50 protein-coding genes and 1 tRNA gene (2 of these 51 only partly in view) are annotated in these 57,671 nt (G+C 47.2%); 36 read left to right on the top strand and 15 right to left on the bottom strand.

The features are described 5' to 3' along the window. Positions 1-579, bottom strand: partial view of a tyrosine--tRNA ligase gene (tyrS, locus tag MY523_RS20375; RefSeq protein ID WP_250656514.1) — the 5' portion only. It extends 621 nt beyond the left edge of the window; 579 of the gene's 1,200 nt are visible here — the first part of the coding sequence; its start codon is at positions 577-579; its stop codon lies off the left edge, out of view. Positions 580-842: 263 nt separating this feature from the next. Here tyrS and MY523_RS20370 point away from each other — a divergent pair, with 263 nt between their 5' ends. Both MY523_RS20370 and MY523_RS20365 read left to right on the top strand, forming a co-directional pair. Continuing rightward, positions 843-2,213, top strand: coding sequence for an OapA family protein (locus MY523_RS20370; RefSeq protein WP_250656513.1), 1,371 nt, complete (start codon positions 843-845; stop codon positions 2,211-2,213). Between the two features lie 2 nt (positions 2,214-2,215). Beyond that, complete coding sequence (locus MY523_RS20365) at positions 2,216-3,355, top strand: anhydro-N-acetylmuramic acid kinase (RefSeq protein ID WP_250656512.1); 1,140 nt, start codon at positions 2,216-2,218, stop codon at positions 3,353-3,355. A 52-nt stretch (positions 3,356-3,407) separates the two neighbouring features. Here the strand turns inward: MY523_RS20365 and erpA are convergent, their stop codons facing one another. From erpA to argC, 4 genes are all read right to left on the bottom strand, one after another. After that, positions 3,408-3,740, bottom strand: coding sequence for an iron-sulfur cluster insertion protein ErpA (gene erpA / locus MY523_RS20360; RefSeq protein WP_250658857.1), 333 nt, complete (start codon positions 3,738-3,740; stop codon positions 3,408-3,410). Positions 3,741-3,845: 105 nt separating this feature from the next. Further along, positions 3,846-4,328: a bactofilin family protein gene (locus tag MY523_RS20355; protein ID WP_250656511.1), complete on the bottom strand. Its 483-nt coding sequence runs from the start codon at positions 4,326-4,328 to the stop codon at positions 3,846-3,848. A 13-nt stretch (positions 4,329-4,341) separates the two neighbouring features. After that, entirely contained in the window at positions 4,342-5,061 is a 720-nt protein-coding gene (locus tag MY523_RS20350) for a DUF6776 family protein (protein ID WP_250656510.1), read from the bottom strand. Positions 5,062-5,096: 35 nt separating this feature from the next. Beyond that, positions 5,097-6,146: an N-acetyl-gamma-glutamyl-phosphate reductase gene (gene argC / locus MY523_RS20345; RefSeq protein WP_250656509.1), complete on the bottom strand. Its 1,050-nt coding sequence runs from the start codon at positions 6,144-6,146 to the stop codon at positions 5,097-5,099. Positions 6,147-6,684: 538 nt separating this feature from the next. Here argC and MY523_RS20340 point away from each other — a divergent pair. From MY523_RS20340 to MY523_RS20315, 6 genes are all read left to right on the top strand, one after another. Further along, positions 6,685-8,463 carry a chloride channel protein gene (locus MY523_RS20340; protein WP_250656508.1) on the top strand — a complete coding sequence of 593 codons (1,779 nt, stop codon included), beginning with the start codon at positions 6,685-6,687 and terminating at the stop codon, positions 8,461-8,463. Positions 8,464-8,571: 108 nt separating this feature from the next. Further along, positions 8,572-8,994, top strand: a complete 423-nt coding sequence (hemJ, locus tag MY523_RS20335; protein WP_250656507.1) for a protoporphyrinogen oxidase HemJ — start codon at positions 8,572-8,574, stop codon at positions 8,992-8,994. A 16-nt stretch (positions 8,995-9,010) separates the two neighbouring features. Continuing rightward, positions 9,011-9,850, top strand: coding sequence for a hydroxymethylpyrimidine/phosphomethylpyrimidine kinase (locus MY523_RS20330; protein ID WP_250656506.1), 840 nt, complete (start codon positions 9,011-9,013; stop codon positions 9,848-9,850). A 14-nt stretch (positions 9,851-9,864) separates the two neighbouring features. Then, entirely contained in the window at positions 9,865-10,488 is a 624-nt protein-coding gene (gene thiE / locus MY523_RS20325) for a thiamine phosphate synthase (RefSeq protein ID WP_250656505.1), read from the top strand. 57 nt (positions 10,489-10,545) lie between these two features. Then, positions 10,546-11,826: a glutamate-1-semialdehyde 2,1-aminomutase gene (hemL, locus tag MY523_RS20320; protein ID WP_250656504.1), complete on the top strand. Its 1,281-nt coding sequence runs from the start codon at positions 10,546-10,548 to the stop codon at positions 11,824-11,826. Between the two features lie 410 nt (positions 11,827-12,236). Beyond that, positions 12,237-13,211 (top strand): lipase family alpha/beta hydrolase, encoded by a 975-nt coding sequence (locus MY523_RS20315; RefSeq protein WP_250656503.1) that lies wholly within the window; start codon positions 12,237-12,239, stop codon positions 13,209-13,211. A 196-nt stretch (positions 13,212-13,407) separates the two neighbouring features. On the opposite strand, the gene MY523_RS20310 is transcribed toward MY523_RS20315, so the two are convergent. Then, positions 13,408-13,905 carry a tetratricopeptide repeat protein gene (locus tag MY523_RS20310; protein WP_250656502.1) on the bottom strand — a complete coding sequence of 166 codons (498 nt, stop codon included), beginning with the start codon at positions 13,903-13,905 and terminating at the stop codon, positions 13,408-13,410. A gap of 24 nt (positions 13,906-13,929) precedes the next feature. After that, complete coding sequence (mrcB, locus tag MY523_RS20305) at positions 13,930-16,200, bottom strand: penicillin-binding protein 1B (RefSeq protein WP_250656501.1); 2,271 nt, start codon at positions 16,198-16,200, stop codon at positions 13,930-13,932. 147 nt (positions 16,201-16,347) lie between these two features. Between mrcB and MY523_RS20300 the strand changes: the two genes are divergently transcribed. Next, a complete protein-coding gene (locus MY523_RS20300) occupies positions 16,348-17,964 on the top strand; it encodes a bifunctional aminoglycoside phosphotransferase/ATP-binding protein (protein WP_250656500.1) in 1,617 nt (538 codons plus the stop codon). Here MY523_RS20300 and MY523_RS20295 read toward each other — a convergent pair. Further along, positions 17,951-18,346, bottom strand: a complete 396-nt coding sequence (locus MY523_RS20295) for a response regulator transcription factor (protein ID WP_250656499.1) — start codon at positions 18,344-18,346, stop codon at positions 17,951-17,953. The two genes, MY523_RS20300 and MY523_RS20295, sit on opposite strands and share 14 nt — an antisense overlap. A 260-nt stretch (positions 18,347-18,606) precedes the next feature. Here MY523_RS20295 and MY523_RS20290 point away from each other — a divergent pair, with 260 nt between their 5' ends. From MY523_RS20290 to MY523_RS20280, 3 genes are all read left to right on the top strand, one after another. Next, positions 18,607-18,954 (top strand): pentapeptide repeat-containing protein, encoded by a 348-nt coding sequence (locus MY523_RS20290; protein WP_250656498.1) that lies wholly within the window; start codon positions 18,607-18,609, stop codon positions 18,952-18,954. Positions 18,955-18,965: 11 nt separating this feature from the next. Beyond that, positions 18,966-19,760, top strand: a complete 795-nt coding sequence (locus MY523_RS20285; protein ID WP_250656497.1) for a Crp/Fnr family transcriptional regulator — start codon at positions 18,966-18,968, stop codon at positions 19,758-19,760. Between the two features lie 93 nt (positions 19,761-19,853). Beyond that, a complete protein-coding gene (locus MY523_RS20280; RefSeq protein ID WP_250656496.1) occupies positions 19,854-20,189 on the top strand; it encodes a Rieske (2Fe-2S) protein in 336 nt (111 codons plus the stop codon). 79 nt (positions 20,190-20,268) lie between these two features. Here the strand turns inward: MY523_RS20280 and sfsA are convergent, their stop codons facing one another. Continuing rightward, a complete protein-coding gene (gene sfsA / locus MY523_RS20275) occupies positions 20,269-21,015 on the bottom strand; it encodes a DNA/RNA nuclease SfsA (RefSeq protein ID WP_250656495.1) in 747 nt (248 codons plus the stop codon). Between the two features lie 275 nt (positions 21,016-21,290). Between sfsA and dksA the strand changes: the two genes are divergently transcribed. From dksA to folK (MY523_RS20245), 6 genes are all read left to right on the top strand, one after another. Further along, a complete protein-coding gene (dksA, locus tag MY523_RS20270) occupies positions 21,291-21,728 on the top strand; it encodes an RNA polymerase-binding protein DksA (protein WP_250656494.1) in 438 nt (145 codons plus the stop codon). 57 nt (positions 21,729-21,785) lie between these two features. After that, positions 21,786-22,709: a tRNA glutamyl-Q(34) synthetase GluQRS gene (gene gluQRS, locus MY523_RS20265; RefSeq protein WP_250656493.1), complete on the top strand. Its 924-nt coding sequence runs from the start codon at positions 21,786-21,788 to the stop codon at positions 22,707-22,709. Positions 22,710-23,133: 424 nt separating this feature from the next. Continuing rightward, the gene (locus tag MY523_RS20260; protein ID WP_250656492.1) at positions 23,134-26,094 is read left to right on the top strand and encodes a sensor histidine kinase; all 2,961 of its coding nucleotides are present in this window, start codon (positions 23,134-23,136) and stop codon (positions 26,092-26,094) included. Positions 26,095-26,097: 3 nt separating this feature from the next. Continuing rightward, a complete protein-coding gene (locus MY523_RS20255; RefSeq protein WP_250656491.1) occupies positions 26,098-27,495 on the top strand; it encodes a sigma-54-dependent transcriptional regulator in 1,398 nt (465 codons plus the stop codon). 893 nt (positions 27,496-28,388) lie between these two features. After that, positions 28,389-29,774 carry a polynucleotide adenylyltransferase PcnB gene (gene pcnB / locus MY523_RS20250; protein WP_250656490.1) on the top strand — a complete coding sequence of 462 codons (1,386 nt, stop codon included), beginning with the start codon at positions 28,389-28,391 and terminating at the stop codon, positions 29,772-29,774. A gap of 20 nt (positions 29,775-29,794) precedes the next feature. Then, positions 29,795-30,295 carry a 2-amino-4-hydroxy-6-hydroxymethyldihydropteridine diphosphokinase gene (folK, locus tag MY523_RS20245; protein ID WP_250656489.1) on the top strand — a complete coding sequence of 167 codons (501 nt, stop codon included), beginning with the start codon at positions 29,795-29,797 and terminating at the stop codon, positions 30,293-30,295. 102 nt (positions 30,296-30,397) lie between these two features. Here folK (MY523_RS20245) and MY523_RS20240 read toward each other — a convergent pair whose 3' ends face one another. Further along, positions 30,398-32,017: an IS1182 family transposase gene (locus MY523_RS20240; protein ID WP_250655547.1), complete on the bottom strand. Its 1,620-nt coding sequence runs from the start codon at positions 32,015-32,017 to the stop codon at positions 30,398-30,400. Positions 32,018-32,516: 499 nt separating this feature from the next. On the opposite strand from MY523_RS20240, the gene panB reads away from it, so the two are divergent. The 3 genes from panB to pgi all read left to right on the top strand — a co-directional run bounded on the left by panB (position 32,517) and on the right by pgi (position 35,969). Further along, positions 32,517-33,308: a 3-methyl-2-oxobutanoate hydroxymethyltransferase gene (gene panB, locus MY523_RS20235; protein WP_250656488.1), complete on the top strand. Its 792-nt coding sequence runs from the start codon at positions 32,517-32,519 to the stop codon at positions 33,306-33,308. Between the two features lie 93 nt (positions 33,309-33,401). Continuing rightward, entirely contained in the window at positions 33,402-34,244 is an 843-nt protein-coding gene (panC, locus tag MY523_RS20230; protein WP_250656487.1) for a pantoate--beta-alanine ligase, read from the top strand. 72 nt (positions 34,245-34,316) lie between these two features. After that, a complete protein-coding gene (gene pgi / locus MY523_RS20225) occupies positions 34,317-35,969 on the top strand; it encodes a glucose-6-phosphate isomerase (RefSeq protein WP_250656486.1) in 1,653 nt (550 codons plus the stop codon). Positions 35,970-35,985: 16 nt separating this feature from the next. Here the strand turns inward: pgi and folK (MY523_RS20220) are convergent, their stop codons facing one another. Together folK (MY523_RS20220) and folB are read right to left on the bottom strand one after the other, a co-directional pair. Continuing rightward, positions 35,986-36,513: a 2-amino-4-hydroxy-6-hydroxymethyldihydropteridine diphosphokinase gene (gene folK, locus MY523_RS20220; RefSeq protein WP_250656485.1), complete on the bottom strand. Its 528-nt coding sequence runs from the start codon at positions 36,511-36,513 to the stop codon at positions 35,986-35,988. After that, the gene (gene folB, locus MY523_RS20215; RefSeq protein WP_250656484.1) at positions 36,506-36,958 is read right to left on the bottom strand and encodes a dihydroneopterin aldolase; all 453 of its coding nucleotides are present in this window, start codon (positions 36,956-36,958) and stop codon (positions 36,506-36,508) included. The genes folK (MY523_RS20220) and folB overlap by 8 nt, the downstream gene beginning before the upstream one ends. A gap of 140 nt (positions 36,959-37,098) precedes the next feature. Between folB and plsY the strand changes: the two genes are divergently transcribed. Beyond that, entirely contained in the window at positions 37,099-37,746 is a 648-nt protein-coding gene (gene plsY, locus MY523_RS20210; RefSeq protein ID WP_250656483.1) for a glycerol-3-phosphate 1-O-acyltransferase PlsY, read from the top strand. Here the strand turns inward: plsY and tsaD are convergent. Continuing rightward, positions 37,743-38,771, bottom strand: a complete 1,029-nt coding sequence (gene tsaD / locus MY523_RS20205; protein ID WP_250656482.1) for a tRNA (adenosine(37)-N6)-threonylcarbamoyltransferase complex transferase subunit TsaD — start codon at positions 38,769-38,771, stop codon at positions 37,743-37,745. The genes plsY and tsaD overlap by 4 nt on opposite strands. A 289-nt stretch (positions 38,772-39,060) precedes the next feature. On the opposite strand from tsaD, the gene rpsU reads away from it, so the two are divergent. The 8 genes from rpsU (at position 39,061) to MY523_RS20165 (ending at position 47,452) form a co-directional block, all read left to right on the top strand. Beyond that, complete coding sequence (gene rpsU, locus MY523_RS20200) at positions 39,061-39,276, top strand: 30S ribosomal protein S21 (RefSeq protein WP_250656481.1); 216 nt, start codon at positions 39,061-39,063, stop codon at positions 39,274-39,276. Positions 39,277-39,303: 27 nt separating this feature from the next. Further along, positions 39,304-39,756 (top strand): GatB/YqeY domain-containing protein, encoded by a 453-nt coding sequence (locus tag MY523_RS20195; protein ID WP_250656480.1) that lies wholly within the window; start codon positions 39,304-39,306, stop codon positions 39,754-39,756. Positions 39,757-39,961: 205 nt separating this feature from the next. Continuing rightward, the gene (dnaG, locus tag MY523_RS20190; RefSeq protein WP_250656479.1) at positions 39,962-41,767 is read left to right on the top strand and encodes a DNA primase; all 1,806 of its coding nucleotides are present in this window, start codon (positions 39,962-39,964) and stop codon (positions 41,765-41,767) included. Between the two features lie 126 nt (positions 41,768-41,893). Continuing rightward, the gene (gene rpoD, locus MY523_RS20185) at positions 41,894-43,732 is read left to right on the top strand and encodes an RNA polymerase sigma factor RpoD (protein ID WP_250656478.1); all 1,839 of its coding nucleotides are present in this window, start codon (positions 41,894-41,896) and stop codon (positions 43,730-43,732) included. A 76-nt stretch (positions 43,733-43,808) separates the two neighbouring features. Beyond that, positions 43,809-43,885, top strand: a tRNA-Ile gene (locus MY523_RS20180). A 150-nt stretch (positions 43,886-44,035) separates the two neighbouring features. Further along, positions 44,036-44,548, top strand: a complete 513-nt coding sequence (locus tag MY523_RS20175; protein WP_250656477.1) for a Panacea domain-containing protein — start codon at positions 44,036-44,038, stop codon at positions 44,546-44,548. 41 nt (positions 44,549-44,589) lie between these two features. Next, a complete protein-coding gene (locus MY523_RS20170; RefSeq protein ID WP_250656476.1) occupies positions 44,590-45,054 on the top strand; it encodes a hypothetical protein in 465 nt (154 codons plus the stop codon). 664 nt (positions 45,055-45,718) lie between these two features. Then, positions 45,719-47,452 carry an arylsulfatase gene (locus MY523_RS20165; RefSeq protein WP_250656475.1) on the top strand — a complete coding sequence of 578 codons (1,734 nt, stop codon included), beginning with the start codon at positions 45,719-45,721 and terminating at the stop codon, positions 47,450-47,452. Positions 47,453-47,639: 187 nt separating this feature from the next. Here the strand turns inward: MY523_RS20165 and MY523_RS20160 are convergent, their stop codons facing one another. Next, entirely contained in the window at positions 47,640-48,356 is a 717-nt protein-coding gene (locus tag MY523_RS20160; protein ID WP_250656474.1) for a ZIP family metal transporter, read from the bottom strand. Between the two features lie 257 nt (positions 48,357-48,613). Here MY523_RS20160 and MY523_RS20155 point away from each other — a divergent pair, with 257 nt between their 5' ends. From MY523_RS20155 to MY523_RS20130, 6 genes are all read left to right on the top strand, one after another. After that, positions 48,614-49,744: a hypothetical protein gene (locus tag MY523_RS20155; RefSeq protein WP_250656473.1), complete on the top strand. Its 1,131-nt coding sequence runs from the start codon at positions 48,614-48,616 to the stop codon at positions 49,742-49,744. Positions 49,745-49,898: 154 nt separating this feature from the next. Beyond that, positions 49,899-50,918: a helix-turn-helix domain-containing protein gene (locus MY523_RS20150; RefSeq protein WP_250656472.1), complete on the top strand. Its 1,020-nt coding sequence runs from the start codon at positions 49,899-49,901 to the stop codon at positions 50,916-50,918. 306 nt (positions 50,919-51,224) lie between these two features. Then, positions 51,225-51,716: a hypothetical protein gene (locus MY523_RS20145; RefSeq protein WP_250656471.1), complete on the top strand. Its 492-nt coding sequence runs from the start codon at positions 51,225-51,227 to the stop codon at positions 51,714-51,716. Positions 51,717-51,846: 130 nt separating this feature from the next. Then, positions 51,847-52,593: a hypothetical protein gene (locus MY523_RS20140; protein WP_250656470.1), complete on the top strand. Its 747-nt coding sequence runs from the start codon at positions 51,847-51,849 to the stop codon at positions 52,591-52,593. A 458-nt stretch (positions 52,594-53,051) separates the two neighbouring features. Further along, positions 53,052-54,779, top strand: coding sequence for an AsmA family protein (locus MY523_RS20135; RefSeq protein WP_250656469.1), 1,728 nt, complete (start codon positions 53,052-53,054; stop codon positions 54,777-54,779). A gap of 165 nt (positions 54,780-54,944) precedes the next feature. Next, positions 54,945-56,570, top strand: a complete 1,626-nt coding sequence (locus MY523_RS20130) for a methyl-accepting chemotaxis protein (protein ID WP_250656468.1) — start codon at positions 54,945-54,947, stop codon at positions 56,568-56,570. Here MY523_RS20130 and MY523_RS20125 read toward each other — a convergent pair. Then, positions 56,560-57,671, bottom strand: the 3' portion of a protein-coding gene (locus MY523_RS20125; RefSeq protein ID WP_250656467.1) for a hypothetical protein. It continues 286 nt past the right edge of the window; 1,112 of the gene's 1,398 nt are visible here — the last part of the coding sequence; its start codon lies beyond the right edge, outside the window; the stop codon is at positions 56,560-56,562. The two genes, MY523_RS20130 and MY523_RS20125, sit on opposite strands and share 11 nt — an antisense overlap.

The following is a 57,671-nucleotide window of genomic DNA, read 5'->3' as shown; positions in this document are numbered from 1 at the left end:
AAACTTCTGATCCGTTCCTCCAAGCTCGACATCAGCTTCCATGGCAACCGAATCATAACCCTGCACCAAGGGGTACAAAAACTCATGAATAGCTATAGACTGCTCACCCTTAAACCGCTTACTAAAGTCATCACGCTCTAGCATTCTCGCCACGGTGTACTGACCAGCCAGTCGAATCATATCGGACGCTGACATGCCCCTCATCCATTCGGAGTTGAACATTACCGTTGTTTTCTCGGGATCAAGAATTTTAAAAACTTGCTCCTTGTACGACTCAGCATTCTTTTTTACCTGCTCCTCAGTTAGCGGAGGGCGAGTAGCACTCTTACCTGTTGGATCACCAATCATACCGGTAAAGTCGCCAATCAAAAACAGTACGTCATGACCCAGATCCTGAAACTGTTTTAGCTTATTAATCAGCACTGTGTGCCCCAAGTGCAAGTCAGGCGCTGTTGGATCGAAACCCGCTTTTACTCTCAACTTCTTACCTGATTCCAGCTTCTTAACTAAATCTTCTTCGACGAGAATCTCATCTGCTCCACGACGAATTACCGATAATACTTGCTCTACTGAGGACATCAACCTTCACCATACGATACATGCAGCAACAATATTGCTAAACATTTTAACCATTAATAGCCGTATATTACGCTTAATAAGCGTAAACTAGGCACTTTATAGAGAACAGCCTATAAAAAAGAAATAGCTGGCAATTATAACAGATTTTAATTTCGATTCGTAAAATCGTTGTTATTCTTCTTTGATCTATTAGCAATATATCACCTATACTTAATGTAAATTGCCAAGACATGTCGAATAAGTGCTAGAAAAAAGGTATTAACGTGACACGAGAATTTCCAAAAGCGCATCTTTTTGCTGCGGGAGGCCTAAGCCTTGCTTTAAGCATCATGCTGTTACTAAGCCCCAGTAGTGAAGTCGAAGCCAACCGCATATCTATTCCATTGCAGGTAGCTGATGAAGACCTTTCCAAGACAGCCTCTGCAGCCGCTTCTCAAATAGACGAGCAACATATAGACAATCAACATCAGGAAATTAGCACTTCACCAGAGGATGTCACTCCCACTCCAGTTGAAACTGACATAGTTATCGAGCAGTGGGATAATTTTAAAGTCAAAAAGGGCGACACCTTATCAACGCTTTTCAAGAAAGCGGGCCTCAATGACAAAATCATGTACAAAGTGATTGCCGGGCACAAATCAAATAAAGCGCTTGCTAGCATCTACCCGGGCGAGACCATTGCATTTCTTAAAGATGAAGACGAAAAACTAAAGCAGATAAGACTGCAACGAAGCCAGCTAGAGTCATTTGTGCTATCCCGTCAGGAGAACGGTAAATTCACTAGCGAAGAGGTCTTCGTTAAGCCAGATATACAACTTGCCTACGCAGAAGGGACCATTGACAGCTCGCTATTTCTTGCAGGACAAAAGGCCGGTCTGAAGCAGTCCCTGATTATGGAGCTGGCAAACATTTTCGGCTGGGATATCGATTTTATTCTCGATATTCGAAGTGGCGACTCGTTTAATCTCGTATACGAGGAGCTTTATATTGATGGCAATAAAATTGGTGAAGGCAAAATTATAGCTGCCACCTTCAACAACCAAGGACGCGAACTAAAAGCCGTTTTATATACAGACAAAAAGGGAGACAGCAACTATTTCACTCCCGAAGGGCATAGCATGAGAAAGGCCTTTTTAAGATCGCCTATCGATTTTGCTCGAATATCATCACACTTTAATCTTCGTCGTAAGCACCCTGTTCTGCATACAATCAGGGCGCACAAAGGCACAGATTATGCCGCCAGAAGAGGAACCCCCATCAAAGCGACTGGCGATGGCAAGGTTGTTCATGCAGGCAGAAAAGGGGGCTACGGTAAAGCCGTTATTATTCAACATGGCCAGAAATTCACTACGCTGTATGCCCATATGAGCAAATATGCACGCGGTGTACGAAACGGCTCCCGTGTTAAACAGGGCCAGATCATTGGTTATGTTGGCAGTACCGGACTCGCATCTGGCCCACACCTTCATTATGAATTTAAGGTGAACGGCGTACATAAGAACTCAGTAAAAGTGAAGCTGCCTCAAGCAAACCCTATCAAGAAGAGCGAAATGGCTGATTTTAGAAAACAGACCAACCTCTACCTATCGCAGCTTGAAACCCTATCACAGAGCTACCGCCTGGCCGCTAACTAGCAATGGCCAGTTCAGCAAGTGAAGGGCTTTATATTGGATTAATGTCCGGCACCAGCATCGACGCCGTCGATGCTGTTCTTGTTAAGATCTCTAACAAAATTGAAATTCTCGCCACGCACTCCACGCCAATCTCTCAAACACTCAAAGAAACAATACTTGCGTTATGCTCCAGCGGAGAAAATGAGATACAGCGCGCTTGTGAACTTGACCGGGAGCTGGGGCACATCTTTGCAAAGTGCGCTTTAGCTGTCTGCAATAAAGCACACATACCGGCCAGCCATATATCTGCTATTGGCAGCCACGGACAGACTATCCGCCACTCTCCCCACGGCAAGCAAGCATTTACACTACAAATTGCTGACCCAAACACCATTGCAGAAGAAAGCGGAATAACAACTGTGGCTGACTTTAGGCGACGAGATATTGCAGCGGGAGGGCAAGGCGCACCGCTAGTGCCCGCATTTCATGAACATGTATTCGGATGCAGCACTAAAAATAGAGCAATCGTAAATATTGGCGGCATGGCCAACATTACCCTGATTTCAACACCTGAAACACCTACAATAGGCTTTGATACTGGCCCAGGTAACGTACTGCTTGATTATTGGATACACAAACATCAACGTAAGAAGTACGACCAAAATGGTAATTGGGCAGCTTCAGGAAGTGTAAACAACGATTTATTAGGCGCATTACTTAAAGCCCCCTATCTATCGACCCCGCCGCCCAAAAGTACAGGAAGAGAGCTTTTTAACCCGGAATGGCTAGAGCACCAGCTGGCCAACTTTTCTGATATTTCGCCAGCAGATATTCAGTGCACATTGACTGAGTTTACATGTCAAACAATAGCCAACGACCTAAAAGCACTCGATACAACACGAACTAGAGATCAGCATACGCACGAGATTTATATTTGCGGCGGCGGCGCCAATAATAGCTATATGCTTGATCGCTTACAGTCACTTTTACCCGGCAAAAATGTATCAACAACCAGCTCTCTGGGCATTGCTCCCGAGCTTGTTGAGTCTACGGCATTTGCCTGGTTGGCCTATCGAACAATGAATAGATTAAGCGGAAACTTAACGAGCGTAACGGGCGCCCGTAAAGAAAGGGTGCTTGGCGCCATATATTGGGGAAATTAAATTAGGAAGGTAGTCCGAAGTAATACCCTCAATAAACATCGAGGGTACCGTACTAAATACTGAAAGAAGAACCGCAGCCACAGGTGCTTGAGGCATTTGGGTTATTCACTACAAATTGAGAACCCTGCAACCCCTCACTATAGTCAACCGTTGCGCCAACCAGGTATTGATAACTCATAGGGTCGACAAGTAACAAAACACCCTCTTTTTCTATTGCGGTATCATCATCTGCCATAGCCTCATCAAACGTGAAGCCATACTGGAAACCTGAACAACCTCCACCGGTAACAAACACTCGAAGCTTTAACTCAGGATTCCCCTCTTCTTCTATCAAACTTTTAACTTTTGACGCAGCCGCATCAGTAAACACCAATGGATCAGGCATGTGCGACTCTACAGCACTCATAATTCCTCCAACGGAAAACAACCTAGACCGCCAATTATCCAATTAACCGACTAAAATAGTCAATTATTGCCGCGTAATATTTTATTACCCTGCAGATAATCTCTCTTCGTTAAGCGTCTGCTCATCAGCATCACTTAAGGCAGTTTGAGTCTGGTTCTCGTTCGAGTGAGGCTTGATATCGCTGATCGGAACGGGCTCTTTATGGTGAACCAGATTGCCATTCACTTCAGCCCCCATCACCATTTCTATCAGGTGATAGTACACGTTTCCTTTGATAGACGCATTGGCCGCCAGCTCAATATGCTTTGACGAGTATACGTCGCCATGAACAGTTCCATTCACAATGATATGGGGGGCAATCACATCACCATCAACCTCGCCCACATCGCTGATACGAATGACGGCTTCACCACCTTCATCTGCCCGTATAGTACCTTTCACAACACCATCAATATGCAACCCGCCAGAAAAGTGCAAATCGCCTTCTATTTGAGTTTTGTTAGATATCAAGGTATCAAAATGTCCCGCGACAGGTTTACGCCCTTTAGCTTTCTTATTACCCCACATAATCGATCACCTCCTAAGTCTTCCAATCAAATGTCTGCTCTACTCTGGTATTCTTCTTACCTCGTGCCTGCGCTACGATTTGAACTTTTTCTGGCGTGAAGTCATCAGGAAGAATCAGCTCGCCAGCAATATCCTGAAAGTATCTGAATTTGAATTTTATCCCCAGTTCCTTAACATCGGAGATATCGCGCAGCGGGAGGATTTCTTTTTTCCCCCCTTTTGAGCCGATAAAGTTAACCGCAACAACACCCTGTATATATCGCTTATTGTTCGCGACCTGCGTCAACACCACCTTATAAGCATAGCGTTTTCGATCCGAGGTGCTGAGAATTTCAAGCTTTTGTACTTGTAGGCCTTTTGTGTTGTCAGCAGGAGCCAAAATGTTTTTATAAAAGGATACGTCAGCTTTCAACTGGCTAACCTCTTTTTCCAGCCCTCGTATAGTCGACTTAACGGACTGCTTGGCCTGGCTATCAATTGCTCTGCCACGCTCAAGGTTTGCAATTTCCTGCCTATAACGAATATCACTTTCGCTGAGGCGCTTAACCTCCTGACGCAAGCTATCCCTTTCTGCCTCAAGCTCGGTATTCTGTGCAGACAATCGGGACTCACCAGCCACAAACCCAACAACCGCTATAGCCACAGAAGAGAGAACAAAAAACAGCGTTTGTTTTGCTCTCTGCCCCGGACGATGGGGTACAACAATTAGTTTTTCCTTAGACCTTAATGACATAATATTCCTATAAGTTATTGCTGCACAGCCCGCCCCTAAGGCATTAGCGCAATATGCTCAATACCCGCTGTTTCCTGTAAACCAAACATGATATTCATATTCTGAACGGCTTGCCCAGCAGCACCTTTGACCAAATTATCAATTACAGATAAGACAATAATCGTGTCACTATTTTCTTGCTGGTGAAGGGCGATGCGGCACATGTTAGAGCCTTTAACGCTTCTGGTCTCAGGGTGTGAACGCAGAGGCATAACATCAACGAAAGGTTCATCTTTATAGCGTGCTTCAAACAGTGCCTGAATATCCTCTAATGCCATACCTTTCTGAGAGTCAGGCGTTAATCTGGCGTAAAGCGTCGCCTCGATGCCCCTTATCATCGGTAACAGATGAGGTACAAAAGTGAGGCCAACGTCACCACCCTGCATGGCGTTCAAGCCTTGCTTTATCTCTGGTAAGTGCCTGTGACCTGATGCGCCATAAGCTTTAAAACTGCCGGACGTTTCACTGAACAACGACCCAACATTAGCCCCTCGGCCGGCACCACTAATTCCAGATTTCGCATCAGCAATCAAATGTGAGGTTTCGATCAAATTATTTTCAAGTAACGGCAAAAAACCCAGCTGAACAGCGGTTGGATAGCACCCAGGATTAGCGAGTAGCTGGCAATGTTTTATTTCGCTCCTGTTGATTTCAGGCAGCCCGTAAACCGCTTGCTTCAACAATTCTGAGCAGGCATGACTCTGACCGTACCACTTTTCCCAAACTGCAACATCAGAAATACGGAAGTCGGCCGCAAGGTCAATCACTCGAACACCTTTCGACAGCAGTTCGGGTACCTGCTTCATCGCCACACCATTAGGGGTTGCGAAAAAAACCAGGTCACATGCTGCCAGTTTATTAACATCGGGTTCGGTAAATGGGAGGTCTAAGCGCCCTCTCAGATTTGGATATGTGTCGGAAACCAGAGTGCCCGCTTCTGAACGCGAGGTTATCACCTGTAGATCAACATCAGGATGCATTGCCAACAAACGCAATAACTCCACCCCGGTATATCCTGTACCTCCAACGATTCCGACCTTAATCACAATATTCTGCCTCCAAATGCGTAAAAAATTGCCCAGTAGCGCTGCTCTGCCATTGGCGAGCTTACCTCTCAATCAAACAAGCAGCATAATTAAGTGTATGCATACCGCCAGCCCTCACCTTAAGCACCGCGTATTAATAGTTTACGTCGATTACTCAACTATTGGACGTAATTTTATCATGATACGGCAAGTTCAGTCCCTGTTGCTTTGCCCTTTAAAAAGATAAAGTATCAATTATTTAAGATTCAGGTCCCGTTGTGTCAGAATAGCTCTCATTAAGAAGTGCCGTAAAATTTTATAAGAGACCTTTGCACGACGTTATGAGCGAATCAAAGACAAGGCAAAACATGACGAAAAAGCGCAGTTTATGGTCTATAAGTCCCGGTCGACCCAGGAGAGCGCACAATTTTGAGTCATTTTTTAACGCTGTATTTGTAAGCGCAGTAGTCGTGCAAAAGTATCTATAACACGGGCCAACACGTAATACCGCAAGTTCACAACGGAAATCACTCACAAAATCATGTCCACTAAGGCTAGCATGCTCTGGAACAGACTAAAAGATGCTTACATCCAGCTATTTCGTAGGCAACTGGCCGGGGCTGACGCGCTTCCTCAGCTTGCTCTTTTAGGCTTAATTTCCGGCTCATTGGCTGCTGCGGTTATACTCATTTTCAGATATTCGATAGAGTGGCCTCTCTCTTATTTTTTGCCGGATAACAACCCTGAAAATTTCGAAGCGCTCAATTGGGTCACTCGAGGCGTCCTGCCACTTTCAGGCGCTGTCATCATTGGTTTTTTCTGGTACCGGCTACAGATTAGCCAGCGAAAAGTTGGCGTTGCCTACGTCATGGAACGCTTGGGTTATCACCAAGGCTATATTACGTTCAAAAGTGCACTAACGCAGTTTTTTGCCGGACTTATCACCATTGGTTCTGGCCAGTCCGCTGGTCGAGAAGGGCCGGCGGTTCACCTTGGGGCGGCTTGCGCAAGCCTATTGGGCCAAAAGATGAAGCTGCCCAATAACAGCATCCGTACACTCGTTGGTTGTGGTTCTGCGGCTGCGATTTCAGCATCGTTTGACACACCTATTGCGGGCGTCATTTTTGCGATGGAAGTCGTTATGATGGAGTATACTATTGCAGGATTTACCCCCGTTATTCTGGCCTCCGTCTCCGCAGCCCTGATCTCGCAGTCAGTTTACGGCAGTAGCTATGCCTTCACTGTTCCGCAATTGGAGATGGCATCACTGCTGGATGTGCCTTACGTGGTCGCAATGGGTATTGTTCTGGGCACGCTGTCGGCAGCCTTTGTACGCATTCTGCAATACTTCATGGGCTTTCAATCACGCCCTATCTTTCTACGTATTCTTTCGGCTGGCGCGTTAACGGCGGTCGCTGCAATATCATTCCCGCAAATTATGGGGATTGGCTATGACACAGTGAACCAGACGATACTGGGTGAGCTGTCATTGGCTTTACTCTGTACGGTGGCACTGGTGAAACTAATGGTTACCGCAACGGCTGTTGGTTTAGGTATGCCGAGTGGAATCGTCGGGCCGACGCTATTCATAGGCGCAACGGCTGGTGGGGCGATGGGGATGCTGGGTGCGTTTTTCGCCCCGGAAACGGCATCTTCAACCGGGTTTTATGCAATGATCGGAATGGGAGCCATGATGGGCGCAGTTCTGCAAGCTCCTCTTGCAGCGCTGATGGCACTGTTAGAGCTTACTAACAACCCCAACATCATTCTGCCCGGCATGCTGATCATCACGGTATCAAGCATGGTTGCCAGCGAGCTATTTAGTCAGCGCTCGGTCTTTTTAACCATACTAAAAGCGCAAGGGCTGGATTATCACAATGAACCCGTCACTCAGGCGTTGCGCAGAGTGAGCGTGGGTTCCATTATGGAGCGCAATATATTCCGGTGTTCCAGGCTGGTGAGTCTGGAGTTTGCCAAAGAGATTTTAGCGAAAGAGCCCAAGTGGATTATCATTGATAAAGACAAAAAGCCCACATCAGCATTGCCAGTGGTAGACCTCGCCAGATATCTGGAAGAAAATGATGAGCAGTTCAAGACGGCCGAAGCGGAACCAGCCGCAGAAAAAATCATGATTGATCTTTTAGAAATTCCGGCCCAACGTAAAGATATTACACCATTGTATTATCAGGCCACGCTTCAGGAAGCAATGGATCAATTTACGGAGTCTTCAACAGAGGCGCTTTTAGTTGAGAGAACCTCTGCTCCCATGATCAAAACAGTGCTGGGAATTATCACCCGTTCTGATATAGAAAACTACTACCAATACAAAAGACGGTGAACATGCACTATCATGCCTCACCAGCAAGCAAAACAGACGTCTAGTAGAACAACACCGCGATCAAACACTGCTAGACACTGCACTTACTAAATTAAAGGAGACAGCATCTTGCTATGGGTTAAAGCGTTTCATATTGTGTCAGTCATTTGTTGGTTTGCAGCGCTATTTTATCTGCCCCGCCTGTTTGTATACCACGCATCAAGCAGTGACAAAATCAGTATAGAGCGATTCAAAATTATGGAGCGAAAGCTCTATCGGGGTATTTCGACTCCTTCGATGATCGCAACATTGGTATTAGGCTTTTGGTTAATTAGTTACAATGTTGAAGGTTATCTAGCCAGTGGCTGGTTGCATGCCAAGCTATTTCTGGTTGCCCTATTGGTCGCTTACCATTTTTATTCCGGTTACCTGCTCAAACAATTCAGAGACGATAAAAACACACGCAGCCACGTTTTCTATCGTTGGTTTAATGAGTTTCCGGTGCTCATCCTGATCGCTGTGGTAATACTCGTGGTCGTGAAGCCTTTTTAAGATAACGAGCAGCAACATGAATCAAACATTACCCGTCGTACTGGCTATTGCCGGCTTAGACCCCAGCGGGGGCGCAGGTATCCAGGCTGATATTCAAACGCTGTCTGCACTGAACTGCCATTGCACGCCAGTAGTCTCAACGCTGACAGTGCAGGACTCAGGCAAACTTTACCAATCACAGCCCGTGAGTCCAGAGACCTTGGAGAAACAGTTGCTCGCATTAGCAGCAGACTTTCACTTTTCTGCAATCAAGCTAGGGGCTCTCGGCAACGCAGAGAACGCAACACTCATCGCGCACTTTATTCAAAATCTAATCAAAACAACCCCATCGATCCCAATCACTCTGGATCCAGTTATAAGAGCTAGCGGGGGCAAAGAGCTTAGTGATCGCTCACTACAAGCCGTCTTACTGAATAAAATCATCCCTCATTGCACACTGGTTACCCCTAACGAACCGGAACTTAAGGCTTTGACCGGATGTGAAACACCCAAACAAGCGGCACATCAGCTGACCGCGTCTGGCACATCGGTTCTTTTGACTGGCGGCCATAGTAGGAACACGACAGAGCAAACCCTTGAAAACCAACTGTTTAGTCGTGCAGACCAAGTAATTCGGCAAAAGAGTTGGACGCTTAAACTCGTCGACGGAGAGTTTCGTGGTACTGGCTGCACCTTTTCATCAGCTATCGCTGCTTATATGGCACAGGGGTGTAAACTTGAAACCGCGATCGAAAAATCCCAAGCGTTTGTATCCTTCGCGGTAAAAAATGCTTATGCCCTAAAATCGGGGCAGATGATTCCGCAACGCCTTGCAACACCAACACTGGCACCAGCACCAGCACAAACATCAACGTAACGGGCACCAACCGAATGAATAAAAGCCAACTACGCGGGCTCTACGCCATCACCGACCCTGACTTACTTCCCGGAAAAAAACTGGTGTCTGCCGTTGAACAGGCGCTGCAAGGGGGTGCGTCTGTGATTCAATATCGGGATAAGACAGCCAGCGAAGCGGAACTCGTAAGGCTGGCAGCGTCGTTGGCAAGTTGTTGTAGAGACTATCAGCGACCACTGATCATCAATGATCGTATCGATATCTGCAAACGTGTCAGTGCAGACGGCGTACATTTAGGCCAGGAAGATAATGCAATAAAGACGGCGCGCCAAACATTAGGGCCTGACGCCATCATCGGTGCCACATGCCACAACTCTGTGACACTGGCGGAGCAAGCATTGGCCGATGGCGCGAGTTATATCGCGTTTGGTCGTTTTTTTAGCTCCTTAAGCAAGCAGCATGCACCTCCTGCGGAACTCTCAATTTTTGAACAGGCGAAAGCCATACCGCTACCAAAAGTGGGGATAGGCGGCATCAATCTTGACAATGCGCAATCCGTTTTGGAGCACGGAGCTGATATGATAGCGGTTATCCATGCGCTATTTGCATCACACGACATAACAACAAAGGCATCGGCCTTTGATAAGCTTTTCAGATAATTAACAAGCTCCCCTTTTCGGAGCACACAACGAATTAACAGCGATAGGAAATACACCATGTCACAGTCAGGCGACCTGTTTCAGGCAGCACAAAAAATCATCCCCGGAGGCGTTAACTCACCGGTACGTGCATTTAAAGGTGTCGGCGGCACCCCGATCTTTTTCAAAAAAGGCGAAGGGGCTTACATTACCGATGAAGACGGCAAGCGCTATGTAGACTACGTTGGCTCATGGGGACCGATGATTCTTGGTCACGCCCACCCCCGGGTTATTCAAAGTGTCGAAGAGCAGTTAAGAGCAGGCTTGGGGTTTGGTGCCCCCACCGCGATTGAAACCACCATGGCGCAGAAAGTATGCGACACCATTCCTTCTATCGACATGGTCAGAATGGTAAGTTCAGGTACGGAAGCGACCATGAGTGCTATTCGCCTTGCCCGAGGTTATACAGGCAGGGACAAAATTGTTAAATTCGAAGGGTGCTACCACGGCCATGCAGACTCTTTATTAGTGAAAGCAGGCTCAGGCGCGCTGACTCTAGGTGTTCCAAATTCTCCTGGTGTTCCTGCATCCGTCGCGGAGCATACCGTCACGCTAACCTACAATGATATCGAAAGTGTTAAAGCAGCGTTCGCTGAAATTGGCGATCAGGTCGCTGCAATTATTGTTGAACCTGTTGCAGGCAACATGAACTGCATTCCGCCCGTACCGGGTTTTCTTGAAGGTCTTAGGTCTGTATGTGACCAATATGGCAGCGTGCTGATTTTTGATGAGGTGATGACAGGGTTCAGAACAGCACTTGCCGGAGCCCAGTCGGTTTACAACATCACGCCCGACCTGACGACGCTTGGCAAGGTTATTGGTGGTGGCATGCCTGTAGGTGCCTTTGGCGGAAAGCGAGAAATTATGGAATATATCGCGCCAACCGGCCCTGTTTATCAAGCGGGCACCTTGTCAGGCAACCCTCTAGCCATGCGTGCGGGTATCACCATGCTGGAAGAGATTTCTAAGCCAGGTTTTTTTGAAGGCCTTGCAGAGCACACTCGACAACTCACAGAAGGGTTGCTTGAACGCGCACAAGCTGCCAATATTCCATTTGCTATTAGCCAAGTGGGCGGTATGTTTGGCCTCTTTTTCACTGAAGACAAGACCATTACAACATTCGAGCAAGTCACTCAATGTAACATAGAGCGCTTCCAGGCGTTTTATCACGGCATGTTAGAGCAAGGTATATATTTAGCACCGTCTGCTTACGAGGCCGGTTTTGTCTCGGCAGCACATGGCCATAAGGAAATACAGGCTACACTGGACGCAGCAGAGAAAGTTTTCGCAACGCTCTAGCGCTAGACTGTTTGCTCAGCAGCAGTATTTATGACTATGGTACTGCTGCTGAAAGCTAACTTCATTTCGTCTCCCCGCTATCGTATCAAACGGTTACCACTTCGTTACAAGCAGTAACAATCAATATCTCCCAAGTACCATTTTTCATGCTCCACACCTGCAATTTTTGAAAAACCTGCCTTAAATAACGCTTACTCATTTTAAAACTATCGTACATTTTTGTGACCATTCTCACGAAACTGAATTAATCTGGCACAAATATACCATTTTAGAGTATTTACTCCTTAATCGGGGCTCTGCTTTTGCATTCCTTCTTCACGTAAGCAATCTAATAGCAATAACAATATGTTTACGCACATAAGAACTTCCACTAAGGATAAAAACAAGAAGGATCTACAGGAAGAGAAAATATGAAACTTAAATCTACACTTATCGTTTTAACTGTATCATTGTTATGTCTGGGGCAGGCACAAGCAGGCTGGTTTAGCTGGTTGTTTCCGCCTTCAACATACACCAAAACCAAGTACCCTATTGTCATGATTGGCGGGTTTCTCGCATTTGATGACATTCTGGGCATCGAATACTTCTATGGTATTCCTAAAGAACTCAGAGAAGATGGTGCAACAGTTATCCCTGTTAACATCTCTGCGTTCAATGGCACCGAAGCTCGAGGGTTTCAGCTTGAGAAACAGCTTGACGAGCTAAGGGCTGCGAAGGGGTACCAGAAGTTCAACATTATGGGGCATAGTGGCGGTGCTACCACCGCTCGTTTTCTTGCCTCCATTAGACCTGACCTGGTGGCCTCTGTTACCTCAGTTCACGGCGCACACAAAGGCATTGAACTCGCTGATTGGGTTGATGACTTTAAAGATACCGTTGAAGAAGCAGGCCCTGTTGGCGAGGGTGTTCGCGATACACTCGCAGGTATCGTAAATACCTTAGGTGTTGCGGTTGAGTTCTTAAGCGGCAACTCCCCAGACGAGTTCCCTCAAGATGCTTTGGCAATGCTAGAGGATTACACCACCGAGAAGTCTGTGACATTTAATGTCGACCACGGTCAAGGCATCCCTCTTTCGAGCTGTGGAGAGGGCAGTTATCAAGTGAATGGTGTGAGCTATTACTCGTGGGGTGGTACATCGGCCTTCACAAATGCATTAGACCCGCTTGATTATCTTTTTGCTGTGACTTCTGCGCTCTATAGCGAGTCGAACGATGGACTGGTAGGTCGCTGTAGCAGTCACTTGGGTAAAGTGATCAGAGACAATTACAATATGAACCATGTTGATGCAATGAATCATATCTTTGGTTTACGAGGGTTGTTTTCGCCTAGCCCTGCATCGATTTACCGCCAGCAAGCAAACAGACTTAAAAATGCAGGACTTTAAGACAAACACGTCTTATTAGTCTGACCGCTTTCAGAGGCGTTTGGCTGGGTCGAATGATCCAGCCATTTTTGTATTTTTCCTCAGCATCAAACCTCTCCAGTATAGATAAACAGTATTTCCGCAACATCATCTATACCGTCACATCTATACCGTCATCTGTACCACCACGATCAGTACTGCTGGCCATCCACCAATATCAGAGCGTATTGAGAAAGAACTCTATGGCCTTTTTTAAGGCTTCATCATCACCAACCAGCGAGAGCCCCTTGTTGGCGAGTTGCCGGGCCTGACTATTTCGCCCCTGCTGCTTGCGCACCTCAGCCATCGCCAAATAAACCTGAGGCGCCCGAGGTGAGATTCGTTGTGCTCGCTCCAAATAACGCAGCGCTGAAGCGGTATCGCCATCTCCAGAGTATCGCTTGGCCTTGGTGACAAGCTCTTGCGCAGCGGGGGACAAATAGGCCGTATTGGTGCGAGCAGAGGGCTCAAAGGCCTCAGTCTTTGCCGGCTTGACAGCCTCTTGTGCTTGCGTGGGCTGTTCAGTTTTAGTATTGGCAGGAATCACCGTCGTTGGCTTAACACTACAGCCAGCCATCACCGCACTGGCCAATAGCACAGAGGTCAACAGCGTACGTGGTACGACCCGTCGCTCTTCCTCCTTACTACACCGCAGGGCTCTTATTGTTGTGTTCAATTTAACCTCCTAAATCATCACCCACTATTTAAACAGTGAGTTGAACCAATGTCTTGCTCTGGAAAAACCACTCTCACAGGGCTGCGCTTCAGCAGGCTGGCTTCCCTCAATAAAGGGAACCAGCCTGGCACCCGAACAACCGTCTTCCGCCCGCTTGCCAGACTTTTCGTCAACCCAATAGTATTCAATGCCGGACGGTTTTATCGGGTCAAAAGGTCGCTGAGGAAATTGGCTCATCAAGTTCCCCCAGACTCTCAGTGCACCAGAACTCCCCGTAAGACCGGTTGATCGATTGTCATCGTGACCTAACCACACCACGCCGAGATAATCGCCTGAAAAACCTGCAAACCAACTGTCTCTTGAGTCATTGGTTGTACCGGTTTTGCCCGCTACCGTCAGGTCGGGACTCAAATAACGGTAAACAGATTTTGCCGTCCCCTCTTTTGCTACACCGATTAGCCCATATTGCAACAGGTGCATTGAGCCTGGATCTATCACTTGCTCAATTTCATACGCGTAGCGGGACAGCTCCTCACCTTCCGAGGTGGTTACACTCCGTATCGCCCTTACAGGAACATTGAACCCCGATGCGGCAATGGTCTGGTACATTTGAGTCACTTCAAGCGGAGCAAGAGAGGTTGCACCTAAAAAAAGTGATGGATAAATCGTCATCGGGCGAGCGACGCCAAGCTGCGTCAACATCGAAGAAACCTCATCAACACCTAGCGCTAATCCAAGACGCGCAGTGGACAAATTATATGATCTGCTTAACGCTTGATGCAGCGGGATGGTGCCATGACTTTTGTTATCAAAGTTATGGGGTGTCCAGCGTTCACCGTTTTCAAACTCCAACGCAAAAGGTTTGTCTTCCAATGGAGATATCAGCGTATATGATTCGGGTTGCTGCAATGCGGTTAGATAAACCGCAGGTTTGATAATCGACCCTATAGGACGAACGGCATCTAACGCCCTGTTAAAACCTGAGAATTTCGGCTCCGCGCCACCTACTAGCGCCACAACCTCCCCGCTTTCTGTACCTGTCACCACAACCGCCCCCTGCATCGATGGGCTTGTGCGTTTAGGTGACAAAGACGCGAGTGTCGATTTAAGGGTTTGCTCAGCTCGCTCCTGAACCTGAGGGTCAAGCGTGGTAAAGATTCTTAACCCTTCACTTTGCAAGTCTTCTTGTTGGTAGTCTCGAGCCAGCTGTCGTTTAACCAAATCAATAAATGCGGGGTATCGGTTAGTACTGTAAGATGGTTTATCGATAACCCCCAAAGGTCGTCCACGCGCGATAATCGCTTGTTTCGTGCCTAACACGCCCTCTTCTTCCAACAGGTTCAAGACCAGATTCCGTCGCTCCAGCGCCCGCTTCGGATGTCTACGCGGGTCATAATATGCGGGGCCTTTGACCAGTGCGACTAATAGAGCACTCTGCTCAATTGTTAAATCGGACAGGGGTTTACCAAAGTAAAACTGGCTGGCCATGCCAAACCCGTGAATCGCCCGGGCTCCGGCCTGCCCAAGATAAACCTCGTTTATATAGGTTTCCAGAATATCCTGTTTCTCGTAGTGAAGCTCCAGCAACAGCGACATAACCGCTTCCGTGGCTTTGCGAACTATGGTTTTATCACGACTCAAATAGAAGTTCTTAACCAACTGCTGGGTCAGCGTACTGCCGCCTTGCACAACACGCCCCGCCTTAACGTTAACAATCATCGCCCTGAGGATAGACAACGGAGCAATACCGATGTGGTTTTCAAAATCGCGGTCTTCAACCAATAGCAGTGCTTCGACTAGCCCTTCGGAAACCTGCGCTAATGTCACCAGCTGGCGGTCTTCTTTCTGCGCAGGATATATACCGCCTATTTGCAGTGGTTCCAGCCTGAGAATTTCATTTTGCTCGCCCTTGGCAACAAAAAATCGGCTCACCACTCCGCTATCAATAGAAAAGGCGACTCGCCTGGATTTTTCCTTCCCGTCAGAGAACATGAAACCACGAGAGTATATAACCAGACCTGCCCCATGCTGGGCGAAGGTTCCTGGCGCACCAGCCTTTGCCGTTTGTTTATACCCTAGTGCTTTCAGCTCTAGCTTCAGGTTTTCAGCATCCAGTGCCAGTCCGTTGTATATTTCTAGCGGCCTTGCATAAACACGCGCGGGAATCTCCCAGCGCTTGCCTTCAAATTTGGCGCGAACAACAGCATCGAGATAAATAACCCAACTGGCCATTACGAGCAGCAATACAAGCATCAACTTGATAATTAACGCTTTGCCGGGTCGCAGTTTTTGCAATAAATGGTTACTCTTATGATGTGAATCAGACGATCGACGGCCCTTTGATTTTGACGTTTTTCGCTTACTCATAACGCTGAAAAAATACCTATTTCCATTAAATTGGTGGCTGGAACAAACTTTAATACCGCAAGCAAGGAGTGAACAGTGAGTGTTAAACTGATTAAAGCACTGCAGAATCCTACGCTATACGACCATCCTACGAAAGAGATTACTGTTCTTGAGACTCATATATCCTGGGTCATTCTAACAGGCCATTATGCCTATAAAATTAAAAAACCGGTAAACTTTGGTTTTCTCGATTTTTCATCACTGGATAAGCGCAAGCACTTTTGCCACGAAGAGTTAAGACTCAACCGCCGTCTGGCCAGCGAACTATATATTGGTGTAATTCCGATTTACGGCACCGATACTCAGCCACGGCTGGCAGAGCAGGAAGAACAGAATGCCCCTGAAGAGCAACCCATTGAGTACGCACTAAAGATGGTTCAGTTTGATCAGAGTGGCTTGCTCGATACATTGCAAGAAACACAACAGCTGACGCCTACTCATATTAACGCATTGGCCAAACAGCTCGCTGAGTTCCACCAAACCGTCAGTAGCCATCCGCCCAACAGCGAGTTTGGCGCTTCTCCGGCAGTCTTCGCGCCGGTCAATGAGAACTTTGAACAAATTCAGACGGCACTTCCCCCATCCCAACCGCAAGCCCAGTTAAACCAGCTTAAGCGTTGGGCGACCAGCGAATTTAACTTATTAAAAGCACGAATCGATCAGCGTAAGCAACAAGGTTTTGTCAGGGAGTGCCATGGTGACCTGCACTTGGGGAATATCACACTATTCAATCAATCTCTTACCATTTTTGACTGCATTGAATTCAACCCCTCTCTTAGCTGGATCGACGTTATCAGTGATCTTGCCTTTTTGGTTATGGATCTGGAAATGAGGGGTGAGAAAACCTTTGCCAATCAACTGACCAATTGTTATCTGGAAACAACCGGGGATTATCAAGGCGCCGCACTGCTTAAGTTCTACAAAGCCTACCGGGCAATGGTGCGGGCTAAAGTCGCCGTGTTATCGCTCGATAACCATCACGAGGCTGCCGACGCAAATGCGCAATTGATGCAGCGTTATCAACAGTACATTGCGCTGGCCACCCGCTACGAGCGGCCGTCCCATTGTTATCTATTGGTGATGCATGGCCTATCCGGCTCTGGGAAATCAAACATAAGCCGTCAGCTGGTCGAACAGCTAGGCGCCATTCGTATTCGATCAGATGTTGAACGAAAGAGGCTGTTTCACTATAACGCAGAGACTGACACACAATCACCGCCAGACGGAGGAATTTATACCCAGAACGCGACAAAAATGACCTACGACCATGTGGCCGGTCTGTCTGAAAATCTATTAAAAGCCGGGCTACCCGTCATCGTAGACGCAGCCAACTTGAAGCAGTGGCAACGCAACTTATTTCGAGATATTGCCATAAACGAAGGGGCGCCATTATTAATTATTTCTTGCCACGCCAGCAGTGATATTTTACGAGCGCGAGTAATAAAACGAGCGGAGCAAAATGAAGTGGGTGAAGAACACGATGCCTCTGAAGCCAAAATTGATACACTGGAGACGCAGTTCCAAATGTCGGAGCCACTGTCAGACGCTGAACTCAAATATGCTATTCAAATTGACACCAGCCAGCCAAATCCGTTGGCAGTCGTCATTAAAAGAGTCAAAAGCTTATTTCCCGATGAGTCTATGCATGTTTAGCGCCCTCTGAGGCGCTGTAGCTATTAATAAACTCAACAATCTTGTCTTCTGTAATCGGTTTTGGAATAAACAACAAGCCTAGTTTTTCAGCTTGAGCTCTTACCTCTTCTGTCATGTTGCCCGTTAATAGCGCGATCACCGCTTGAGTACAGTTGCCTCTCAGTTGTGGCGCAATGGTCAGCCCATCGGTTCCGGGCATGTTCATATCCAGTGTAATCAGGTCAATGTTGTCATTTTCGTATAAAGATACTTTTAACGCATCTGACGCGTTCTCTGCCTCTAGCACTTGCCATTCGGGGAATTTATTCTCAATAATGGCCTTTAACATCAAACGTGAGACTTTACTGTCATCTACCAGCATTATTTTTTTTGTATCACTCATTGGAAACACCTCCACCACTACTAATCAGAATCCAGGGGCCACGTTAAAGCCCTCATAAACTCGATAACAATCAAATACAATAAGTAAAGAATATTGCTCTATACTCCAAGTACGACAATTAAAAATGCCAGTGCAAGCAACACGGCAGAAGACCAACACAAACAACTGATGATCGTTTAAGAGCCTATACAAAAACTACAATAATCAATATAGCTCATATAACACCCTGTGAATGACATTTACTAAACAAGAGTTTGATTATGCCTGAGCAAATAAAAATTATTGACGACCCGCTTTACCAGTCGCTTCGCAGCGAAAATATCACTGCTTTTAACAATGCAAAAGCTAAAACCTCTCCGTTACCCAGCTTTGAATACTGCGACTTTCGTGGCTTGGATTTAAGAGGGATGGACGCAAGCGGCCTTGACCTTAGAAGTGCCTATTTCAGAGGTGCAGACTTGCGAGGAATAGACTTTCGCGACGCACAGTTGGAAGGCGCCAGCATTGCAGGGACAAAGATTTCAGGGTGCTACTTCCCGAAAAACTTAAAGTCCGACGAAATTGTCATGTCGCTCAACCACGGAACCCGGTTGCGTACAGACGTTTAGGGGCGTTCGTTATGTACTTCCCCGCTGACCACCCGGTTGCGGTTGACGCCCTGCTTGAACAGTACCACTCGCTAGCAGAGTCAATCAGCCACAACCTCACCTGGATCGGCAAGAGCCTGACCCTCTTACCGGGCGCAGACGTCTGTGACTCTCTTTCGTCCGGTCAGTTAGCCAGAGTTGAAAGCGGGCTCATTCACGTCAACTGGGGAAAACGAACGGCATTTATTCTGCAAAAGGGCGATTTCATTTTCCACTTCAATACCGCTGGAGAGCAAACGCTCTCTTATATGGTCGAAGAGACCGCTTCGGTTATCTGTGTTAACCCAACCGCGCTAAACGACCAGCTTTCTCAAAACAAAGCCGTTCAACAGCACTGGCATAACCTTTTGCTGATGCAGAGTGCAATCCTGGGCAATGCCTATGGGGCAAGTATTAAACAGGGTATTCGGCCAGCAGCGGGGTTTCAGCGTTACTCAGCAGGCGAGACGATTATTCGCGAAGGGGAGCCCGCAGAGCATGTATATACGCTACTAAAAGGCGAAGCGGTTGCGAGTGTAAAGACTGTACCATTAGGCACCATTAAAGAAGGCGAGATATTCGGCGCCCTTGCAGCGATAACCGGTGAAATTCGCAACGCGACCGTGTCAGCTCACTCAAACTGTACCGTTATGTCTGTGCCAAAAGACCAGTTTATAGACCTTATCAAGTCGCAACCAGAAACCTGTCTGCAAATGATTCAGACTATGGCCTACCAGATCACCGAGCTTAACAACCTGGTAAGCTCTCGGGTCGAATCCACTTTATGATATACTGCGCCACAGGTTAATGAGGTTGCATCATTGGCACTTAGCCAACGTGTTGCCAATATCGTACATTTAAATCAAGATCAGGAACTCAGCATGCAGAAATTATGCGATCTGGACGCTATCCAAGAAGACCAGAGCAAAGGCTTTGAAATCGATGGGGTGTCACTCTTCGCGGTTCGTAAAGATGGGCAGGTTCATGTTTACCAAAATCAGTGCCCTCACCTTAGTATTCCACTAGAGTTTATGCCTGATCAGTTTCTTGATAGTGAGAACTACTTTATTCAGTGCTCGACACATGGTGCTCTTTTTGAAGTTGAGTCTGGCAACTGTGTTAGCGGCCCTTGTGTTGGCGATAAACTCACTCCAATCGAGTGTAGCGTAGACAATAATCAGATACTCGTCCGCCTGCCTGAAAGCGTTACCGCCTAGAATATTTCAAAGCAGCGCTGCACCACGAACCCAGCGCAGCGCTGCTTATGAATGCATTGCCGCTCGCAAGAGCAGCCCGCTAAACGAGATCGGTGGCTGAGCAATCAAGCTCAACGGGAAGTGGCTGTACCAGTTTGATTTCCGTATTCGAGATTTCAGCTTTATATGCAAGGATTTCAACTCCCCTCTCAGACGCCTCTCTTAACAACCTGCCATATTCAGGGTCAATATGGTCTGCCGGGCGCACACGCTCAATCCCGGTATGATTAACACAGAAAAACAGCACGGCCCGGTGACCCGCCTCAACCATCGCCATCAGCTCTCGTAAATGCTTTTGTCCTCTGGCACTGACCGCATCAGGGAACATGCCAATGCAATCATCAGCCAATAGCGTCACGCTCTTAACTTCTATATAACAGCTCCGCGGGTCAGTTCGGTGCGCCGACAAAAGAAGATCAATACGGCTTTTTTCTTCCCCATAGCGAACTTCCTTTGATAGCGCGTCATAACCTTTTAACTCTTCAATACGGTTTTCAATGATGGCCTCTTCAACCAACTTGTTCGCCATCCCTGTGTTGATGCAGGCCCAGTCCCCTGCAAGGGTTTCCAGCAACTCCCAGGTGTTAGGGTATTTCCGCTTGGCATTGTCTGATGTACTAAACCAGACCCGGCTGCCTGGCTCATTGCACCCGGTCATAGCGCCAGTATTGGGGCAATGGATCGTAATTTCGTGAGGCGTCATCGTATTGCCAACCTCAATATCTGCCAGAAAACGTTTATAACGCTTAACCAGACGACCCGATTGCAGTTTTCCATCGAACTTCAAGCGCAATATCCTCTCTAATGTATGTGGGATGAATCAGAATAAAAGTGGCAAATTTGCCATTTTTAGTCCATAAAGAAAATAAAAAGTTGGCCAACACATCATTATTCTGATATTTTCCGCTGGCTAAATTGTACTGTTCTTATATCAGGGTTAAGGTTGTACAGTACTGGTACGTTATCGAGTACTGAAAGCTATACAGTACAACGTGTATGATTTCTCCGGGCCATTCAGCACAAGGGTTCGGTCTGAAGTAATAATAAGATGAGGCTGAAAATATGCCAGATACAGCGATGAAAAAAGACGGATTCACAGGCTTCACCCCTTACCCGATGAAAGAGGGTGAGGAGTACATGAATGAAGCTCAGAGAGACCACTTCCGCGAAATTCTATTGGCCTGGAAACAGGAGCTAATGGAAGAAGTGGATCGCACAATGCATCACATGCAAGAAGACGCTGCAAACTACGCAGATCCAAGTGACCGGGCAACTCAAGAAGAAGAGTTCAGCCTGGAGCTACGTACTCGTGATCGTGAGCGAAAACTGATTAAGAAAATCGGCAGCACGATTGACCGTATAGAAAAAGATGACTACGGGTTTTGTGATTCATGCGGTGTAGAGATTGGCGTACGTCGGTTGGAAGCACGCCCAACAGCCTCTCTTTGTATTGACTGCAAAACACTGGCTGAGATTAAAGAACGCCACTCCGGCATCTAATTGTTCAGTGGTTTGTTAAAAACCTAGAACACACGAGCGGGCTTTCCAGATCCGCTCGTGAACATTTCAGATATGACATCCCTCTCATCAGCCTATCGTGGACGCTTCGCGCCCTCTCCTACAGGCCCGTTACATTTTGGCTCCCTTGTCGCTGCGCTCGCCAGCTTTCTTGATGCTCGCCAGCAGCGTGGTCAATGGCTGGTCAGAATTGAAGATATAGACCCTCTGCGAGAAGTTGAAGGTGCCAGCGATGATATTTTGCGCACGCTAGAGGCCCATCAGTTGCACTGGGATGAATCGGTGCGATACCAGTCAGACCGAAGCGACGCTTATGAAGCACTTATCGAGCAGTTAAGAGAGCGTGGACATTGCTACTACTGCCCCTGTAGTCGCAAAGCACTGCTTGAGAACAATGGCAAACACAACCCCGACTGCAACCCAGCGCAACCATCCCCCTCTATCCCCATGGCAATTCGTTTTCATGCCACAGGGGCGCGGTATTCATGGCAAGACCTGCTGCTGGGCCCCCGGTTCTACCAATCAAAAAAGCAAACAGATGACTTTGTCATTAAACGCAAAGAAGGTTTTTATGCTTACCAGCTTGCCGTTGTTTGCGATGACATAGACCAACAAATCAGCCATATCGTGCGCGGAAGCGATCTGCTCGACTCGACACCGCCGCAGCTAGCGCTCTATTACGCGGTGGATGTTACTCCGCCCAGGTTTGGCCATATTCCTGTTATTCTAAACCAGCAAGGGCAGAAGCTAAGCAAGCAGAATCTTGCAAAACCGATTGAGAACGAGCACGCCAGCCTGAACCTTTACCAGGCGCTTAAAGCACTCAACCAAACGCCTCCTGAAGCACTTAAGAGTGCAACGGTAGACGAGATTCTCTGCTGGGGAGTCAATAACTGGTCATTAGACACAGTACCCAAAAGGCAAGCAATACAAGCTGGATGGCATAACACGTCTGGGTTATGATGTACCGTTATCTGAGTGATGGCGCAGCGTTAACCGGGCGCCCCCTGAGACTGGGCAACTCATTACAGGCAGACCCAAATGGCACTTACTTAATCTTGTCATCCTCGCGAATGCGGGGATCCATAAGGCTTTAGACTCCGTTCCAAATGGATTCCCGCCTGCGCGGGAATGACAATACTGGGTCACAGTGTCTTAAGTAAGTGCCATTTCACGCAGACCCTATTCGGAATCTACAATAACTCGGAATCTACAATAACAATGTATATCTACCGGCTTGTTTTTCTGCTCGTACTTTCAATCTATATATTCTCTCCAGTGGTCCTGGACTGGTGGATCGAGCCAGGCAGCGCTTGGTATCGCCCATACCTGATCTGGCTTGCTCTCATTGGGGTGGGTATTTGGCTTGAGTCCAGGCGGAGGCCGAATGAGTTTTAACCTGATCCAGCTTTTCCTTATCGGCTTAACCTATCTGCTGCTGTTATTTGGAATAGCCTGGGCAACCGAAAAAGGGTTTATACCCAAGCGCGTGGTTCGCCACCCCTTAACCTACGTGTTATCTCTGGGGGTTTATGCCAGTGCCTGGGCATTCTATGGCTCTGTTGGGCTGGCGTATGAGTTTGGCTACGGCTTTTTGGCGTACTACCTCGGGGTTTGCGGTGCATTCCTGTTGGCCCCGGTTTTAATGCTGCCAATACTGCGGATCACCCGCGCTTATCAGCTTTCATCATTGGCAGACCTGTTTGCCTTCCGCTATCGTAGCCAGATAGCAGGTACACTGGTCACGTTATTTACCCTGATGGGCACCCTTGCGCTGCTGAGCCTGCAAATTCAAGCAGTCGCCAACTCTATACAGATTCTAGCTCCTGGTTCACCACAGAATATACTCGGGTTTGGGTTCTGCCTGGTCATCATTGCTTTCGCTTTTTTGTTTGGCACCAGAGGCACCGCATCTGGAGAAAACAACGATGGTTTAGTGGTCTCTATCGCCTTTGAGTCAGTCATTAAACTGGCCGCCCTACTGGCCATAGGGTACTACTCTGTCAGCGAGGTGTTTGGCGGGTTTAACGGGCTGGATGACTGGCTGCAAACCCAGGGGCCAAGGGTCACGGCATTTGAACAAACCATTGAAGATGCCCCCTGGCGGGCACTGCTACTGATATTTTTTGCCTCGGCACTGGTTATGCCTCATATGTTCCATATGTCGTTTACCGAGAACCAGAATCCTCAGAACTTGTTCAAAGCGACGTGGGGGCTCCCGCTCTATCTGCTGCTGATTAGCCTTCCGATACCTCCCATCTTGTGGGCCGGTATTACGCTAAATGCGCCAACTATTCCCGAATACTATACCCTTGGCATTTCGCTATCGGCTCAATCACCCAGCCTGAGCATTATTGCATTTATTGGTGGGCTTTCTGCCGCCAGCGGCATGATCATCGTCACAACGCTGGCACTGGCAGGCATGGTTCTTAACCATATCGTTCTGCCTATTTACCCCCCAAAGGGAACCGACAATATCTATAGCTGGTTAAATTGGGTAAAACGCGGGCTCATCGCGCTCATTATTTTTCTCTCATACCTGTTTTACCTCGTTACCAGCGACACGGTTTCGCTCTCCTTGCTCGGCATTCTTGCCTTCTCAGCAATGTTGCAGTTACTACCCGGTGTGTTGGCCGTTTTATACTGGCCGATAGGCAATAGAAATGGCGTAATTAGTGGCATGATCACTGGCCTTGTGATCTGGGCACTCACTATGTTGAGCCCGTTACTGTTTGGTTTCGATGTGATTGATGTGTTCGGAATGCTCATTGATTACCGGTTGCATCGCGACCAGTGGCATATCTATACGTTTTTAGCACTAACCGTGAATGTCACAGTATTTGTTATTGTTTCAATGCTGACCAAAACCTCTCGGGCAGAAGAAGCTGCAGCGCAAGCCTGTTCGGTCGACACCCTTTCTCGCCCTCAACGGCGAGAGCTGGTCGCCAGCTCATCAAGTGAATTTAAAGAGTGCCTGAGCAAACCGCTAGGCGCTCATGTCGCAAACAGGGAAGTTGAGCGAGCCCTGAACGAACTGGAGCTTCCAGCAATCGAATATAGACCTTATGCACTGCGGCGCTTAAGAGATCAGATCGAAGCCAATTTGTCAGGTTTAATGGGGCCAACCATTGCCCAGGACATCGTTAAGCGAAACCTTAGTTACAAGCAGCTCACGCCCAGCGGCGCAGGCCAGGACATTCACTTTGTCGAGCGATCACTGGAAGACTACCAGTCCAGGCTAACCGGGCTTGCAGCAGAACTGGACAGCTTACGGCGATACCACCGCCAAACACTGCAGAATCTGCCTATCGCTGCCTGTTCACTCGGTAATGACCTGGAAATCCTGATGTGGAACCAAGCCATGACGGTACTGACAGGCGTCTCTTCCGACCAGGTCATCGGTTCCACCCTTTGTTCGATTCCCGCACCATGGGCCGGATTGTTAGATGAATTTGCGCAAGGTGACCAATCCCACTACCACAAGAAACGCGTTGATTTACAGGGGCAACCTCACTGGTTCAACCTGCATAAGTCTCAAATTGCCGGGCCTCAAAACAGTGAGGGCGGACTGGTCATTCTGCTGGAAGACCAAACTGAAAACCAATTGCTGGAAGAGAAGCTGATACACAGCAGCAGGCTAGCCTCAGTTGGTCGGTTCGCGGCGGGAGTCGCCCATGAAATAGGCAACCCGGTGACAGGAATCGCCTGCCTAGCACAAAACATGAAGCTGGAAACGGATGACAAAGAGATGCTCAGCACCGCCCAGCAGATTATTGATCAGACCAAGCGTATTTCAAACATCCTGCAATCATTAATGAATTTTTCACGTTCGGGAAACCATTCTCAAACTAACGTGCATGAACCTGCTAATATTTATCGCTGCATTCAGGAGGCAACCAACCTGCTGTCACTCAGTGACTTATCAAGTAATGTTGAATATCAGGTCAATTGTGAAGATAACCTAACGGTTATTGGTGATGAGCAACGCCTGGTTCAGGTATTCATTAACCTGCTTTCCAATGCTCGGGATGCCTCACCCGAAGGAAGCATGATCAGGATCACTGGAAAGATAGACGGCTACTCCGCTATCATTGAGGTTTCAGATCAGGGGAGCGGCATCCCCAAAGATCAGCTAGGTCATGTGTTTGAGCCTTTTTACACCACCAAAGACCCGAATAAAGGCACCGGGCTTGGTTTATCACTGGTCTACAGCATAGTTGAAGAACATTACGGGCAGATTCAGGTAATCAGTCCAACTGATGAGCAAACAGGTAGAGGCACCACTGTCAAGTTAAGCCTACCGGCCCATCAACCCACTAACGATATAATTGACGAACCGGTTTTATAACGTATGAAACACATTCTCGTAGTTGAAGATGAAGAGATTATTCGTACCGCACTCCATAAACTGCTCGTTCACAATGGATATGGCGTAGAACAGGCAGAGTCTGTTCAAGAGGCGATAGATAACTATCAGTTTGACGAGTTTGACCTGATTATCTCTGACTTACGACTACCCGGCCGCCCCGGCACCGACCTGATAGACCTCGCTGCCAATAAACCTGTACTCATCATGACCAGCTACGCAAGCCTGCGCTCAGCGGTTGATTCGATGAAAATGGGGGCGATCGACTATATTGCCAAGCCTTTTGATCATGACGAAATGCTCGCCGCAGTTAAGCAGATTCTTGAAAAACAGGCACTCAACCAAACCGAAAAGATCGGCACTGAAGTCCCTCCAGAAGAGCTGGCAGATATTTCCCAGATCAGCGACTTGATCTACGGCCAATGCCAGGCAATGGAAAAGGTATTTAACCTGATATCCAAAGTATCCCCAACAGACACAACCGTACTGATTCAAGGCGAATCAGGAACAGGTAAAGAGCTGGCCGCCCGAGCCCTCCATACATTCAGTAAAAGAGACAGCAAACCCCTTATCTGCGTTAACTGCGCCGCCATCCCTGAAACACTTATTGAGTCCGAACTTTTTGGACATGAAAAAGGCGCCTTTACCGGCGCCGTGAGTGCGCGCAACGGGTTGGTTGAAGCCGCAGATGGCGGCACCCTGTTTCTTGATGAAATTGGAGAACTCCCCTTAGAAGCACAGGCCCGATTGCTCCGCGTATTACAAGAGGGCGAAATCCGCAGAGTGGGTTCAACACAATCCCTTAAGGTTGATATCCGGCTTATTGCCGCCACCCATCGCAACTTGCGAGCACTGGCTAAAACCGGTGAGTTCCGGGAAGATTTGTATTACCGCCTGAATGTTATGCAGCTTAAGCTACCCCCACTGCGTGATCGGGAGGGTGATATTCTTGGCTTGGCAAAATTACTTCTCAAAAATGTGTCAGAAAAGATGGGCAGAAGCGGTTTAAGCCTGTCTCCTGACGCCATGAAAGCCATTCAAGAGCACGACTGGCCGGGTAACGTCCGCGAAATGGAAAATGCCATTGAGCGCGCCATCATCCTCTGCGAAGACGATATGATCACAGCAGACCTGCTCGATATTGAAACCGACAGTGACGAGTTCAATATTCCCAAGGGGCTGTTCAGCCCAAGCGCAACAAAACCGAAGCCGGTAAAAGATAAACCCAAGGATCTCTCGCTGGAAGACTACTTCCAACACTTTGTGCTTGAACATCAGGAACAAATGAGTGAAACAGAGCTTGCACAAAAGCTTGGCATCAGTCGGAAAAGTTTGTGGGAACGCCGACAAAGACTCGGGATTCCTCGTAAAAAAGGCTGCTAACACTGGCAGCCTGCGCCTCACGCCTCCACCATTCATTATTTCAGCTGCCAATTCCTTGCGCTTTACTGTTTATGCAGCTATACCTTAACCAAACAACTATACATTAACCAAAGCTCTTGAAAGCCTTGGCAGGTATAGGCCTTTAACCCAGGTTTAAACGTTTGCCCCCTTCTTTTTGAGCAAATAGTCACAAATATACAAGATGCTACCTGGCTGTTACCGAGTGTTACCTTGCGGAACAACGCACTTTTCCTATGGCTCGCATCCAGTAACATTCTGCAATAAATCGCCTATCAAAAACAGCAACACAAAAACTAACCCACTGTTTTTATTGAATTTACCAAAAGCTGGCACCCCTAGTGCTTTTACCTGTCGTGTAAAATAAAAATAATAACCATAATAAAACTGCACAAATAAAAATAACAAAGCGGATAGCCCAGCAACCGAATAAAAATAAAAATGGAAGCCGGGTAGCGAACTGATTGTTTTGGATGCTTAGTTTTTTAGCGGCCTATAGAGTGAATTGAGTGGTTTTATCGGGTTAACAAGAACTGCAACAGCAGCGACAACCTTATAATCAAGCCCTTCTTTTACGACTTCCGCTCTACGTCTTCAAAGCGTTCCGTTTGCATAGCTAGTCATTATTTAATGAATAGCGCATCTATGGGACAAGGACGCAATAATAAAAATAAGTGTATGTCTACTCTTCTCAGCATGGGAAAGCGCGAGCTTTCCCTGCTAGCTCATTCTCTCCCCAACCAACTAGACCTCATCATTCGCCTTATTGCCTTCAAACAGGTAAAATCTGCACACTTTAATTATACCGTGGCACTTGCGAGCACTGCTCAGCACTCGACTGCCCATTAACCGAACAGGATTCAGGAACTTCTCAAGTGGTTTTAAAAAAGGCAAAGCGTCTATGGGATCGCGTTAAAAATGGCGCAAACCAGCTCAGTAATGAAGAAAGTCCTCAATCAGAACTAAAGATAGTCCCAAGAGATAACCACCCCATATCCCGAAAAGATATCAGCTCACCTGCATTAAAAGTACTTTACAGGCTGAATAACGCCAATTATCAGGCATACCTTGTGGGTGGGGGCGTTCGAGACCTATTACTGGGGCTTCACCCCAAAGACTTTGACATCGCAACCGATGCGCACCCTGAAGAGGTTCACGGCCTATTTAAGAACTCACGCCTGATCGGGCGGCGCTTTAAGTTAGTCCATGTCCTATTTGGCCGCGAAGTCATCGAAGTCGCTACATTCAGAGGGCATCATGAAGCCCCGGCGCTAAGCGCAAATCAAAGCACCAGCTCTGAACATGGCATGCTACTTAGAGACAATGTCTATGGCACGATGGAAGAAGACGCCCTAAGACGGGACTTCACCGTCAATGCACTATATTACTGCGTCAAAGACTTCACCATTTATGATTACGCCAACGGCCTGGAAGATATTGAGAAGAGAGAGCTGCGCCTAATCGGAGACCCTGAAACCCGGTACCGGGAAGATCCCGTCAGAATGCTTCGTGCGGTTCGTTTCGCGACTAAGCTCGACTTTACCATTGCACCAGACACAGAGAAGCCTATTTTTGAGCTTTCTTCACTGCTGGGCAACATCCCGGCAGCCCGGCTATTTGATGAAGTCTTAAAACTCATGCTGTCAGGCAAGGCGCTGAAAACCTTCAGAATGCTGAGGCACTATAATTTGTTCGGACAGCTATTTCCCGCAACGGAAAGAAGCCTCAAACAAGGCCCTGAGCGGTACTTGAAGCTGGTCGAACAAGCGTTAATCAACACCGATGAGCGTATCAAACAGAGAAAACCTGTCACACCGGCCTTTCTCTATGCCTCTTTGCTATGGCCAGCCCTTGAAGAGCGCTGGGAGAAAAACAAAAGCAGTGGCACCCCGCCATTCCCTGCATTGCAACAGGCCGCGCAGAAGGTCATTAATATCCAGTGCAAATCTACATCTATCCCAAAACGTTTCAGCCTCAACATGAAAGAGATGTGGGAGATGCAGCTGAGGCTTCCCAGAAGAAATGGTAACAAGGCCGCTCAGCTGGTCGCACACCCTCGCTTTAGAGCCTCGTATGACTTTCTGTTGCTTAGAGAGCAAAGCGGTGAAGACCTCAACGGGCTCGGCCAATGGTGGACAGATTATCAGGCCTCTGACGAAAATGCCCAGCGCAAAATGTCCAACAGTGCCAGAGAGCATGGGCCACGCCCCAAACGCCGCAAGAGACGCCCTACAGGTAACTCAAGAAGTTCAACTCATTAGTGAAAGGTAAGGCTCAGGCAATGGAAACACAATTAAACCGTGTATATATAGGTCTCGGGAGCAATCTCAATGAGCCTGCCAACCAGCTCAGACAAGCACTGGTTACACTAGAGCAGCACCCGCATATTACACTCGTTGTTCATTCCAGCTTTTATGGCAGCAAACCGGTTGGCCCGCAAGACCAGCCAGACTTTGTGAATGCGGTTGCACTACTGGAAACAAGCCTCACACCTGAAGCTCTGCTTGAAGCACTTAAGCTCATTGAAAAAAGACAGGGGCGCATCAAAAAGCGCCACTGGGGTGAACGCACCATTGATCTGGATATACTGCTATTTGGCGATATCGTTATGGACACCCCTGATCTCACCATCCCACATAAAGAACTAGCGAACAGGGATTTCGTGTTAAGACCCCTTCTTGAGCTAAACAATAATCTCAGCCTGCCCGATGGCACGCTAGTTAGCGCTTTACTCCAGACCTGCCCGGATAACCAACTCAGGGTATATTCAACCCCCGAATAGAATGGCACGTACTTAAGCCAAGCTGTTCTAATTTATATGCGCTGCGCACCAAAGACTCCGAGATACCCGTAGCCGTGATGCAGCGCAGAGGCTGTGAAAGTATTAACAAGCAAGAGATTCTTTGACTTCAAAACGAACTCGAAGCGAATCTGGCGTCATTACAACGGCCTTTATAATTATTGTCTGTAGAAACAGGTAATACTTATAGGCCTTTAAATATAGCTCTGGGCTCCTTCTATTAAGGCGAAACAGAGCTTTATTTTTTATCTCCTCAAGGAGCCTGTCGAACCCCAACACATTAAGTGCACGTGTGAGATTATAACATAACGCCATTAAACTAAACTCAGCCGCTACCTTCTCTTGGCCTCTTAGCAGGAAGTGGCTCCAACCTGCTCTAGATTTCATCGTGCCAAATGGGTGCTCAACGAGTGTACTTCGCTCGCGCATTTTTCCTTTGCTTACCTTCATTCGTTCTTGATGAGCTGTGAGCAGGTCTGCATTCTCACTTCGCCACACGACTCGGCAAGGTATTTTCTCCCCAAGACAGCTTGCTTTTTGGGGGCAGCTTTTACAGACTGTTTCTGATGCACTGAAGCGATGAAATACTTGTCCGTTCTGTGTGCGGGGCGACCCTCGTTGGTTTAATGACTCTCCTGCAGGGCACACATAATGATTTTTCCTCGCATCATATATGAACTGGTCTTTTGTGTACCTTCCCTTTTTCCCTTTACCCCCCGTTTTAGGCTTGGGAACATAAGGTGTTATCTTATCTTTTACACACTTAGCAATATGCGCCCCGCTGTAATAGCCCGCATCAGCAAGCACTTCTAACTCATCTGAATTCAGTATTTTCTTTGCTTTTAGCGACATTGGGTGCAATTGTTTAAGGTCGTTTGGCTCCGTTGTGACTTCTTCGCAAACGATCAAGTGATGCTTGTTATCTACTGCTATCTGTACGCTGTAGCCGGATACCTTTTGAGTTCCTTTGTTCAGTAAACGGGCATCTTTGTCTGTACTGCTCTCTTGTGTTTTTTTAGATTTTTCTAACCTTTTTAATTCGCTCTCTTTATCTTGTTTTTCTTTTTTCCAGTCTTCGAGTTGCTGAAGCACTTTTTCCAGTTCAATATCACTGGGCTTGTTTTCTTCTTCCTTTTCCTGCGCATCTTGCTGATCTAGCTCGTTCTGCCATTGCTCGATATGCGCCTCTAGCTTTTTGAGCTTCTTCTTGAGACCTGTGGTGGTCGTAAAGCTCTTGCGGCTCGCGCTTCCTTTAAAGAAACTGCCGTCAATAGCAATGCACTGGCCTCCAAACAACGAAAGTTTCTTGCAGAATAAAATAAACTCTTTATGAGTCTCCCGAATCGCACGCCGGTTTTGGCTGCGAAAATTAGCGATCGTCTTATAGCTTGGCTTAAGCCCTTGAACTAACCACATCACCTCTATATTACGGTGGCACTCTTGTTCCAACCGACGACTCGACTTAATGCGGTTTAGATATCCGTAGAGGTAAAGCTTGAGTAACGCACCGGGAGGGTAGGCAGGCTGCCCGCTATTAACCTTGTTTTCTAAGGTATGTTGATAGCCGAGCTTTCCTAAGTCTAAACATTCAACATAGGCATCAAGGGCTCTGATGGGATGCCTCTCATGCACGTAGTCATCCATATGGCTCGGAAACAAATCCCCTTGATCGCGGGAGTGTGTTTTCTTGTATTGTCTTCCCATTTTCTTATATCTTCGAAGTCGTTAGGCGACGATATTATACAGCGGGGAGCCTATGGATACTTTCACAGCCTCGCAGCGGAATCAAGGAGCCCACCACACTGAAATTTCAAATAACCCAACCCTGATTACAGTCGTACCTCCTTTCATCAAGGCTACGACTTAATATGCGCTTGCGCACCAAATATTGATAGAAATCACCCATCGTTACGCTTACGTAAGGGCCCCAGTAAGTTTAGGTAGCCAGGGATCAGCCCGCTAGCCCCACCACCGCCAACTCAGCACAGATTTACCCACTATAGCCCGACTCAACTTGTGCCCTGCACCACTATAGCGGCAATGAAAATCAGGCATTAAAGCCCGGTGTCACGCACAAACGCGCAATTTCCGCTTACCCGATGTTGTATCCAGCCTGCGAACCCGATACCCTTAGCCAAAAGCACGTGCAGCAACAAACACCGTTATTAACGCCTTCTGGCGATAAAGACAAGTAGGATATAACATGCCCACTACCATTCAATCGTTGAAAGCCTGCAAAGAAGCGGGCGAGAAATTCGCCGTCATCACCAGCTATGACGCAACATTCTCTCATGTAGTAGCCTCCGCAGGCGTTGAAGTCATCCTCGTTGGAGATTCGCTAGGCATGGTTCTGCAAGGGCATGACAGCACCTTACCGGTCACAATGGAGCAGATGATCTACCATACTGAGGCAGTCAAGCGTGGCAACCAGGGGGCCTTGATTATGGCCGATATGCCCTTTATGTCATACGCCACCCCCGAACAAGCGCTTGAGAATGCAGCACTGCTGATGCAGGCGGGCGCGCACCTTATTAAAATTGAAGGCGGCGACTGGCTGTGCGAAACCATCAGCATGCTGAGTGAACGGGGCATCCCCGTCTGCGCGCACCTCGGCCTAACCCCCCAGTCAGTCAATAAACTGGGTGGATACAAGGTGCAGGGGCGTGAATCCGCAGATGCTGAAGCGATGATTGCCCACGCGATTGCTCAAGAGCAGGCAGGGGCCGATGTTATTCTACTCGAGTGCGTTCCCAGTGACCTTGCCGGTCGACTAACACAAAGTATTTCTGCCCCGGTCATCGGTATTGGTGCAGGCCCAGGAACCGACGGGCAAGTACTGGTACTGCATGACCTGCTTGGCATAACACCTGGACGACGTCCAAAGTTTGTTAAGAACTTTATGGAAGGTAGTGACTCCGTAGAAGGCGCTATCAAAGCCTACATTGAAGCGGTAAAGAGTGGCCAGTTCCCAGCCCCTGAACACACATTCAGCTAAACAACACCCGCAACGGGCCACACAAAAAACGACCTCAAAAAGCGCTGCAAAACCTGTAGCGCCGTGACCATTTGACGTAACTTAAACAAATATATGAATACGGTACATACGATTAAAGAACTGCGCGATACCGTTGCGCAGCAACGTAAAAGCGGAAAACGCATTGTTTTTGTGCCCACCATGGGAAACCTTCACGAAGGGCATATAGCACTGGTTAAACAAGGCCTGACCCAAGGTGACTTTGTCATTACCAGTATCTTTGTTAACCCGTTGCAATTTGGCGCTAATGAAGACCTTGATGCATACCCTAGAACCTTGGAGCAAGACCAACAAAAACTTGCCCAGGCAGGTAATCACCTGGTGTTTGCCCCTTCTGCAAACGAAGTTTACCCACAAGGCATGGATCAGCAGAGTAAAGTGATCGTACCCGATCTAACAGAACTGCATTGCGGAACCAGCCGCCCTGGACACTTTACCGGCGTGTCCACCGTCGTAACCATGCTATTTAATATGGTTCAGCCTGACATTGCCGTATTTGGCGAAAAGGATTTTCAGCAGCTGGCCGTCATTCGAAAAATGGTCAAAGACCTTTTTATGCCCATCGAAATAGTCAGTGTTCCCACTGCCAGAGACTCCGATGGCCTGGCTAAAAGCTCGCGCAACGGCTACCTTACGACTGAGCAGAGAGCCATTGCACCAACACTCAATAAGGTGATCAACTCAATCGCCAGCAAAATTCGCCAAGGCGAGCGGGACTTTAGCGCGCTGACCTCAGAAGCTAAAGCAGAACTAGCCGAATGCCAATTTAAGAACGACTATTTTAACATTGTCGATAGCAATACACTGAAACCTGCTGAAGACTCAACTCAGTCGATCACGATACTGGCGGCCGCATATCTAGGCGAAACACGCCTTATCGACAATGCAACGGTATAACGCAAGAGTCCGCACCACGATCAATTTTAATAATAGAGTAGGGATACCTATTCCACAGTAGAGAGCAAGACATTGAAGCCGACATTAAATCATCTACCAAGCTGGTCTGCCCTGGAAGCACATGCAGAGCAGATCATCCCCTTGCATATGAGGGACATGTTTGCCGACGACCCTGAACGCTTCACGCGTTTTTTCACCGAAGCCGCCGGGATCAAGCTCGACTACTCAAAAAACCGAATTACCAGCAACACAAAAGCACTGTTGATCCAGCTGGCTCGCGAAGCACAACTCCCTGAAAAAATTGAAGCCATGTTTCAGGGCCAGGCAATCAATACCACCGAACAGCGACCAGCCCTGCACATTGCTCTGCGAAATTTAACTAACGGCCCTATCAACGTCGACGGTGAAGATATCATGCCGGAGGTTCGGGACACGCTTCAGCAAATGGATAAGTTTGTCTGGAAGATTCACAGCGCCCAATGGAGAGGGTTCTCAAACAAGCCGTTTACTGACATCGTCAGTATCGGTATTGGCGGCTCGTTCCTGGGGCCAAAGCTCGTATCAGCGTCATTAAAGCCCTACTGGAATAACGCGCTAAACTGTCATTATGTGGCCAATATCGATGGCAGCCACATTACTGAGGTTTTAAAGCACGTAAACCCGGAAACAACGCTATTTATCATTCAATCAAAATCTTTTGGCACGCAGGAGACGCTTGAAAACACCAAAGTTGCCAGAAGCTGGTTTTTGCGTAACGGTGGCAATCTTGAAACGATTGCCAAACACTTCGTCGCCGTCACGGCCAATACTCAATCAGCCATTGAGTTCGGCATACAGGAAGAGAATATATTCCCAATGTGGGACTGGGTAGGAGGGCGCTACTCGCTGTGGTCTGCCATCGGCCTCCCTATCGCGCTGGCGATTGGCATGGACGGGTTTAAGGCACTATTGTCAGGTGCCAACGCGATGGACAACCATTTCAGAACCGCGCCGCTGGAAGAAAACCTTCCGGTAATACTAGGCCTGCTTGGCATCTGGTATGGCAACTTTATGGGCGCTGATTCTCACGCCATCCTACCTTACGACCACTATTTAAGAGGTTTGCCTGCTCATATTCAGCAACTTGATATGGAAAGCAACGGTAAATCTGTTGATTTGAGTGGTAACCCGGTCGACTACACCACCGGCCCGATTATCTGGGGCGGGGCGGGAGCCAACGGACAGCACGCCTACCACCAGCTGCTGCATCAAGGAACCCGGCTGTCACCGGCAGACTTCATCATCCCGTTACAAAGCCACAACCCGGTCGCTCATCACCATGCAATTCTGTTTGCTAACTGCCTCAGCCAGACTCAGGCTCTAATGCAGGGAAAGACGGAGCAGGAAGCAAAGCAGGAGCTGTTAGACAAAGGATTAAGTGAAACAGAAGCAAGCGAGCTCGCACCACACAAGGTGATTGCTGGAAATAAACCATCCAACACCCTTCTATTTGATAAAGCAACGCCTAGAACCGTTGGCGCACTGATTGCGATGTACGAGCACAAAGTTTACGTTCAAGGGGCTATCTGGAATGTTAATTCGTTTGACCAGTGGGGAGTAGAGCTAGGCAAACAGCTTGGTAATGAGATTCTACACAAACTGCTGCAAGAGCCTTCAGACAAGCAACTGGATACCTCAACCGAAGGCTTGATTGCGCTATATAACAATTACGGCGCATCGATGTAGCAAGACGCCCATCGAGTCAGGGCGCTAAAGAATCTTTCATAGGCGACACCTGCTCACCCTGCCAGAAAAACTCGATAGGTCGCAACGTTTGCGATCTATCAAACTCAGCCCATAACTGCGAATATGTTCTCCCTACTTTAGGGTGGGCACAACCAGCCGCCAGCTCTGCCAGCGGCCAAAGCACAAAGGCATTTTCCAGAATTTCGTTTCTCGGCAGATCAACTCCGTCTGTCTCTCCTACCCTGTCATCGTAGGTTAAAATATCAATATCAAGTGTTCGGGAGCAAAACTTGGGGGCATTCTTAATGCGGCCATTGTCAGATTCAATTTGTTTTAACAGCCGCGATAGCTCACCGACGGATAAATCTGTTTCAAAACCCGCCACCAGATTTAAGAAGCAGTCACCTTCAAAACCAACCGCCTCACTTTCAAACACAGAGGAGACCTGCAGCTCACCAAAATAATCCTGCAGTGCATCAAGTGCCACAGTAACATGCAGCTCTCGATCAATATTGCTACCAATGCTGACATAAACCTTAGCCATGAGAGATACCTCCCTCATCTTCACCACTGCCTGCATAGCCACCACGACCGGCATAGTCACTACGATCAACACAGTCACTACGACCAACATAGTCACCACGGATAATCACCAGACCAACGCCTGCCGCTTCGGGGACGGCCCCCGGTTTATTAATCCTGAGTTTCAACCCCGGTACGGAGAATTCCGCCATAACAATGCTCGCAATTTTTTCCGCCAAGCTTTCCAGAAGTTGGTACTCGCTGCCCTCCACAAATGAAATAATTCTCTGCGACACAGCGCTGTAATCCAGGGCATGAGTCAGGTCGTCAGTGGCTGCTGCTGAAGAAATATCGAATCGCATTTCTAAATCCAGCACGACCCGCTGCTTGATCGTCCTTTCCCAGTCATAAACACCAATAGTGGTATCAATTGCCAAACCGTTTATAAAAACTGTATCACTAACCATTTTTTTCCTGCTGAATACACCCTTATATCAAGGGCATTATTTAATCTGAAGCGCATCTGTAACTTTAAGAGCACCACACAAGGGGCTCCACTTCACCGGATAAACGAGCACATAAATTGCCTAACTACACACGGCGGTGTATGGTTACTACCATCGACTCATCAACCCCAATTACGTTATTTATGGATACCGGCAAAATTGTCATTACTTGCCTGCTTGTCATACTCGCTTATGGTTTGGGGGCCATATCGGGGGCTATATTAGTCAGCCGCCTTTTCTCGCTCAAAGACCCTAGAACATCAGGCTCCAAAAACCCTGGCGCAACAAACGTTTATCGTATAGGTGGCGCTATACCCGCCATCATTACCTTGGTCATCGATAGCGCAAAAGGCGCCATCCCCGTTTACCTCGCCATAACTTCCGAATTACCGGAACTGGCCCAAGGTATTGTTGCCCTCGCCGCAATAACCGGCCACATGTACCCGGTTTATTATCACTTTAAAGGTGGGAAAGGCGTCGCAACAACACTGGGCGCTGGCCTGATTCTCTCACCCCCTACCACACTATTTATTACCGCATGCTGGATCGTCATTGCACGCAAAGTAAGAATTTCTTCGGTTGCGTCACTTAGCGCTGCACTCATCGCACCGTTTGCAGCATATATACTAGACCCTTCCTATACAGTGGTTTACAGCATCTTGAGTATTATGATCGTGTTCCGCCACAAAGATAACATTTCAGGCCTTATCACCGGCAATGAAAAGCGACTGGATAAACCCGACCTCTAATCGATAGCAGATAAGCTTTCGAGTGGCCACCTGGGCGTTGCCTTCAACGAGAAGTCATCCCGCTGTCCTGCAACGAGCCGCTGACAACCCGCAAAGGCAATCATCGCGCCGTTATCCGTACAAAATTCAGGTCTTGCATAAAATACCTCAGCTTTCTCTTTCGAGACCATAGCCTCCAGCGCTTCTCTCAGCGCAGTGTTTGCACTCACCCCACCCGCAATAACCAATCTCTTCATTTCAGCATGGCGCAGTGCTCTACGGCATTTGATCGTGAGTGTATCGACTACCGCAGACTGAAACGCCACCGCAATATCCGCTTTGGTTTGCTCATCAACCACGCCATCTTTGGCGTATTTCTGGGTCGTATTGAGGGTAAAGGTTTTCAGCCCGCTAAAGCTAAAGTCCAGGCCAGGTCGATCAGTCATCGGTCTGGGAAAACGAAACCGGCTGTTATCGCCGTTTTCAGCCAACCTGGCAATACGTGGCCCGCCCGGATAATCTAACCCAAGCATCTTGGCGGCTTTGTCGAATGCTTCTCCTGCCGCATCATCAACCGACTCACCTAACAGTTCGTAGCGACCAATCCCTTCAACTTTGACTAACTGGGTATGCCCACCAGAGACCAATAACGCCACGAAAGGAAATTCAGGTGGCGACTCTTCCAGCATCGGTGCCAACAGGTGCCCTTCCATATGATGCACACCAATCGCGGGAATGTTTAACACCAATGCCAGTGACTGGGCTACCGCCGCCCCCACCATTAAGGCACCAACCAAACCGGGGCCAGCGGTGTAAGCGATAGCGTCAATATCAGACTTATTTAGCTGAGCACCGGCAAACACCTCTTCTATTAAAGGTAATATCTTGCGAATATGATCCCGCGAAGCCAGTTCAGGAACCACACCGCCATAATCAGCATGAACCTCAACCTGGCTATAGAGGGCATGAGACAAAAGCCCGTGCTCACTATCAAACAGTGCGATACCGGTTTCATCACATGAGGTTTCAATTCCCAATACAATCACTCTTCTTACCCCGCCATCTGCATCACATCGCATCAATCTGAAATGCACAACCCAGCATGCATTTTTAATGGTGCGCAGGTTACCAGAAAATCAAAAGGTATGCTTTAAATTCGATGCAAGACTTTACAAGTAAACCTCATAAGGTTTAGAATTCGCCCCCCTATAGTTTTTACTTGATTAATAATCAGTCTATTTATAGGAACAAACAGTAAGAACGGATAGATCGAGCACCTATTAAATGCAGTGCTGATCAGAACCAGATTAACCTAAAAGATTACAGGTACCTTGAATGCCTTCTGTAAAAGTTAAAGAAAACGAGCCTTTTGATATCGCTCTACGTCGTTTTAAGCGTTCTTGCGAAAAAGCGGGTATCCTTTCTGAAGTTCGTCGTCGCGAATTCTACGAAAAGCCAACTTCTGTACGCAAGCGCAAGGCTGCTGCCGCTGTAAAGCGTCACGCCAAGAAAGTTCAGCGTGAAACCAAGCGTTTCGAACGCCTCTATTAATCAATCGTTGATTAATAGGATAGGTCTATGGCCAGCACAGAGTTAAAATCCAGCGTTAAAGACGCCATGAAAGAAGCAATGCGTGCAAAAGACAAACCTCGTCTTGGCACCATCAGATTGATCATGGCTGAAATCAAGCGTATTGAAGTCGACGAACGTACCGAAGTCGATGATGAACGCCTGTTAACCATTTTAGATAAAATGGTTAAGCAACGCCGTGATTCTGCCAAGCAATATACTGATGCTGGTCGGACCGAACTTGCTCAAGTTGAGATCGACGAAATGGCTATTATTCAGGACTTTCTTCCTGAAGCCCTGACCGACGAAGAACTCGACGCACTGGTGAAAGATGCAGTCAGTGAAAGCGGTGCAAGCTCTATGCAAGATATGGGTAAAGTAATGGCTATACTCAAACCCAAAGTTCAAGGCAGAGCGGACATGGGCAGCATCAGCGGTAAAGTTAAAAAAGCCCTTCTATAGATCTGACCTGAAAAGCAGCACTATCCTGTAAGAGAGCAGGTATGCCTGTAAATCAGCAAACGTCCCTCTCGACTTAGCGCCCTACTCTACGCTCCAGAAATTTGATCTCCCAATCAAAACGAGTAGTATGTTTTAAAGCAAGTCGTTTAGCCCTCTGTATTTTCTAGACCCGTTATTTCTTTAGTGCCGGAGAACGCCAAACCTAATGGCAGGAATGATACCACAGCCCTTCATCGACGATTTATTAAGCAGAATCAATATCGTCGAGCTGATATCTTCTCGCATACAACTCAAAAAAAGCGGTAACAGCTATAAAGCCTGCTGCCCATTTCATGATGAAAAAACGCCCTCTTTCAACGTTATCCCCGATAAACAGTTTTATCACTGCTTTGGCTGTGGCGCATCAGGAAATGCTATCGTTTTTTTACGCGAATATGAAAACCTGTCATTCAATGAGGCCGTTGAAGAGCTTGCCAAAATCGCTGGCATGGAAATCCCCAGAGATGAGGCCGTCAAAAAACAATATGACGCCAGCCAGAGGCTTATCAGCGCACTGGATTTTGCCGCCGACTATTACGAACAACAATTATCGCAACACCCGTTAAAAGATCACGCACAACAATACCTCAAAAAACGAGGGCTAAGCAGCGAGATCATTAAAACCTATAAGCTAGGCTTTGCCCCTACAGAGCAAAGTAACCTCGCACCTCTCTGCTCCAACGACAAGCTTTCGGCGCTCATTGAAACCAAAATGATCTTTAGCCAACACGGCAAAGCGCCTTTCGATCTGTTTCGAAACCGGATTATGTTCCCTATCCGCAACACGCGAGGCAAAACAGTCGCTTTTGGTGGCCGCACACTGGGCAATGATAAAGCCAAGTATATCAACTCACCAGAATCATCAGTGTTTCATAAGAGCAACGAGATATACGGCATATATGAAGCCTATAAAACCAACCGCAGTATCGACAAACTGCTGGTTGTAGAGGGGTACTTGGATGTTGTATCCCTTGCTCAATACGGCATTACTTATGGTGTGGCGACCCTCGGCACAGCGACCAATCAAGACAACCTCACCGCCCTGCTCCGGCACACCAATCACCTGATATTCTGTTTTGATGGCGACAGAGCCGGACTCAAGGCAGCTCATAAAGCTATGCATAACTGCCTTCCACTGGTTCAGGATGGCGTGCAGATTCAGTTTATGCTACTCCCCGAAGGTGAAGATCCAGACACCATCGTGAGAAAAGAAGGCAAAGCGAGCTTTGAAAAAAGAGTCGCTCAGGCCAGACCGCTTTCCAGCTTCTTTTTTGATGTTCACAGCGAAGGGCTTGATCTCGAAATTCCTGAACACAAAGGGTTGCTAAAAAACCGCGCCGAGCCTGAAATAAATCTTATCGCCTCAGAAACGATAAAAGCCGCCATTAAAGATCAACTTTATGCGCTAACAAGACGCACCTACAACAACTCAAAATACCAGAAAAATTCAAAGTTTCAGGGCAGTTCAAAGTTCCAGAACAATGGCCGCTTTCCAAAAAACGGCGGCTCGCAATCACAGAACAACACAGGGTTCTACAAAAAAGCGATCACTCAGGTTTCTGTTAAGCGAAAACCCGATGTCTCTGTCAGCCTTGCCCTATATTTCTTTCCAGACAAGGCTGCGGCATTTTGCGAGCACATTGAAAGCAACCAGCTTGAAGAACAGTTCCCCGTTACGCTGAATTTTTCCCGCTTTATGGTTAACGAATCATTAACGACACATAAAGATTTATTAATTTCTATCGCGACCAATAGCGATAATCAAAATTACTTCTATACTCTTTTTGACGAAATCGAGTTTATTCCATTAGCAGAAGATGCACTGCAAGAAGCTCAAGATACTCTTCACAAAGCGGCACAAAATAAAAGACGCGACACACTCGTTGAAAAGTCACATACACAGCCTCTTAATAACGAAGAGAAAGAAGAACTCAGAGCACTCTCCACATGGGGAGAGGCAACAATACAATAATTAATCACTGACATTCACTTGAATTCTAAATTATCGCCACCATATTGCGTTCAGTGGCATGGCTTTGTGATTCAAGCTATAATGTCAGTTTGATTTTTGATCAATCACCAAACTGAAAGGGTGTATATGTCAGGCGATTCTCAACAGTCCCGTTTGAAAGAACTAATTGCTCGAGGTAAAGAACAGGGGTACCTGACTTACGCAGAAGTAAACGACCATCTTCCTCAAGACATCGCGGATCCAGATCAGGTCGAAGATATCATTCGAATGATCAATGATATGGGTATCAAGGTATGCGAAAGCGCACCTGATGCCGATTCATTACTCATGGCCGATGGCGATTCTACCGACGAAGTCGCTGCCGCAGAAGCTGCAGCCGCACTCGCCGCAGTGGAGTCCGAAGCAGGACGAACCACAGACCCGGTTCGCATGTACATGCGCGAAATGGGCACCGTTGAACTTCTGACACGTGAGGGCGAAATTGTTATCGCCAAACGGATTGAAGAAGGGCTCAGAGACGTAATGTCAGCGCTTGCTCACTTCCCCGGCTCAGTATCCAGCACTATCGGCGCCTATGACAGCATTGTCGAAGAAGAAGGGCGTTTGAGCGATATCGTCACAGGTTTTCTTGACCCTGATGCTGAAGTTAAAAAAGCCGTTACGCCAAAAGCCGTTGAAGAGATCAAAGACGAAAGCGACGAAGACGACGATGAAGATGATGATACTGAAAGCGATGATGAAGAAGTAGAAAGCGGCCCGGATCCAGAAGAGACCAAGGCCCGCTTCACTGACCTTCGTAAACAGTATGCCGTTGTCGAAGAAGCGATTAGCAAGCATGGCCGTCAAAGCAAAGAAGCAATTAAAGAGCTTGAAAAACTTGGCACTATTTTCGCGCCACTAAAACTTTCACCCAAGCGCTTCGACGCACTGGTTAACAAAGTTCGTGATGTTAATGATGGCATCAGACGCCATGAAAGAAAGATCATGGATATCTGTGCCCGTGAATGCAAAATGCCAAGAAAGGACTTCATCAAAAAGTTCCCTGGCAACGAAAGCAACCTAGAGTGGGCGCAAGACATCGCCGCTGCAGGCCTGGGTTATTCAGACGCGATAAACTCGCGAGCAGAAGATATTACTCGACTGCAACGCAGAATTAAGCTGCTCTCAAGTGATGCCGGCATCGATGTACCCGTTATAAAAGATATCAACCGCAGAATCTCTATCGCCGAGGCAAAAGCCCGTCGCGCGAAAAAAGAGATGGTTGAAGCAAACTTGCGACTGGTTATCTCGATTGCCAAGAAGTACACCAACCGTGGACTTCAATTCCTCGACCTGATTCAGGAAGGCAACATCGGCCTGATGAAAGCCGTTGATAAGTTTGAATATCGCCGTGGTTACAAGTTCTCAACTTACGCAACCTGGTGGATCAGACAGGCGATTACTCGCTCTATTGCCGACCAGGCGAGAACCATCCGTATTCCGGTTCACATGATCGAAACGATCAACAAGTTGAACCGTATATCGCGTCAAATGCTTCAGGAAATGGGCCGAGAGCCAACTCCAGAAGAGCTGGGCGAACGAATGGAGCTTTCAGAAGACAAGGTACGCAAAGTCTTAAAGATTGCGAAAGAGCCTATCTCAATGGAAACCCCAATCGGTGATGATGAAGATTCACACTTGGGCGACTTTATTGAAGACACGCTTGCAGAGTCTCCAGTCAACTCAGCAACAGGTGCAGGCCTTAAAGAAGCGACTACATCGGTTCTTTCCGGGCTAACCGCCCGTGAGGCAAAAGTACTACGTATGCGCTTTGGCATCGAGATGAATACAGACCACACACTGGAAGAGGTCGGCAAGCAGTTCGACGTCACCCGTGAGCGTATTCGTCAAATCGAAGCAAAGGCACTGCGTAAACTTCGTCACCCAAGCCGCTCCGATCATCTTCGTAGCTTCCTCGACGAATAACTATTGAAATACAAGGCGTCATCAGTATAATGACGCCTTCTTTTCTTCAGTAACACCGTAGAAAACTGCTTAATGTGCCCCCTTAGCTCAGTTGGTTAGAGCGCCCGACTCATAATCGGTAGGTCCCCTGTTCAAGTCAGGGAGGGGGCACCATTTTCACTTAAAATGAGCAGTATTTCCTTTATTTCTAGCAGTATAACTCCTATAGTTTGCATAAAGCTAAATGATATTATCGAACCATTCGGGCTCGCTACTGTCTTATTTAGCATAGTAAAATGCACGGAAATTTAAGGTAGGCCTAAGATGGGCAACTTAGACACAAGAGACAAGTACGTCAAAATTCTTGAGGCATTTGCTTATATAGCTACGCACGCCCCAAAGAAAAACGAATACAACGTGCTCAAGGTATTTTATTTGGCTGACAAGCTTCACATGGAGCGCTATGGGCGTTTTATTTTCGAAGATAGCTATTCTGCTATGCCCAAAGGGCCCGTTCCATCGATTGCATATGATTTAATCAAACAGATCCGTACTGCCGGGAAAATTCCTCACTCCCTTACTACCCCAATTCAAATTCAAGAACATCACAAGGTTCTGCCCTTGAGGGATGCAGATGAAGATGTGTTTAGCGGCTCTGATCTTGAGTGCATTGATGAAATACTTGAGCTTAGCGCAAATAGTGATTTGGGAGACTTGAGTCACGATGACGCATGGAAGCAGACAAGTAAAAACTCGATAATTCCAGTTGAGCTAATTATTAGCACCCTTCAAAATAGTGACGAGCTTTTAGAGCTTCATAGAAATAGGCACCCCTAGCCGTAATCAACATCGAGGGATCGTTACGGAAAGGGAGAGCCATGCCGGAAAATACACATTCATTTGCTGAACTACTCGCAAAAAATCTAAGAGTAGGAGCCGTAATTCATAAGCACTGCGCATTCACTACCCCACCCAAGGATAAATTTCTTGTCGTTGTATCAATACAACCGCGTCTACTAGTGCTATTGATAAACTCGCACGTTAATGACTTCTACGTTAGAAAAAAGCTTGATCGATTCCATGTTCCCGTTCTGGCAGAGGATCATACTTTTCTAAACCACGATTCGTTCGCTAATTGTATAGACTCACAAGCAGCTTTCGATTACACATCAGTTAGAGATGATGTCATTCAAAACTACAATAAGGTATTTAAAGGCTGGCTCACAGATAGCTGTTTAGAGCAGGTATATAACGCTGTAAAAGATAACAACCTAATTGTTCGAGGTCATCAGAAAGAAATCATTGCGTCTATAAAACAGCAATTACCGCATTTAAAGGCCTAGCCTAAGGCCCCATTGAAACAATGCCTGTCGCCAAAACGATACCTCAATTACATTCAAATTATGTATTTGAAAAAATTAAAGAGATCGATGATAAAACTAGATAACTCAGATTTGTCACCAGCCAATTGATGATCGGTTGGTGGCACTGCCCCCCACACTCAATGGTGACTAACCATAAAACCAACGATACCCAAACTAAAACCCAGCACCGCGCCCATGGCTGGAGCCCAGTATCTGAACAAGGCGATGTCGCGGCGATTAAATACCAAAGTCGGGACGGTTTTCCCATCGGAGACAAATAACTCTATGCAGAGGGACTATTTAGTTGCACCCTGCATCGAGTGCGGGATGTAACCGGGCTGGAATTCACGCCAATCAAAGTTCATTTTCGTCATGGTACAACCCCGCACCATGATAAATATAACGAATACTTTGGCTGTCCGATTATTCATATTATTTCGAATGCTGACGTGGAATTTAGTAAACAGCTCCGGCGGTATAGTTTGTATATCAACAGCACTGCTCATTGCCAACCACGTCAAAACAACCTGCCAGATTTTTCAGGGTTAATATTTAGGTGCTAGTATAGTAATGGCGATTTAATGATTAATTTAGGAAGTGCCATCGTTATATTACTCACACCAATAATAAAGGAATTAACTGCATGAAAAAATTATTAAAAAAATCGTTAGCAGTGCTGTCAGTTGCAATAATCTCTATGTCGTGCTCAGCAGCAGAGAACCGCCCAAATGTTATTATACTGCTTGCTGATGATATGGGTTTTGGCGACATTGGTGCTTTTGGTAGTGAAATCGACACGCCACACATTGATCAACTGGCACGAGAGGGAATCCATTTTACTAATTTCCATGTGGGGGCTGCATGTTCTCCTACTCGGACCATGTTAATGACAGGGGTAGACAATCATCTTGCCGGAATGGGCAACATGTTAGAAATACAAGCAGATAATCAGTTTGGCAAACCAGATTACGAAGGCCACCTTAATGATAAGGTTGTTACAGTAGCATCATTATTACGTGATGAAGGTTATCACACCTACATGGCTGGAAAGTGGCATCTTGGGCATACAAAAGAAACCCTCCCACATTCTCAGGGATTTGAAAAAACATTTGCACTTATGGAAAGTGGAGCCGACAACTGGGTCGAACAACCATACGCACCTATGTATAAAGCGGTTCATTATTTTGAAAACGGGAAACCGGTAAAGCTTCCAACCGAGGGATATTTTTCTTCTGATTTTTACACTCAACGCATTATCGGCAATATTGAGGCAAACAGAATAGATGGCAAACCTTTTTTTGCTTATGTTGCCTATCAAGCTGTCCATTATCCCCATCAAGCACCTAAACAGTTTATTGATAAATATAATGGGGTGTACGATGAAGGATACGAAGCCTTACGTAAATCACGCCTTGAACGGCAAAAAGAACTTGGGATTATTTCTAAGGATGTAAAGCTTGACGAAGGGCTAGCGAAAACAACCTTCGAGGATTACAAGATTTCCCCATGGGACTCACTAAATGATGAAGAAAAAAAGTTTAATGCTCGACGCATGCAGACTTATGCAGGAATGTTGGACAACATGGACTCAAACATCGGAAAGCTTCTTTCTTACTTAGAAAGCATTGGTGAAGCTGAAAACACCCTGATTCTGTTTTTGTCTGATAATGGCGCTGACCCAAATCAATTCCCCATTACGCCTGAATACCGAGACTGGTACAAAAAAATGTATCAATACTCCATCATGGAAGACTATAAAGGAGATTACTCTTCGATGGGGCAGAAAGGTTCTTTTGCTGACTATGGCCCCGGCTGGGCTGCCGCATCCGTTGCGCCAACCAGCTACTTCAAAACGTTCTCCACAGAAGGCGGCCTCAGGGTTCCGTTCATTGCGAAATATCCGGGCAAAATCGCAGCGGGAGAATCTAATAACAAATTCGCGTTTGTTAAAGACATTGTACCTACCGTTCTGGAAATAGCTGGCGTTGACAACCCTGGTACTGCTTACAAAGGGAAGAAAATCCATGCGCCCGATGGCAAAAGCATGTGGAGTGTACTTACAAGTATAAAACCACAGGTTCATGAAGACGATGAAAGTATTGGTTATGAACTTGCAGGAAGCAGTGCAGTTTTTCGTGGGAAATATAAACTGGTTCAAAATCTCCCCCCAAAAGGAACCGGGCAATGGGAGCTCTATGATATTGAATCCGACCCATCCGAACTTCATGATCTAACTAACCAGAAACCAAAACTTGCTGCTGAATTGCTCGCGGCCTACCAGGATTATGAAAAAGAAAACAACGTAGTGCCTGTGCCTGAGGGCTACAACCCATTTGAGCAGGCCATAAAAAACAGCAAACGAAAAGACGTTCACTAGCACTCTAGCGGGTCAAGAAAAATGACTATCCTATGAAATATAAGGATAGTCATAACTATTGATGTTATGACCGTACTTTCTGCCCTGTCGATCAATTCTAGAATATTCTTTATGACGTAATATCCCAGGCTCTCGATCCTTTAAATAGAAGGTAGTGTGGACTTCCCAGGTATCTCTAGACATCAACCTAATGATGAGTCAGCATAAAACCAACGATACCCAAACTAAAACCCAGCACCGCCCCCATGGCTGGTGCCCAGTGTCGTTCTAGTTTGGCTTGGGGCGCTATATCCTGAAATACGCTGTAAAGAATCCCGCCTGCGGCAAAAAGCATAATACCGTTAACCACAAAGGGAAATTCAACCAACCATAAGTAGCCCATTGCGGCGGCCAATGGTCCGAGAAAGGCCATCATGGTAAATAGTGATATAACTTTTAAACCACTATAACTTGAGCTTTGTTTTAACTCGCGATAGGCGTTAAAACCTTCTGGCAGGTTTTGTAGTGCGATCAGCGCGACCAGCAGCACCGCGCCATTCCCACCAGAGGCAAAAGCGGAACCCAGTGCAATGGACTCTGGCACAAAGTCAGCTAACATCGCGGTTAACTGGCTGGCTGATGTTTGACTCTTGGCCAGTACAATATCGATGAGCATAAAGCCAATCCCACCTGCGATAAAACACGCGCTTGCAGCTAAGGTGCTCAGCCCAGCTGCGCCTTCGGGCACCAGCACCAGCGCTACAGCGGAGAGCAACGCGCCGCCACCAAAAGCAATGATGCTGTGTCTTAGTTCTTCTTCTAACCACAGCGGCCTTATTCGCTCTATACCGGCAATGGCAGCCCCAAAAGGCATCGCCAAACCGGCAAGTAATGTGAGTAGCAATATGTTGAATAATTCATTCATAGGGAAACATTAACCATTTTAGTTTAGGGGGTCAAAAGCGAATGGTACTTTATTGTTTTGTGAGTATGCGAGCCTAAGGTTAAGAACAATTATTAACCTCCTTTGTTCGGCGCGTGCCTTGTCCCCATATGAGACCCCTCGCACATTTGTACCCTTTTGACGTATTTGAGTATATATCTGTCGTCCCTGCTAATAGTTGACTAAATTACTATGGAATAAAGTGCCCTCATTGAACGCAATAACAGCGAGGGAGTGAGATGATGAAACGGTTTCATAGTGCGGCAACAAGTATTTTATTAACAGGGTTCGCGATACCTGCCGAGGCCGAGTTAAAAGCGCTGGATGATATGACCATGTCCAATGTGGTAGGGCAAGCATATCTGCAAGTAGACCGCTACCAACGACCCACCGACGAATCGGTCAATTATATTCGGGCACAGTTAGGGGTCGATATTGAAACGCAAATCAATGCAGACGTGATGGAGTTAGGTAAGTACCCGCGCTGGGATGAAAAACGAAATGACTGGGAGGTTCAGGCAGCGGACATCCTGATAGAGAACTTTTCTATGGGGCATATCTATGACGAAGCTTACTATTCATTGAACCCTTTGATGCCCAAACCGGTGAAGCCGGACGGTTCTGCCTATAAGAACGGAGAACTTGTTCCTTTCCGGATGCTTGACCCCTATATTGAATTTGCACTAGAAGAGATTGACGGTAAACCAACCCCCATCGGCTTGCGCATCGGTTACGGTAAGGCAGAAGGGATGATGTCTGGCAATATCCTGAGTCTTACCGGCGCTGTACATAGCACGATTCGAACAAACCTAGACTATGTTGCAAACCAGCTGGGAACATGCGAGCTGGCCGAGGATTTATGCACGCAGTTAGCGTTGTCACCTTTATTGGGATCAGTTGAAGTCGTCAACGGTGCTGATTTAGTCTATGGCGAAGACACATCCCCCTCATCACTCGTGGGTGAAATTGATGAAGCCCGGGCAATGTATACAGGTATCAAAAACGGTGAGAGCATGCGCGCCGACACGGGCCTGGCAGCGGTTGAACTACCCGCTCAGAATTGCATGGTCGCAGCGGCCGATGTCTGCTTTCCGCTGACCCAGTTTCAGTCGCTGTGGGTTGGCGCTAGAGACGAGAATGGTAACCTGGCAGGGCCTGCTGACGGTATGTTTCTATCGTTTCAGACTCGGCCGCTAGAGTGGAATCAAAATTATAGAGCCGGCAATACCGAAGAGTCCTACATGCAGACCGTCAAAGGTGCTTTCTTAAACGTGCCTGCCGGGGTGCTTGAGATGGACACACTCAGCGCTACACAGGGAACCCCAAGAGCAAGAACCGAATACATCGATCGCGGAAATGGTTTGTTTTGATTTATGTACAGGTGCACGGTTTTTTACATTAGAACGGCTATAATAGTTGACCAATTTAATCAACTATTAGGCAGCCAGTCGGTGTAATCAAACCGCAAAGCGATAAGAAAACAATAATAACAGGCTGCCATCTGATGTGCTCAGAGGTATAAGAATGGCGCCAAAATTTCCATGGCAGGTAGTAAAACTTATTATTGAGTCGGCAATGTCAGTCGGGCTATCTTTTAAAGACTTACCGAAGAACATCCAGCTATTTGAACAGTTAGTGAAAAAGCAAGGGGTAACACCAGATGACATCGAGCGATTGATGGAGGCGATGGAGAAAGGTACAGGCAGAACCGACTTAGCCATTATTTTTGCCAGAACATTTATCCCGGAATCCATCGATGATTACTTAACACTCGCCTATACCGCCGAAAATTTGAACAATGCGGTAGAACTACTCTCAATTAATAAATGGATATTGCATCCCTCGGTAGACCTCGCAGTATCTGAACAAGGCGATGTTGCGGCGATTAAATACCAAAGTCGGGACGGCTTTCCCATCGGGGACAAATATTTCTATGCGGAGGGACTGTTTAGTTGCATCCTGCATCGAGTGCGGGATGTAACCGGGCTGGAATTCACGCCAATCAAAATTCATTTTCGTCATGGTATAACCCCGCACCATGATAAATATAACGAATACTTTGGCTGTCCGGTTATTCATGACTGCGATACCGATGCCATTTTTATATCGACTGACGTGTTATATGCCCCCTTCAAGACTCACGACCGCGAAGCCAGCCTGGCACTCCAGCAAAAAGCGGCAGAAAAGACTAAGAACTCATCAAACTTCGTCGCCGAAGTGAGCGTACAGTTAAGTACCCAGTTGGATAACGAAGACTTTGGTATTGAAGATCTTGCTTCACACATGCATATGAGCCCTCGCTCCTTGCAGCGCAAACTGAAAGACTTTGGGCTGACCTTTAGTTTGCTGAAAAATTCGGTGCGCATCCAGCGCGCAAAAGAACATTTTGAGCAAGGATACAACAACCTGGAAGATATCTCTGCGGAGTTAGGATTTGTAAATGCACATAGCTTCCGCCAATTTTTTAAAAAACAAACAGGAATGACCGTTGGAGAATACCGCGCTGCCCCCTTGATGCAGGAATCATTGCGCTTACCCACCTAAGCGCTTCAAGTATCAGTACTTTACGCCCATGCAATTGGGCCCCTCTCTCCATATTTATTCTCTAGCTCACAACGACTCGTTAGAAAAGTGTTTGCTACGACAAATACAATCTTAAATTTTGTTAAAAAGACACCAACAAAATTAATCTCTGGCCTCGTCTCGAATAATTTTTATTACCTATAAAACAGCAATATAGAAACATTGAGACAAGCCACATTGTTCTGGCACATGCTGTGCAAAAGCCTACCTTGCTAGCCCTGACAGGCTACAACAAACACATTAATTATCTTTACTGAGGAACAAGTTATGTCGATCAATCATAAAATGAATGAGTGGATGACCCCGTTATTCGCGATAGCCTTATTGTGCTTTGCACCTGCATTGCTGACGCCAGCCCATGCAGAAGACGGTAAGGTGATTGCAGGCATTGCCTGCCAAAAATCACTGGGTGTCGGGTCTGTGGGTGGTGGCGCGCTTAGAAATGACTCAACAACCGGGTCTTTAACGGCGGAGTGCCCTATCGTAAGAGACAGCATTTATGGCGGCATCAATGATGCCTATGTCAGGCTGTACAATGCCAGCTCGTCTACGTCTGCCTGCACGCTAAATGCCAGAAGTATTTATGGCACATACGGCTATTCACAATATAAATCTGCCTCAGGTAGCGGCTACAAAACGCTATCTTACACACCAATATCGGATGTTAATGGTGGCCATTACTATTTCTGGTGTGCAATAGCCCCCTCGACCAATGGTGCAAAATCCAGACTGATTTCATACCGCATGGATGAAAACTAGTCTCACAGGGAGCGAGACCTTTACGGGCATCAACAGTGTTGGCGCCAAGGTTAGCTCCCCCTCTTTTTCTGGTGCTGTCGCGCCCTACACAAAATAACATCACTTACCGATGCCAATTCAGGAGGACCATATGAACATTAAACCCCATCACTGTCTCACTGCGACGCTGGTCGCGAGTGGCATGCTAATCAGTTGGATATTAATAAGTCAGACAGATAACAGCCAACCGTTCGTTAGCGCAAACACGTACAAAAATGATATGGCAGCCATTAACCAAAAGCTGGAAGAACTCGTCCATGCGATCAAACATACTGAAACTCAACCTCGAAACGCTGCACCAGCAGTCTCTAAAGAGAGCCAAAAACTGCGCTCAGAACCCCAAACTGAACATCATGAGAGCAACACCTTGCCGGTTGTAGATGAGCCTGTAACAGTCAGAACGGAACAGGGCGTTGCAGATGTTGTCTACCAATTAACAGACGACCAAATCACAGAAGCAGCTGATTCCAAGCAGAATGAGTTAGAGCAGATGCAGAATATTGTCTGGCACCTTGAGCGAGAACTCAGTCGTCAGGAGGATGATACAAGCTGGTACCCACAAGCGGAGGACGCTATTCACTCGGCGCTAGAGAGTGAACTATTTAGTCAAAGTTCGCTCGCGAATCTCAGCTGTCGAGCAACGATGTGCCGCATTGACATTGCACACGCCAATCAAGAGGCTGAAACCGCATTTCTCAGCGAGATAAATGCCGTAGCAGGGTTTGCAGATACTGAAGCGTTTTATACACGAGAGATTGATATGAACGGCGGTGTACTGATGACCTACTATCTCAGCCGAGAAGGGCACCGCTTACCCCGGCTGGCGGCGATGAATTAGGTAACAGGTGACTAAAGGGGCGATTAAAGCCGGTTCACACAGTCATTCAGAGTGGCAATGTAACCATCCACGTTCGCGGCAACAAAAACTTAAACACCTGCACCAACACGACTCTTATCAGGGTTTAACCGGGTCAAGTTTGGTGTGGGTTTGCGGCATGTTTTTACGACCATTTGACTCTCTCTTTACCGTTTGAGGTCTAGCCTCTAAGACGTAAGCGATCTGCTTATTATCTACACACATCGCTATAAACAACTTGTCGAAAAACGTCACAAATTTGCTATATCATGCCATCAAAATCTGTTTTAAATTTAAATTAAAGCACGATAACTAGCTCTATTGCTCTAGCTCGTTTACTATTGTTTGGCGCTTCAATCTACAGCAAAATTATAGCCCCGACCTGTAGAAATTATAGCCCTGATATCAATAAAACACGCAATGCGGAATCCGGTAGTGATATGGACAAGAGTCTCTCTTCACGAGCATCGAATTTACTCCTAATACTCTTTCTGGCTTTCATCGTATTGCTATCCATCGTTAAGCTGTTGTTCCCTGCTGATGACTATCGCCAACAAATCTCACAGCGTTTAACCGCAATAACCGGGCAACCGATGGAGATCATTGACGAACTTGAATGGTATCTCTCACCATGGCCAAGCCTGTTTGCCGAACGAGTTGTTGCAACTCAGTCTGATGTTGCGCTGGAAGGGGTTAGTATTTCGTTTAGCGGGCTGGACTTACTTTTGCTAAAAGCCGCTCCCGCTCACATACAGGCCGAACGAATCACGTCAATCTCCAACCTAACAACGAACATTCTGCTAGACGACCTAACAGTCAGTTTTGACGAGTCGGGAGCACGCCCCAGCGCATTCAACTTTTTTCTTCACCGACCACTAGCGCACAGTAGTCAGGGTGGTAAACAGGCAGTAAATATTAAGGGCAACATTAAACATTTGGCCTCTGGCCGGTATCAAGTCGACGGAGAGATCACCAAAAACGACAATCACTCAACAAGCCCGTCGAACACAGGCCTGTTGAAGAACAGCCACTTCACACTAAACCTCTCCAACAACACTGGCGCAGGCAGGCATCTTTTTGACCTCAGGTTTTCAGCTGACACATTTTCTGCGTCCGCTAATGGTGAGTTAGACATCTCTGGGAACAGGGTATCACTTCTGCTTAAGCAGCTATCAACGCCAAATATGACTTTGTCTGGCCATTCTGTTTGGCAGCGTGAAAACGCATCTATCACCAATCAACTCCATAGCAAGCGGGTGACGATCCCACTGGCGTGCTTCGAGAAACCTTACAACTTAAACCGTTCCAGCTGCTATGACCTCATTGCCTTAATGATGATTCCAGGAGAGAACACACTACAAATAGACAGCTTAACCAGCCACCAACAAACATTGAAAAATATCAACCTTGATTGGCGTTTTGCTGATAGTGAGATCCTCATCAACAAAGCAACTGCAAAGGCAGTAGGAGGTGACATCAACCTTGACGGAAGCTACCAGCTTGCTTCAAACCACTGGCACTTCAACCTGGGTGGACAAAGCATAAATATAGAGCAGCTTTTGCGAGCGTTTAAACAAAACCCTCAGGTATATGGCAAAGGAGATATCAGCCTCAGCGGAGAAGGCGCGTTTGAAAGTCATCAACTCAAATATCACACCATAAACGGTGAAGTGGTGATCAGTGACGGGAAAACCGAATTATTCAATTTGGAAAAAGAGCTCTGCACTCAGGTAAAAGGCGTGGTTGTAACCGACTCGACAACAACAGCTTTTAGACGTTTGACGGTTAAGGTTAGTGAAGAGAATGGGCACCTTAACATCCCCTATTTTAACAGTGAACTTGATGGCGCAGAGATCAATGGTCAGGGGAACCTGTCACAGGAACAAATGCTTAAGCTTGTCATGAATGTAAAAATTAACAAGGAAGAGTGGGCCTTGTGCAGACTGCCTCGGGCGCTTACTGCAGTTGAGTGGCCACTAACCTGCGCGAAACAGCTCGATGGTAAAGGGGACTGCTCAATCAATATAAAACAGATGGGGATTAGCGCCCTATTGCTGGCTGAAGACCCTGAGCGAAAAGACAAAGCTAAGCAAAAACTCCAAGAGCTAAAAGAGAGCGATAAAGTTAAAAAAGTACTCGGTAGGCTGGAAAAGTGGCTCAATGAATAAACTCTCCCCTTCAAGCGTCTAGCCCAGCAACCACGTCCTAAAAAGCACCTCACCCACGCCCTAAAACCATATATCCCCGGCAGTGGGTTATTTCACCCCAAACATGCATTAGCCCATTTTTAAACTATACTTTTTAAAACAATAATCTAGGAAACAGAGGGTACTATGAGTTGGCTTAACAAGAGCATATTTAACAAGCTGCTCGCCATTATTGGCGGGGGTTGTCTTGTAATCGCATTTGCTGCCCTGTTCTACTTTAGCAAGGCTTCTTCTGGCATCTCCGACTATCAGTCTGTTATTAGTGTTGACGACTACAATGCCATTCAGGTCTCAGGCATGCTGTCTGAGTTTAAAGGGCAAGTTCAAGAGTGGAAGAACGTACTTATTCGTGGCTCAGACCCAAGTAACCTCGACAAATATTGGGGCCGCTTTGAAAAGCAGGAAGCCAAAATTCAGTCCATGGGAGAGGCGTTAGCCAAAAGACTTAGCAACCCGGAAGAGATTGACTTGGTCACTCGATTTCTAACCGCACACAAACAAATGGGCCAGGACTATAGAACAGGGCTAGAGGATTTTAAATCAGCTAATTTTGACGTATCAGCAGGTGACAGGGCCGTTAAGGGTATCGATAGGGAGCCCAGCAAGTTGCTGGCAAGTGCCGTTAAGTCGATACAGGAAAGTGCCGTTGCACGCTCTGAGAAAATTGGTGCTGAAGTCGGCTCAGCAACGGTTATTGCAGCGACCTTGCTCTTTGGAACAATTTTGATTTTTGCAGGAATATCCCTTTATACCGTTAATATCGCATTGGTGAAACCTAGCCAGGAGCTGGCTAGAGTTATCGATAATCTTAGTAATGGTTATATCAATAATGACATTTCTATCCGACGTCAGGATGAGCTAGGTACACTCGCAGACGCATCAAGAAAGCTTCAGGATTTTCTATCTGACATCGCAGCTCAGCTTAAAGAAGCCACAGATGGCTCAAACAAAGCGTCCGAGACACTTACTGAAGCGTGCGTAACAGTGTCCGAAAATGCGCATCAAGGGCACTCCAGAACCGATCAGATTGCAGCAGCCATGCAAGAGATGACGGCAACAGCACAAGAAGTTGCAAGCCACGCCAGCACAGCAGCCGGGCTCACGGTTGATGCAGACACCGCATCCAGTGATGGGCTCGATACCATGCATCAGGCGCAAAGCTCTATTAACCGGCTGGCAGAACAGGTTGAAGACAACGTTGAAACCGTAAACAAGTTGGCCGAGCAGACCAACAATGTGGGTGCCGTTCTGGGTGTTATTCGAGGCATTGCGGAGCAAACAAACTTACTCGCACTCAACGCAGCAATTGAAGCTGCACGGGCCGGTGAGCAAGGTCGAGGCTTTGCGGTCGTGGCAGATGAAGTAAGAACGCTTGCCCAGCGGACACAGGAGTCGACAACCGAAATTGAAGCTATTATTGATAGTGTTCAAAGTAGCGCCAAGAATATGGTGACGGTGATGGACAGCAGCCGCTCAGTCACAACAGAGAGCGCAACGCTGTTTAATCAGGCAGCCGAAAAGTTGGAGCAGATATCGAGCAGCATTTCTGAGATTACCTCTCTTAACGAACAGGTTGCAACGGCAGCAGAAGAGCAGACCAGCACCTCTGAGGAGATTACGCAGAACGTTACTGAAGTAGCAGAACTCACGGAACAAACAGTTAAAATAGCTGAAAGCACACGTGATACAGCGGATCACCTATCCAGCCTTGCCAGAAATACAGCAGAACTCAGTAAGCGGTTTAAAACATAACCTCATTCACACCGACATGGGTCAAACGGTATAAGTAAGCGGAGTGTTCCCCCGCGAAGCGCCGGGGAAACGCGATAATAGGTTGCCCGTACCTTTCAATAGGTGTGTAGCTCATGCGCCACGCCCCCCCAGCCCAAAGCCACTCTGCCTGCTGCCGATACCAGGCATCTGCGACACGCCGCTTGCTTTGATATGCCCTTGCGACTTCAACACCTTCGTTAGTCACGAGCACACGCTCATAGCGACCCTTGCCTGTCTGTGCATTTAACCATATTAGCGCTTGTTGAAATGCTGGAGGCGAGTGATTGAGTTTGGTCGTCAGAAGCAACACGCTAGCTATCGCGACGATAGCGATCACAGCTGCTACGCTTCGATATGGCGCGATGAACGGCGCTAAAGCAAGTGTCACTATCAGCACTCCCAAGACAATCACTGGCAGTAGGTGACGGAGATTATCAGGGTTCTGAAAAAAGAGTGTCCACAGCAAAACAACGATAAAGCTAACAACCAGACAACGCGCCGCCGATGGCCTGATCCATAACTGCCCACAGCTGAACAATAATAAGATAGATACCCCTGCCAGCAGCCAATCACTTCCAACATAATCGGACGCTACATCCCACCAGGAATCTCCCGTCGCTTCGGTCAGGCTAGTATTACCCCATACCAGAAAGTGCCCCCGGACAAAGCGAAATGCTTCTTCAAATAAAGCAACACCATCTTTTGAATACATGTATAAGAAACTCAATAGCAAAGGCAGAGCAATGGCCCACACAACCCGATTTAGCTGATGACGATTTTGCCAGACCAAAAACACAACTAACGGTAACAGAAGCAACAGGTAAGAAGGCCTGACGGTTAGCATAAATCCGGCAAATAGTGCTGCCAACACGGCATTGCCTTTTAACAGCAGTAACAGTGCCAACAGCCATATTAGCAGGCCCGGCCCATCTGACAGGCCGCTCAACGCAACCGATATGAGTAATGGCTGGAAGTATAAAACGACGGCGCAGGCCAATGAGATGAAGCGTGCCACCTGGAGCTGAATGAGCACCCAATAGACCACAATGGGAATCATCACCGTCATGCCCAATACCACGA

This window comes from Alkalimarinus coralli (assembly GCF_023650515.1).
Taxonomy (GTDB): domain Bacteria; phylum Pseudomonadota; class Gammaproteobacteria; order Pseudomonadales; family Oleiphilaceae; genus Alkalimarinus; species Alkalimarinus coralli.
Note: the sequence above shows the minus strand (reverse complement) of the source record. Positions and strands in the feature narration are given on the sequence as shown.

Coding starts and splice junctions, on each gene's coding strand:
- panC (WP_250656487.1), top strand. CDS start 33,402: ATGAATACGGTACATACGATTAAAGAACTGCGCGATACCGTTGCGCAG.
- rpoD (WP_250656478.1), top strand. CDS start 41,894: ATGTCAGGCGATTCTCAACAGTCCCGTTTGAAAGAACTAATTGCTCGA.
- folB (WP_250656484.1), bottom strand. CDS start 36,958: ATGGTTAGTGATACAGTTTTTATAAACGGTTTGGCAATTGATACCACT.
- thiE (WP_250656505.1), top strand. CDS start 9,865: ATGAATAAAAGCCAACTACGCGGGCTCTACGCCATCACCGACCCTGAC.
- dksA (WP_250656494.1), top strand. CDS start 21,291: ATGCCAGATACAGCGATGAAAAAAGACGGATTCACAGGCTTCACCCCT.
- MY523_RS20130 (WP_250656468.1), top strand. CDS start 54,945: ATGAGTTGGCTTAACAAGAGCATATTTAACAAGCTGCTCGCCATTATT.
- MY523_RS20140 (WP_250656470.1), top strand. CDS start 51,847: ATGAACATTAAACCCCATCACTGTCTCACTGCGACGCTGGTCGCGAGT.
- MY523_RS20355 (WP_250656511.1), bottom strand. CDS start 4,328: ATGTGGGGTAATAAGAAAGCTAAAGGGCGTAAACCTGTCGCGGGACAT.
- MY523_RS20340 (WP_250656508.1), top strand. CDS start 6,685: ATGCTCTGGAACAGACTAAAAGATGCTTACATCCAGCTATTTCGTAGG.
- MY523_RS20285 (WP_250656497.1), top strand. CDS start 18,966: ATGTACTTCCCCGCTGACCACCCGGTTGCGGTTGACGCCCTGCTTGAA.
- panB (WP_250656488.1), top strand. CDS start 32,517: ATGCCCACTACCATTCAATCGTTGAAAGCCTGCAAAGAAGCGGGCGAG.
- rpsU (WP_250656481.1), top strand. CDS start 39,061: ATGCCTTCTGTAAAAGTTAAAGAAAACGAGCCTTTTGATATCGCTCTA.
- MY523_RS20155 (WP_250656473.1), top strand. CDS start 48,614: ATGATGAAACGGTTTCATAGTGCGGCAACAAGTATTTTATTAACAGGG.
- MY523_RS20315 (WP_250656503.1), top strand. CDS start 12,237: ATGAAACTTAAATCTACACTTATCGTTTTAACTGTATCATTGTTATGT.
- dnaG (WP_250656479.1), top strand. CDS start 39,962: ATGGCAGGAATGATACCACAGCCCTTCATCGACGATTTATTAAGCAGA.
- MY523_RS20280 (WP_250656496.1), top strand. CDS start 19,854: ATGCAGAAATTATGCGATCTGGACGCTATCCAAGAAGACCAGAGCAAA.
- MY523_RS20240 (WP_250655547.1), bottom strand. CDS start 32,017: ATGGGAAGACAATACAAGAAAACACACTCCCGCGATCAAGGGGATTTG.
- folK (WP_250656489.1), top strand. CDS start 29,795: ATGGAAACACAATTAAACCGTGTATATATAGGTCTCGGGAGCAATCTC.
- MY523_RS20350 (WP_250656510.1), bottom strand. CDS start 5,061: ATGTCATTAAGGTCTAAGGAAAAACTAATTGTTGTACCCCATCGTCCG.
- MY523_RS20175 (WP_250656477.1), top strand. CDS start 44,036: ATGGGCAACTTAGACACAAGAGACAAGTACGTCAAAATTCTTGAGGCA.
- hemL (WP_250656504.1), top strand. CDS start 10,546: ATGTCACAGTCAGGCGACCTGTTTCAGGCAGCACAAAAAATCATCCCC.
- MY523_RS20260 (WP_250656492.1), top strand. CDS start 23,134: ATGAGTTTTAACCTGATCCAGCTTTTCCTTATCGGCTTAACCTATCTG.
- MY523_RS20255 (WP_250656491.1), top strand. CDS start 26,098: ATGAAACACATTCTCGTAGTTGAAGATGAAGAGATTATTCGTACCGCA.
- MY523_RS20330 (WP_250656506.1), top strand. CDS start 9,011: ATGAATCAAACATTACCCGTCGTACTGGCTATTGCCGGCTTAGACCCC.
- MY523_RS20290 (WP_250656498.1), top strand. CDS start 18,607: ATGCCTGAGCAAATAAAAATTATTGACGACCCGCTTTACCAGTCGCTT.
- MY523_RS20195 (WP_250656480.1), top strand. CDS start 39,304: ATGGCCAGCACAGAGTTAAAATCCAGCGTTAAAGACGCCATGAAAGAA.
- erpA (WP_250658857.1), bottom strand. CDS start 3,740: ATGCCTGATCCATTGGTGTTTACTGATGCGGCTGCGTCAAAAGTTAAA.
- MY523_RS20365 (WP_250656512.1), top strand. CDS start 2,216: ATGGCCAGTTCAGCAAGTGAAGGGCTTTATATTGGATTAATGTCCGGC.
- folK (WP_250656485.1), bottom strand. CDS start 36,513: ATGGCTAAGGTTTATGTCAGCATTGGTAGCAATATTGATCGAGAGCTG.
- plsY (WP_250656483.1), top strand. CDS start 37,099: ATGGTTACTACCATCGACTCATCAACCCCAATTACGTTATTTATGGAT.
- MY523_RS20150 (WP_250656472.1), top strand. CDS start 49,899: ATGGCGCCAAAATTTCCATGGCAGGTAGTAAAACTTATTATTGAGTCG.
- MY523_RS20145 (WP_250656471.1), top strand. CDS start 51,225: ATGTCGATCAATCATAAAATGAATGAGTGGATGACCCCGTTATTCGCG.
- MY523_RS20170 (WP_250656476.1), top strand. CDS start 44,590: ATGCCGGAAAATACACATTCATTTGCTGAACTACTCGCAAAAAATCTA.
- MY523_RS20165 (WP_250656475.1), top strand. CDS start 45,719: ATGAAAAAATTATTAAAAAAATCGTTAGCAGTGCTGTCAGTTGCAATA.
- MY523_RS20295 (WP_250656499.1), bottom strand. CDS start 18,346: ATGAGTGATACAAAAAAAATAATGCTGGTAGATGACAGTAAAGTCTCA.
- MY523_RS20160 (WP_250656474.1), bottom strand. CDS start 48,356: ATGAATGAATTATTCAACATATTGCTACTCACATTACTTGCCGGTTTG.
- MY523_RS20135 (WP_250656469.1), top strand. CDS start 53,052: ATGGACAAGAGTCTCTCTTCACGAGCATCGAATTTACTCCTAATACTC.